59 protein-coding genes and 7 tRNA genes (1 of these 66 only partly in view) are annotated in these 57,671 nt (G+C 38.8%); 24 read left to right on the forward strand and 42 right to left on the reverse strand.

The annotated features are described in order from the left end of the window. From J2756_RS04465 to J2756_RS04480, 4 genes are all read right to left on the reverse strand, one after another. Positions 1 to 710: the 5' portion of a (R)-citramalate synthase gene (locus tag J2756_RS04465; RefSeq protein WP_209582972.1), read on the reverse strand. The gene continues 793 nt to the left of window position 1, outside the view; the window shows 710 of its 1,503 coding nt (coding positions 1-710); its start codon is at positions 708 to 710; the stop codon falls past the left edge of the window. A 247-nt stretch (positions 711 to 957) separates the two neighbouring features. Then, a complete protein-coding gene (locus J2756_RS04470) occupies positions 958 to 1,992 on the reverse strand; it encodes a TIGR01177 family methyltransferase (protein WP_209582974.1) in 1,035 nt (344 codons plus the stop codon). After that, the gene (locus tag J2756_RS04475; RefSeq protein WP_209582976.1) at positions 1,983 to 3,155 is read right to left on the reverse strand and encodes a geranylgeranyl reductase family protein; all 1,173 of its coding nucleotides are present in this window, start codon (positions 3,153 to 3,155) and stop codon (positions 1,983 to 1,985) included. The genes J2756_RS04470 and J2756_RS04475 overlap by 10 nt, the downstream gene beginning before the upstream one ends. A 253-nt stretch (positions 3,156 to 3,408) precedes the next feature. Beyond that, the gene (locus J2756_RS04480; protein ID WP_209582978.1) at positions 3,409 to 4,068 is read right to left on the reverse strand and encodes a PH domain-containing protein; all 660 of its coding nucleotides are present in this window, start codon (positions 4,066 to 4,068) and stop codon (positions 3,409 to 3,411) included. Between the two features lie 233 nt (positions 4,069 to 4,301). Here J2756_RS04480 and J2756_RS04485 point away from each other — a divergent pair, with 233 nt between their 5' ends. Further along, positions 4,302 to 5,057 (forward strand): UPF0280 family protein, encoded by a 756-nt coding sequence (locus J2756_RS04485; protein ID WP_209582980.1) that lies wholly within the window; start codon positions 4,302 to 4,304, stop codon positions 5,055 to 5,057. 60 nt (positions 5,058 to 5,117) lie between these two features. Here the strand turns inward: J2756_RS04485 and J2756_RS04490 are convergent, their stop codons facing one another. Beyond that, on the reverse strand, positions 5,118 to 6,374 hold the full coding sequence (locus J2756_RS04490) for a molybdopterin-binding protein (RefSeq protein WP_209582982.1): 1,257 nt from the start codon (positions 6,372 to 6,374) through the stop codon (positions 5,118 to 5,120). A gap of 537 nt (positions 6,375 to 6,911) precedes the next feature. Here J2756_RS04490 and eif1A point away from each other — a divergent pair. From eif1A to pscS, 9 genes are all read left to right on the forward strand, one after another. Continuing rightward, positions 6,912 to 7,217 carry a translation initiation factor eIF-1A gene (gene eif1A / locus J2756_RS04495; RefSeq protein ID WP_209582985.1) on the forward strand — a complete coding sequence of 102 codons (306 nt, stop codon included), beginning with the start codon at positions 6,912 to 6,914 and terminating at the stop codon, positions 7,215 to 7,217. 156 nt (positions 7,218 to 7,373) lie between these two features. Continuing rightward, on the forward strand, positions 7,374 to 8,150 hold the full coding sequence (locus J2756_RS04500; protein ID WP_209582987.1) for a serine protein kinase RIO: 777 nt from the start codon (positions 7,374 to 7,376) through the stop codon (positions 8,148 to 8,150). A gap of 59 nt (positions 8,151 to 8,209) precedes the next feature. After that, the gene (locus J2756_RS04505; protein ID WP_209582989.1) at positions 8,210 to 8,788 is read left to right on the forward strand and encodes a KH domain-containing protein; all 579 of its coding nucleotides are present in this window, start codon (positions 8,210 to 8,212) and stop codon (positions 8,786 to 8,788) included. Positions 8,789 to 8,892: 104 nt separating this feature from the next. After that, a complete protein-coding gene (gene top6B, locus J2756_RS04510; protein WP_209582991.1) occupies positions 8,893 to 10,458 on the forward strand; it encodes a DNA topoisomerase VI subunit B in 1,566 nt (521 codons plus the stop codon). Beyond that, positions 10,451 to 11,503, forward strand: coding sequence for a DNA topoisomerase IV subunit A (locus J2756_RS04515; RefSeq protein WP_209582992.1), 1,053 nt, complete (start codon positions 10,451 to 10,453; stop codon positions 11,501 to 11,503). The genes top6B and J2756_RS04515 overlap by 8 nt, the downstream gene beginning before the upstream one ends. A 446-nt stretch (positions 11,504 to 11,949) precedes the next feature. Then, positions 11,950 to 12,966: a phosphorylating glyceraldehyde-3-phosphate dehydrogenase gene (locus J2756_RS04520; protein ID WP_209582993.1), complete on the forward strand. Its 1,017-nt coding sequence runs from the start codon at positions 11,950 to 11,952 to the stop codon at positions 12,964 to 12,966. A gap of 151 nt (positions 12,967 to 13,117) precedes the next feature. Beyond that, a complete protein-coding gene (locus J2756_RS04525) occupies positions 13,118 to 14,827 on the forward strand; it encodes an ArnT family glycosyltransferase (protein ID WP_209582995.1) in 1,710 nt (569 codons plus the stop codon). 5 nt (positions 14,828 to 14,832) lie between these two features. Further along, positions 14,833 to 15,471, forward strand: a complete 639-nt coding sequence (locus J2756_RS04530; protein ID WP_209582996.1) for a PHP domain-containing protein — start codon at positions 14,833 to 14,835, stop codon at positions 15,469 to 15,471. 175 nt (positions 15,472 to 15,646) lie between these two features. After that, a complete protein-coding gene (gene pscS, locus J2756_RS04535; protein WP_209582997.1) occupies positions 15,647 to 16,786 on the forward strand; it encodes an O-phospho-L-seryl-tRNA:Cys-tRNA synthase in 1,140 nt (379 codons plus the stop codon). A 194-nt stretch (positions 16,787 to 16,980) separates the two neighbouring features. Here pscS and J2756_RS04540 read toward each other — a convergent pair whose 3' ends face one another. From J2756_RS04540 to J2756_RS11480, 4 genes are all read right to left on the reverse strand, one after another. Further along, positions 16,981 to 17,439 carry a GyrI-like domain-containing protein gene (locus tag J2756_RS04540; protein WP_209582999.1) on the reverse strand — a complete coding sequence of 153 codons (459 nt, stop codon included), beginning with the start codon at positions 17,437 to 17,439 and terminating at the stop codon, positions 16,981 to 16,983. Between the two features lie 132 nt (positions 17,440 to 17,571). Next, entirely contained in the window at positions 17,572 to 18,252 is a 681-nt protein-coding gene (locus tag J2756_RS04545) for a class I SAM-dependent methyltransferase (protein WP_209583001.1), read from the reverse strand. 75 nt (positions 18,253 to 18,327) lie between these two features. Next, on the reverse strand, positions 18,328 to 19,815 hold the full coding sequence (locus J2756_RS04550; protein ID WP_245315928.1) for a GAF domain-containing protein: 1,488 nt from the start codon (positions 19,813 to 19,815) through the stop codon (positions 18,328 to 18,330). Further along, on the reverse strand, positions 19,772 to 19,954 hold the full coding sequence (locus J2756_RS11480; RefSeq protein ID WP_245315929.1) for a hypothetical protein: 183 nt from the start codon (positions 19,952 to 19,954) through the stop codon (positions 19,772 to 19,774). Before J2756_RS11480 ends, J2756_RS04550 begins: the two co-directional genes overlap by 44 nt. A gap of 227 nt (positions 19,955 to 20,181) precedes the next feature. On the opposite strand from J2756_RS11480, the gene J2756_RS04555 reads away from it, so the two are divergent. The 6 genes from J2756_RS04555 to J2756_RS11700 all read left to right on the forward strand — a co-directional run bounded on the left by J2756_RS04555 (position 20,182) and on the right by J2756_RS11700 (position 24,367). Further along, entirely contained in the window at positions 20,182 to 20,862 is a 681-nt protein-coding gene (locus J2756_RS04555; protein ID WP_209583002.1) for a DUF169 domain-containing protein, read from the forward strand. A gap of 3 nt (positions 20,863 to 20,865) precedes the next feature. Beyond that, positions 20,866 to 21,699, forward strand: coding sequence for a DsrE family protein (locus J2756_RS04560; RefSeq protein ID WP_209583004.1), 834 nt, complete (start codon positions 20,866 to 20,868; stop codon positions 21,697 to 21,699). 11 nt (positions 21,700 to 21,710) lie between these two features. Further along, on the forward strand, positions 21,711 to 22,037 hold the full coding sequence (locus tag J2756_RS04565) for a DUF5400 domain-containing protein (protein ID WP_209583005.1): 327 nt from the start codon (positions 21,711 to 21,713) through the stop codon (positions 22,035 to 22,037). Between the two features lie 382 nt (positions 22,038 to 22,419). Further along, complete coding sequence (locus J2756_RS04570; protein ID WP_209583007.1) at positions 22,420 to 23,796, forward strand: DASS family sodium-coupled anion symporter; 1,377 nt, start codon at positions 22,420 to 22,422, stop codon at positions 23,794 to 23,796. Positions 23,797 to 23,921: 125 nt separating this feature from the next. Next, on the forward strand, positions 23,922 to 24,077 hold the full coding sequence (locus J2756_RS11695; RefSeq protein ID WP_342593103.1) for a universal stress protein: 156 nt from the start codon (positions 23,922 to 23,924) through the stop codon (positions 24,075 to 24,077). Between the two features lie 8 nt (positions 24,078 to 24,085). Further along, positions 24,086 to 24,367, forward strand: a complete 282-nt coding sequence (locus J2756_RS11700; RefSeq protein WP_342593104.1) for a universal stress protein — start codon at positions 24,086 to 24,088, stop codon at positions 24,365 to 24,367. An 87-nt stretch (positions 24,368 to 24,454) separates the two neighbouring features. Here the strand turns inward: J2756_RS11700 and J2756_RS04580 are convergent, their stop codons facing one another. Next, a complete protein-coding gene (locus tag J2756_RS04580; protein WP_209583009.1) occupies positions 24,455 to 26,236 on the reverse strand; it encodes a PAS domain-containing protein in 1,782 nt (593 codons plus the stop codon). A 262-nt stretch (positions 26,237 to 26,498) separates the two neighbouring features. Between J2756_RS04580 and J2756_RS04585 the strand changes: the two genes are divergently transcribed. The 4 genes from J2756_RS04585 to J2756_RS04600 all read left to right on the forward strand — a co-directional run bounded on the left by J2756_RS04585 (position 26,499) and on the right by J2756_RS04600 (position 28,016). Beyond that, positions 26,499 to 26,660 carry a hypothetical protein gene (locus J2756_RS04585; protein WP_209583011.1) on the forward strand — a complete coding sequence of 54 codons (162 nt, stop codon included), beginning with the start codon at positions 26,499 to 26,501 and terminating at the stop codon, positions 26,658 to 26,660. A gap of 180 nt (positions 26,661 to 26,840) precedes the next feature. After that, positions 26,841 to 27,227, forward strand: coding sequence for a hypothetical protein (locus tag J2756_RS04590; RefSeq protein WP_209583012.1), 387 nt, complete (start codon positions 26,841 to 26,843; stop codon positions 27,225 to 27,227). A gap of 129 nt (positions 27,228 to 27,356) precedes the next feature. Then, positions 27,357 to 27,557: a hypothetical protein gene (locus J2756_RS04595; RefSeq protein WP_209583014.1), complete on the forward strand. Its 201-nt coding sequence runs from the start codon at positions 27,357 to 27,359 to the stop codon at positions 27,555 to 27,557. 279 nt (positions 27,558 to 27,836) lie between these two features. Beyond that, positions 27,837 to 28,016: a hypothetical protein gene (locus J2756_RS04600; RefSeq protein WP_209583016.1), complete on the forward strand. Its 180-nt coding sequence runs from the start codon at positions 27,837 to 27,839 to the stop codon at positions 28,014 to 28,016. Positions 28,017 to 28,184: 168 nt separating this feature from the next. On the opposite strand, the gene J2756_RS04605 is transcribed toward J2756_RS04600, so the two are convergent. The 3 genes from J2756_RS04605 to J2756_RS04615 form a co-directional block, all read right to left on the reverse strand. Then, positions 28,185 to 28,270, reverse strand: a tRNA-Ser gene (locus J2756_RS04605). Positions 28,271 to 28,390: 120 nt separating this feature from the next. Next, positions 28,391 to 28,852 carry an AraC family transcriptional regulator gene (locus J2756_RS04610; protein WP_209583019.1) on the reverse strand — a complete coding sequence of 154 codons (462 nt, stop codon included), beginning with the start codon at positions 28,850 to 28,852 and terminating at the stop codon, positions 28,391 to 28,393. 149 nt (positions 28,853 to 29,001) lie between these two features. After that, positions 29,002 to 29,499 carry a TIGR00288 family NYN domain-containing protein gene (locus tag J2756_RS04615; RefSeq protein WP_209583021.1) on the reverse strand — a complete coding sequence of 166 codons (498 nt, stop codon included), beginning with the start codon at positions 29,497 to 29,499 and terminating at the stop codon, positions 29,002 to 29,004. A gap of 325 nt (positions 29,500 to 29,824) precedes the next feature. Here J2756_RS04615 and J2756_RS04620 point away from each other — a divergent pair, with 325 nt between their 5' ends. The 4 genes from J2756_RS04620 to J2756_RS04635 all read left to right on the forward strand — a co-directional run bounded on the left by J2756_RS04620 (position 29,825) and on the right by J2756_RS04635 (position 33,800). Beyond that, positions 29,825 to 30,280, forward strand: a complete 456-nt coding sequence (locus tag J2756_RS04620; RefSeq protein WP_209583023.1) for a MarR family winged helix-turn-helix transcriptional regulator — start codon at positions 29,825 to 29,827, stop codon at positions 30,278 to 30,280. 39 nt (positions 30,281 to 30,319) lie between these two features. Then, the gene (locus J2756_RS04625) at positions 30,320 to 31,777 is read left to right on the forward strand and encodes an MFS transporter (RefSeq protein ID WP_209583025.1); all 1,458 of its coding nucleotides are present in this window, start codon (positions 30,320 to 30,322) and stop codon (positions 31,775 to 31,777) included. Positions 31,778 to 31,916: 139 nt separating this feature from the next. Continuing rightward, positions 31,917 to 32,486: a TetR/AcrR family transcriptional regulator gene (locus tag J2756_RS04630; protein ID WP_342593105.1), complete on the forward strand. Its 570-nt coding sequence runs from the start codon at positions 31,917 to 31,919 to the stop codon at positions 32,484 to 32,486. Between the two features lie 69 nt (positions 32,487 to 32,555). Continuing rightward, positions 32,556 to 33,800, forward strand: coding sequence for an aldo/keto reductase (locus J2756_RS04635; RefSeq protein ID WP_209583028.1), 1,245 nt, complete (start codon positions 32,556 to 32,558; stop codon positions 33,798 to 33,800). A gap of 87 nt (positions 33,801 to 33,887) precedes the next feature. Here the strand turns inward: J2756_RS04635 and J2756_RS04640 are convergent, their stop codons facing one another. The 29 genes from J2756_RS04640 to J2756_RS04780 form a co-directional block, all read right to left on the reverse strand. Further along, positions 33,888 to 34,625 carry an MBL fold metallo-hydrolase gene (locus J2756_RS04640; RefSeq protein ID WP_209583030.1) on the reverse strand — a complete coding sequence of 246 codons (738 nt, stop codon included), beginning with the start codon at positions 34,623 to 34,625 and terminating at the stop codon, positions 33,888 to 33,890. Positions 34,626 to 34,799: 174 nt separating this feature from the next. Continuing rightward, positions 34,800 to 35,306 (reverse strand): CDP-alcohol phosphatidyltransferase family protein, encoded by a 507-nt coding sequence (locus tag J2756_RS04645; protein WP_209583032.1) that lies wholly within the window; start codon positions 35,304 to 35,306, stop codon positions 34,800 to 34,802. 111 nt (positions 35,307 to 35,417) lie between these two features. Then, the gene (locus J2756_RS04650; RefSeq protein ID WP_209583034.1) at positions 35,418 to 35,948 is read right to left on the reverse strand and encodes a flavodoxin family protein; all 531 of its coding nucleotides are present in this window, start codon (positions 35,946 to 35,948) and stop codon (positions 35,418 to 35,420) included. A 29-nt stretch (positions 35,949 to 35,977) separates the two neighbouring features. Then, positions 35,978 to 36,526, reverse strand: a complete 549-nt coding sequence (locus J2756_RS04655; RefSeq protein ID WP_209583036.1) for a flavodoxin domain-containing protein — start codon at positions 36,524 to 36,526, stop codon at positions 35,978 to 35,980. A 142-nt stretch (positions 36,527 to 36,668) separates the two neighbouring features. Next, positions 36,669 to 37,166: a MarR family winged helix-turn-helix transcriptional regulator gene (locus J2756_RS04660; RefSeq protein ID WP_209583038.1), complete on the reverse strand. Its 498-nt coding sequence runs from the start codon at positions 37,164 to 37,166 to the stop codon at positions 36,669 to 36,671. 13 nt (positions 37,167 to 37,179) lie between these two features. After that, positions 37,180 to 38,007 carry a hypothetical protein gene (locus tag J2756_RS04665; protein WP_209583040.1) on the reverse strand — a complete coding sequence of 276 codons (828 nt, stop codon included), beginning with the start codon at positions 38,005 to 38,007 and terminating at the stop codon, positions 37,180 to 37,182. A 196-nt stretch (positions 38,008 to 38,203) separates the two neighbouring features. Beyond that, positions 38,204 to 38,719: an RDD family protein gene (locus J2756_RS04670; protein WP_209583230.1), complete on the reverse strand. Its 516-nt coding sequence runs from the start codon at positions 38,717 to 38,719 to the stop codon at positions 38,204 to 38,206. Positions 38,720 to 38,855: 136 nt separating this feature from the next. Continuing rightward, positions 38,856 to 39,314 (reverse strand): GyrI-like domain-containing protein, encoded by a 459-nt coding sequence (locus J2756_RS04675; RefSeq protein ID WP_209583042.1) that lies wholly within the window; start codon positions 39,312 to 39,314, stop codon positions 38,856 to 38,858. 262 nt (positions 39,315 to 39,576) lie between these two features. Further along, positions 39,577 to 40,239 carry an alpha/beta hydrolase gene (locus tag J2756_RS04680; protein ID WP_209583044.1) on the reverse strand — a complete coding sequence of 221 codons (663 nt, stop codon included), beginning with the start codon at positions 40,237 to 40,239 and terminating at the stop codon, positions 39,577 to 39,579. 116 nt (positions 40,240 to 40,355) lie between these two features. After that, positions 40,356 to 40,832, reverse strand: coding sequence for a YdhR family protein (locus J2756_RS04685; RefSeq protein ID WP_209583046.1), 477 nt, complete (start codon positions 40,830 to 40,832; stop codon positions 40,356 to 40,358). A 174-nt stretch (positions 40,833 to 41,006) separates the two neighbouring features. Further along, positions 41,007 to 41,091 (reverse strand) — tRNA-Ser (locus tag J2756_RS04690). A 32-nt stretch (positions 41,092 to 41,123) separates the two neighbouring features. Continuing rightward, the gene (gene rpsJ / locus J2756_RS04695; protein WP_013645952.1) at positions 41,124 to 41,432 is read right to left on the reverse strand and encodes a 30S ribosomal protein S10; all 309 of its coding nucleotides are present in this window, start codon (positions 41,430 to 41,432) and stop codon (positions 41,124 to 41,126) included. Between the two features lie 81 nt (positions 41,433 to 41,513). Continuing rightward, the gene (gene tuf / locus J2756_RS04700; protein WP_209583047.1) at positions 41,514 to 42,755 is read right to left on the reverse strand and encodes a translation elongation factor EF-1 subunit alpha; all 1,242 of its coding nucleotides are present in this window, start codon (positions 42,753 to 42,755) and stop codon (positions 41,514 to 41,516) included. Positions 42,756 to 42,860: 105 nt separating this feature from the next. After that, a complete protein-coding gene (locus J2756_RS04705) occupies positions 42,861 to 45,053 on the reverse strand; it encodes an elongation factor EF-2 (protein WP_209583048.1) in 2,193 nt (730 codons plus the stop codon). 222 nt (positions 45,054 to 45,275) lie between these two features. Continuing rightward, entirely contained in the window at positions 45,276 to 45,839 is a 564-nt protein-coding gene (locus J2756_RS04710) for a 30S ribosomal protein S7 (protein WP_209583049.1), read from the reverse strand. Between the two features lie 15 nt (positions 45,840 to 45,854). After that, positions 45,855 to 46,280 (reverse strand): 30S ribosomal protein S12, encoded by a 426-nt coding sequence (locus tag J2756_RS04715; RefSeq protein WP_209583050.1) that lies wholly within the window; start codon positions 46,278 to 46,280, stop codon positions 45,855 to 45,857. Between the two features lie 216 nt (positions 46,281 to 46,496). Continuing rightward, entirely contained in the window at positions 46,497 to 46,928 is a 432-nt protein-coding gene (locus J2756_RS04720) for a NusA-like transcription termination signal-binding factor (RefSeq protein ID WP_209583051.1), read from the reverse strand. Positions 46,929 to 46,933: 5 nt separating this feature from the next. Continuing rightward, positions 46,934 to 47,230: a 50S ribosomal protein L30e gene (locus J2756_RS04725; RefSeq protein ID WP_209583052.1), complete on the reverse strand. Its 297-nt coding sequence runs from the start codon at positions 47,228 to 47,230 to the stop codon at positions 46,934 to 46,936. Positions 47,231 to 47,241: 11 nt separating this feature from the next. Beyond that, entirely contained in the window at positions 47,242 to 48,396 is a 1,155-nt protein-coding gene (gene rpoA2 / locus J2756_RS04730; RefSeq protein ID WP_209583232.1) for a DNA-directed RNA polymerase subunit A'', read from the reverse strand. Between the two features lie 153 nt (positions 48,397 to 48,549). Beyond that, entirely contained in the window at positions 48,550 to 51,162 is a 2,613-nt protein-coding gene (locus J2756_RS04735) for a DNA-directed RNA polymerase subunit A' (RefSeq protein ID WP_209583053.1), read from the reverse strand. A gap of 134 nt (positions 51,163 to 51,296) precedes the next feature. Next, positions 51,297 to 53,108, reverse strand: a complete 1,812-nt coding sequence (gene rpoB, locus J2756_RS04740) for a DNA-directed RNA polymerase subunit B (protein ID WP_209583055.1) — start codon at positions 53,106 to 53,108, stop codon at positions 51,297 to 51,299. A 387-nt stretch (positions 53,109 to 53,495) separates the two neighbouring features. Then, on the reverse strand, positions 53,496 to 54,986 hold the full coding sequence (locus tag J2756_RS04745; RefSeq protein ID WP_209583057.1) for a DNA-directed RNA polymerase subunit B'': 1,491 nt from the start codon (positions 54,984 to 54,986) through the stop codon (positions 53,496 to 53,498). 47 nt (positions 54,987 to 55,033) lie between these two features. Beyond that, a complete protein-coding gene (locus tag J2756_RS04750; protein WP_209583059.1) occupies positions 55,034 to 55,267 on the reverse strand; it encodes a DNA-directed RNA polymerase subunit H in 234 nt (77 codons plus the stop codon). Between the two features lie 28 nt (positions 55,268 to 55,295). Further along, a tRNA-Lys gene (locus J2756_RS04755) sits at positions 55,296 to 55,369 on the reverse strand. A 10-nt stretch (positions 55,370 to 55,379) separates the two neighbouring features. After that, a tRNA-Asp gene (locus J2756_RS04760) sits at positions 55,380 to 55,451 on the reverse strand. Between the two features lie 198 nt (positions 55,452 to 55,649). After that, positions 55,650 to 55,723, reverse strand: a tRNA-Tyr gene (locus J2756_RS04765). Positions 55,724 to 55,731: 8 nt separating this feature from the next. Next, a tRNA-Pro gene (locus J2756_RS04770) sits at positions 55,732 to 55,806 on the reverse strand. A gap of 36 nt (positions 55,807 to 55,842) precedes the next feature. Further along, positions 55,843 to 55,916, reverse strand: a tRNA-Thr gene (locus tag J2756_RS04775). Between the two features lie 313 nt (positions 55,917 to 56,229). After that, positions 56,230 to 57,471: a phosphoglycerate kinase gene (locus tag J2756_RS04780; RefSeq protein ID WP_209583061.1), complete on the reverse strand. Its 1,242-nt coding sequence runs from the start codon at positions 57,469 to 57,471 to the stop codon at positions 56,230 to 56,232. Positions 57,472 to 57,671: the final 200 nt, after the last annotated feature.

Consider the following 57,671-nt stretch of genomic DNA (forward strand, 5'->3'; position numbering starts at 1 on the left):
AGTGCTACAACAAGTTCTTCAAGGGATGCATTTCCTGCACGCTCCCCTATACCGTTTATTGTTACATGGGCCTGGGCTGCACCTGCCCTTAAACCGGACAGGGTGTTTGCAACTGCCAATCCAAAGTCGTTGTGGCAGTGGGCACTTACAGGAACTCCAAGATCTGTCAGGCCCCCGTAAAACTCATAGGCACGTTCAGGTGTCAGCATTCCCACTGTGTCACATGCACATATCCTCTGGGCACCGGCATCTATTCCTTCCCTGAAAACTTCCTTCAGGAAGTCAAAATCTGTTCTGGTGGAATCTTCTGCAGATAATTCAACTGTCAGTCCATGATCAACAGCGTACTCTGTTGATTCCACTGCAAATCCCTTGACATCTTCCCTGGTTTTTCTCAGTTTGTGCTTTATATGAAGGTCTGATGTTGGAACAACAAGATGGACACTGTCAACGCCACAGTCAAGTGCTGCATCAATATCAACCTTAACTGCCCTTGCAAAACTGCATATTTCAGCGTTAAGCCCCTCTGAAACTATGTTTTTTATTCCCTGCCTTTCTCCTTCAGATGTAATTGCGGAACCTGCCTCAATAACATCAACTCCAAGTTCATCGAGTTTAACAGCAGTTCTCAGCTTCTGATCCGGAGTTAAGGAAACTCCAGGGGTTTGTTCTCCATCTCTAAGTGTTGTATCAAATATTTTAACCTTCAAAAAGTTCCCCTTCCATATTTTTTGTTGAATTATTGTTCTATGATAGTATTTGATCTTTCAATTGATAAATTTATCATTAAATGAAATACCACGGAAATAGGAATAAAAATAGAACAATTGTCTGAAAAAAAATTCAGTTAAAAAAAAGCAATATTAAAATAATAGTAGAAAAAAGAGTATTTTTAAGTAAAAATTTTAAAATTAATTAAAACTGTTAAAAATACTGCCCTAACTTTTCTCTGATAATTTAAACCTTCTTCAAAAGGGATATAACCCTTGTTAAACTCTTATGCATTCTTATATGGTGTTGATCGATTATTTCAAAACTTGTATCCTTGATCACTTCATTCATATCCATGTAGTGAGGTGTTGCCATACACACAAGCCCATCATCCTTAACCAGGTTCTGAAGGGAGTGCATTGATTGATTGTAAAGCTTCTGACTTTCTTCTCCACCTGTTGACGCAGATATACCGTATGGAGGATCCATAACAATTGCATCTACCTTGTATGGGAGTTTTATGTGTCGTGCATCTGACTGGAAAACCTCATAATCCTTTATACCGCAGTACTCCAGGTTTTTTACTGTCCCCTCAACCATTCTTTCATCTATATCTGCCCCAACAACACTTGCTCCGATTATTCCTGCTTCTATGAGTATTCCTCCAGTTCCGCAGAATGGGTCCAGGACCCTGTCTCCCTTCCCAACCATGGTGAGGTTCACCATGCACCGTGCAAGTTTGGGACTCATTGATCCAGGGTAGAAAAATGGTCTTTTATGGGGTTTGAGGTCGTGAAAGTGTTTTTTAGCCACTTTAAAAATTCTTTCACAGACCATGACTTCATCATTTATGAAAATGGTTCTGATGAATGTTTCGGGGTCTTTGAGGTTGACATTAACGTTATCTGGCATCATGTCGTTTATTATTCCACCCATCTTCCATTCAAGGTCAGTTGTATTGAATTTTTGACTTTTATTCATTCTCTTAATTCTCACGGCATAATCCTTTTTTATAAGGTTTTTCCATGGATAATTTTGGATTTCATCCATTAAACCTTGCTCATCCGTGTTTATCAAAAGTTTGGAGACCTCGTGTACGTATGAAAATCTTTTCTCTATTTTTTTAAAGGCTTCCAGTTTTTCATCTGGAATTTCCAGGGTTATAACACCTTCATATTCCTTTTTTATTTTAAACGGAATATTTTCTGCCCTTAGTATTGATTCAACCTCTGCCTTTGGAAGGGTTGTATGTTCCTGGGACATTATAAGAACTATTTCCATAAATTAAACAACCCCTTTAGTATGATTCCTGGAAGAATGGATAGTAGAAGCCCGTTTTTAATCATTTCCTTTATGAGAGTGGACTGTGTGTCCATATCTCCGTATTCTGATATCATTGATTCAGCACCGCCTTTTTTAAGCTTCATGAACATTCTGTCAAGTTCTTCATTCGTCATGGACCCAAATATCTTCTGAACTTCAAGCTGCATTCTGAGCTCTTTTTTATATTCCTTCATATAATTCTTTGGATAGTTCTGAAGAAGCCCAATATCTCCCACATCCAGGGCGTTTGAAACCACATCTGCAGCCATTTTAGCACATTTAAACCCAATTATAAGGCCCCCGCCAGTTGTTGGTTTCACCTGGGATGCTGCATCCCCTAAAAGTATAGTTCTGCCATTTAATATCTTCTTTTTCTGATCGTGACGAGGTATGAATCCCTGATATTTTTTAACAACTGATGCTCCTTTGAACTGTTTATCAGTGCTTATAAAGTCTTTCAGTATCTGGTTCAAGTTCTGGTAGCTCGAATCTGCGAAGAGTCCCACCCTTGCCATTGATTCTGAAATTGGGATCACCCACAGGAATCCAGGGGATACCTTTGAATCCACGTGGAGCTGAACATAGTCGCTGTTGAAAACATTGGATCCCATATCAACTAGGTACTGGGCTGCCTGAACAGTTTTTGACGGGGGGTTCATATGACTTGAAACAAAAGATCCCTGGCCGTCTGCCCCCACAATCACATCTGCAGATATCTTTCCATGGTCTTTAACGTAAATTTCACCATTTTCAATGTCCACCCTGTTCACACGGTGGTTCAGGAGTAGATCTGCACCTTCTTCAACTGCCTGTTCTGCTAAAAATTTATCGTATGCAACCCTGTCAAGAACGTATGCTGCAGGTTCGCCCTTAGCAACTGATAACATAGTGCCTGATGGAGAATACAGGTAAGCTCCATATACCTTGTTCATTATGAATTCTTCAGGCAGAAGGTTCGTATTCCTTATTTTTTCTCCAACAAGCCCTGCACACTGAAGCGGAACACCTACTTCTTTTTTTCTCTCAATTAGGCCTACTTTAAACCCTTTCTGTGCCATCTGTCTTGCAAAACTTGATCCTACAGGCCCTGCACCCACAACTGCAACGTCATAATCATTCATGTTATCCTATCCCACTTTTGATCATTTGATTGTATCATTCAGTCACAATAAAATTTTATTATGATGGATTGAAACCTATTTAAATTGGATTTTAAGCAACTTCGTAGATCCAATTTTATCTAAATCCAATTTTAGAAAAATAAGTTATGATCCTTTATTTCATTCTATTTGCATCAGATAAAAAAGTATCAGTATGAACTGTTTAGAACCTCTACCTCAATTCATACAATGACCTCATGAACTTCGATCTGATTCATTTTTTAAATTTTTTGTCATAATCCGAGATTATATCCCCTTCAAACCTCTGTTTCTGCCTCTGTTTTGGTGGTTTTTTGTAGACCTTGTTGTAAACTTCACTATCGTAGCTTTCATAATCTGCTTCAAGATCAGAATCTCCTTCTATCAGCCTGTTTATCATATCTTCAACTTCACCAGGATCTGGGATATCCTCAAGGAGCAGTGTTGTTCGTTCATGACCACCAAATATTTCTATGTCACCGGAATTGAAGATTCGTTCTGTGATACTTTGGGAGACTGAAACATCCTGGATTTTATTGTAATGCATGAAAACTCTTTTTTTTCTTAGAAGTCCCCTTCGAACTATGACCCTACGGTCAGTGACAAGGTAACTTATGGATTTCCAAGATACAACATCCCATATTATCCAAAAGAACAAAAATAATGCCAGAAGCATTAATATTATGGTTACAGACGCAACAAGAGGTATTTGAACCATGGTTATGATGTAGTTCTGCAGGTTTGCAGTAGCTTCAACTATTGAGCTGAAGAAACGGAAAATAATTAGTAAAATTATGAATTTTAGGAAGGTTGATTTTAAACTTACCATGAATCTTGGTCGGGTTTCAAAGAGTACCCGTTCACCTGGATGTGATTTCACTTTTTTACCAATCATATCAATCACTCCATTATATCTCTACCTTGTAATCTAAATATTTTGTGTAAATTTGGAATCTAATTATTTTTGACCAGTTATTTTTGATTATTTTTGATTTAATCCTTCAAAATAAATGCCCTTTCAGTTGTTGTAAAATTTTATAAGTGGATTATTTACAAGTGGATTATGTAATTGGATTTTTATTTCGTTTAGAATCCTTTATGTAGAGTTCATGATATAAAAAATATTTGATGAATTCCAGGAATATCAAAATCAAACGTATCCAGATCCATGAAACCAACCTCCTAGTGAAAACTGACCTTGAAGTGAGGGAGCTTTACAGTTTCGTATTCAAGCAGCGCGAGGAGCTTAAAGGGTACATTCGTAAAGATCCTGACTTTTTAACGAGTCTTGAGCCCGTGATCATTGAATCACATGAAGATGCACCCCAGATAGTTAAGTTGATGGCTCGTGCTGGGAGAAAAGCAGAGGTGGGCCCTATGGCTGCTGTTGCAGGAACCATATCCCAACTTTCAATGGGATTTCTATTAAATAAGGGTTCAAAATATGTTATAGTAGATAATGGAGGGGATATATCCATTAAAACCAACAGAGATACAGTAGTAGGTTTATATGCTGGCGATTCATCCCTTTCAGGAGAGTTGGGATTTAAAATAAAGCATGAGAAAACTCCAATGGGCATATGCACTTCATCAGGAACTGTTGGACATTCTATAAGCTTTGGAAGGGCAGATTCTGTTACAGTTTTTGCAGGTGAATCAAGCACTGCAGATGCACTTGCAACCTCCATTGCAAACAATGCAAAGGGGGTTACAGATGAGGATGCAGTTCAAAAATGCCTTGAAAGGGCTGATGATTTTAAAGGGATCATGCAGGGAGTTCTGGTGATCGTTGGCGAGTCTGCAGGCACCATTGGAAAAATTCCAAATCTCGTTGAAACTGATAAAAAAGTTGTTCTGGGGGATCTGTGGGACACCGTCCATTGAAATCAACCAAAAATGAGTTTAAAAAGGGAGAATGAGTAAAGGGTAGAGTAGATGGTAAAACTAAAAGTTAACATCAAATGGAATAACTTCCACTGGACTTCCCTTTTCAATAATTTCAACATTTTTAGGCACTTTTATAAATCCATCGGCCTCTGCAAGGGCTGTTATTGCACCAGAATCCTTAAGTATTGGAACTGCAGTATCCCCATCAATTTTTACAAGAACGTTATGACTTCTTCCCCGAGCTGGACGATATCGTCTTGATAAATTCAGTTTGAACTTTGGAATATTTGAATTTTTATCATTCAAAGATGCAGCTCTCCTTAAAAATTTTGCAACAAAAATGTGAAAAACCATTAATGCAGCTACAGGATACCCTGGAAGTCCAAATAAAACCTTTTTATCTGAACCTTCAGGTATTAAACCAATTAATGTTGGCTTTCCAGGTTTTACAGCTATCCCGTGTACAAGGACTTCACCAATATCATCCATAACCATCCTTAAAACATCCCCTGCACCTGCAGATGTTCCTCCAGAGGTTATTATAATATCTGCATCTTTAAATTCATTTATTTTATTTTTTAATGAATCATAATCATCTTTCACTATCTCTGAGTGTATTGGTGTGCATGCACATGTTTTAACTGCATCTGAAATTGTTCGGGAGTTTATATCATAAATTTTACCGTATTCAAGGTCTTGGCCCGGAACTATTACTTCGTTTCCAGTAGATATAACCGCAACTTTTGGTTTTGCAAAAACTGGTACCTCAACCAACCCCATAGCACTTAAAACTCCAATTTTATTAGGGGTCAAAATTGTGCCATTTGATAGGAGTAGGTCACCTTTTTTCACATCTGAACCTTCCGCAGCTATGTTCTGACCCATTGCAACACTTTCATAAATGAGGATTTCATTATCTTCTTCGTTGCCACCTGCATTTTTTTTGTCAGTTGATTCAACCATCACAACCCCATCTGCACCTTCAGGTATTGGTGCTCCTGTTGAAACCTCTATACATGTTCCATGTTCTATCCCTTTTTCAGGGACATCACCGGCACCAACAACTTCCAGAAGCTTTAATGAAACTGGTTCCTCTTCCGTTGCTTTGAAGGTGTCTCCTGCCTTTAAAGCATAACCATCCATGGAGGCTCTGTTAAATGGAGGTAAATTGATGGTTGCATACACATCATCTGCAATAACCCTTTTATGAGCTTCTTCAATGGAAATTTTTTCAATTTTTGTCTTGAAGGGTAAACCTGAAATTATTTCTTCCACTTCTTCAGGATCCATTATTTTTAGAAATTCTGTTCCCATTATTACCAACTAACCGTAGTACTCTATTAATTCAATTATACCTTGTTGTTCAATGAATAAAAATATATGATGTGAATCATAATCCATTTAATCAACATATGCATCAAGACATATTTGGATTTTACTTTTCATGTGCTCTCGGAAAAATGTGATATGACGTACAAATAAGATGTTTTTTATGGATTGGAAATTAATGATCCGCCTCCATCTTGTGAAAATTGATATGAAGGTGGTTTCCATTGGAGGTGTTCCTTGATCAATCATTAACTGTGCAGTGATCCTTTCCTAATTTTTGGAAATCTAACAAAAAAAATAGGTTTTCATGAACCCCAACTTGGATAAATACTCCTTTTTATATACACCAACAACCTATATAAATAAAGAGATTAAATGATCAGGAGAATAGTAGTACAGTAAGATAAAATTTTTATGAAATGGGTTTCATATTTAAGGATCCATTTTTAAAACTGCAGATCTTACTTATATACCTATAACTCAATCTTTGATATTCCAAAAAAAAAATTAGGAGGAGAGTATTTGAATAAAGGACATAATCAAGCACCTCAAGAAGTAAGAAGAGTACGATCACCCCGAAGGGGAGAAATACCAGGAGTAGTTGAACAGATATTAGGACATGGAAAACTCAGAGTTAGATGTTCCGATGGTAAAACACGTCTTACAAGAATTCCCGGTAAAATGAAAAAAAGGATATGGATAAGGGAAGGAGACGTTGTACTCATAAAACCATGGGAATTCCAGAGCGATGAAAAAGCCGACGTCATATGGAGATACACCCGAACTGAAGCTAACTGGCTTGAACGTAAGGGATACTTAAAATTATAATATTAACATAAATTTTAAGAACATTCAAGTTTATAAATGGTTGAACAATATAAATCATACTATTTTAAAGCTTTTTAAGACTTTTAATCCTGTTTGAGTTATGTTTCATACGGCTTTTAAGGTTGTTTCAAGGCTGTTTATCATGAGGAGTACATTATGAGCTCAAAAGTATCAAAAGCAGATGATAACTTAAGAAAATTGTTATCAGAAAAAAGATTAAAGAGCGTTGAAGACAGAAGAGTTGGAAGCGAAGTCTTTGATAAGATAACACTTGAAACACTTTACAAACTTGCCAAAATGGGATACATAAATATTCTAAACGGCGCAATAAGCACTGGAAAAGAGGCAAATGTATTCAAAGGCATTGATGATGATGGAAACTTCGTTGCAGTTAAAATATACAGAGTAACAACCTCAGATTTCAAAAAAATGCAACACTACATTCAGGGCGACCCCAGATTCAATGTTAAAAGCAGTAATAAACGTCAGCTCATCAGTACATGGGTTAACAAAGAATTACGGAATCTTACACGAGCCTACGAAGTTGGAGTCAAGGTTCCTAAACCATTAATTGCTAAAAATAACGTTCTGGTAATGGAGTTCATAGGAGATGAAGAAGGAAACCCTGCACTCCCCATGAGATTATCTGAAGTTTCTGATCCAGTAAAAGTTTCAGAAAAAATAATAGAATACGTTAAAATTTTATATAACGATGCCAAATTAGTCCATGGAGATTTATCAGGCTTTAATATCTTAATAAAGGATGATGAGCCAGTTATAATTGACATATCTCAGGGCATGGTTGTTGATCATCCACTATCCAGGGAGCTCTTAAATAGAGATATTGACAATCTGGCAAAGGATTTTAAGAAACTGGGCCTTAAAATAACGAAAGAAGAGATTAAAAGTAGAATTATGGATTCAAAATCATAGAAAAGTATATTATAAAGGATACTGTAATATATTTATTATTCATACAGTGAGGTGAAATTATGCCTAACACTGAATACCTCAAGATCCCCCGCGAACGTGTTGGGGCCGTCATTGGAAAACAGGGCATTACAAAAGAAGAAATTGAAAATGCAACTAAAACATTAATAGAAATTGACAGCGAATCTGGAAGCATTGCCATATCTCCAAGAGAAGATGCTGAAGATCCATTAGCTGTCTGGAAAGCCAGGTACATAGTTAAAGCTGTGGGTAGAGGGTTCAATCCTGAAATTGCACTTAAACTGAAAGATGATGAAGTGCTCCTAGAAATAATAAACCTTCCTGATTATGTCGGAAAATCAAAAAAGGCAATATTAAGGCAGAAAGGAAGGATAATAGGGAAAGATGGACGTACCAGAGACATCATAACCGACATGACTGGTGTTGATATTTCTATCTACGGTAAAACAGTTGCAATAATAGGTGACATGACCCACATCCACCTTGCGAAGGAAGCTGTTGAAATGATACTCAACGGTTCCCGACATAAAAGTGTTTACTCATTCCTTGAAAAGAAGAGCCGTGAAATGAAGGTAAGAGAATTTCATAAAATGGCCAAGGAAGAAGATAAATTACTATAAATCTTCAATTAATAAATTTAAGGATTTAAATCTTTTAAATCCATTTTTGGGGTTAACTAAGTATCAGTTAATTTTATACAATTATATTTTAAAGGAGGCTAACTTTGGAGCGAGAAGCATCAGAACTTTTTGAAGAGTTTAAAGAACTCACTGCATCTGAGTTTTTCAGAAGAAACAAACAGATGCTGGGATTTTCCGGTAAAATACGATCCCTAACCATAGTTTTCCACGAACTTATAACAAACAGTTTCGACGCTGCTGAGGAAGCAGGTATACTACCGGAAATATCCATAGACCTCAAAAGAGTCGATAAAGACCATTACATATTAAAACATAAAGATAACGGACCTGGAATTCCAGAAGACTTCATAACCCGTGTTTACTGTACCATGTTTGCAGGTTCAAAATTCAGGAACGTCCAATCCAGGGGTCAGCAAGGTCTTGGATGCAGTGGATGTGTCCTTCTCTCCCAGATGACAACTGGAAAACCTGCAAAGGTAACTTCTGGTTACAGAAAGGGAAATGAGATCAAGGGCGTTGAAATGACATTCAAAATGGATGTCAAACAAAATAAAGGACTCATACTTGAGAGGAAAGAAGTTGATGTTGATTCCACCGGTGTTTCAATAGAACTGCAATTTAAAGATGTTTCCTACTCCCTCAGTGAACAGGGGGCCTATGAGTACATACGAAGGACCATGATTGCAAACCCACACGCAAAAATAACCTTCAGGGACCCAACAGGACATAAATATATCTTCGATAGAAGTTCCAATGAAATACCACCACTTCCTAAAGAAGTTTTACCTCATCCTAGAGGTGTTACAGCAGACGACCTTATATTCATGGCAAAACACACTGACAAACGTAGATTCAGGAGTCTTCTTACAAGTTCGCTCTCAAGGATGTCCAACAAGAGGGTAACTGAAATTGAGGAAGCAACTGGAATAGACCTCAACAAACGCCCCAAGGATATGAAATGGGAAGAAGCTGAGAGAATAGTTGATCTGTTTGGTCAGATGGATTTCATGGCTCCACCAACTGCTGGTTTAATTCCTATAGGAAAGGAACAGATTGAAAAGGGTATAAGGGAAATTTTAAACCCTGAATTTGTTGCAGTTACAACCAGAAAGCCCCGGACCTATAAGGGGGGAGTTTCATTCATAGTTGAAGCAGGTATTGCCTATGGGGGAGATTCTGGAAGGGTTATTGGAGAACAGAAAAAAGCAGAGATCATGCGTTTTGCAAACAGAGTTCCTTTAACATTTGACGCAGGAAGCTGTGCAATAACAGAAGCCCTTAAAAGTATTGACTGGAAAAGGTACGGCATAAGGGACCTTGAAAACGCCCCAATAACTGTTTTTGTTAACATAATTTCAACAAATGTTCCTTACCTTTCAACAGGTAAGCAGAGTGTTGCACCTGAAGCTGAAATACTCCACGAGATAAGGCAGGCAACCATGAAGATAGCTAGAAATCTTCAAAAATACATAAACGCTAAAAAGGCTGCAAAAGAAGAAGAAATGCGTTCAAAGATCTTCGAATCCTATGTGCCAGTTATACTTACGGAAGCTGCAATTCTTGCAGAAAGGGATGTTCCAGAATATGCTGAGGTTCTGGCAAAGGTAACAAGAAAACCAAAGATTTTAGGTGAGGTCAACAATGAATAGACGAGATTTAGCCCTGGCCAGACTCAAAGGCTTGGGAAATACAATAATAGACGACGTTGAGAAGAGAACTGTTCCTGCAGTAAAGGTTCCTTCAAGGGGTACGTCCAACATAGTCTACGATGAATCAAAACGTTACTACGTTCTTGGAGACAGGTACGGGCAAAGATCCCTTGGAAACGTGAAGCAGATCAAGAAGGTCGCCCAAATGGTTAGTATGGCCAACTTCTGTAAAGGTCTTGTCCAGACAGGAAAAACAGCAACCATAAGGGAGATGTACTACGTTTCAGAGGGTTGGGATGTTGATTTTGGAACTCAGGATGAATCAAACCTAATAGGTGAAGACCTTGAAGTTACCCTGGGAATAACCCGTGAAGACCTTGGACTCATGCCAGAGGAAGATGGAGCATCTGTTTACGGTGACCTGACCCTTAAAGACGATGATGTGGAATTAAACGCACTGAAATCCGGTAAATCAGGTTACAGCATCTCCCCTACAATAGATGATATTGAATTTGTTGACCATGGTGTTGAGAGGGTTATAGCTGTTGAAACCATGGGTATGTTCCACAGGATGGTTCAGGAGAAGGCCTACAAAAAATTCAACTGCTTGATCGTTGGACTCAAGGGACAGGCTGCACGTGCAACCAGAAGGTTCATTAAAAGAACCCATGAAGAACTTGGTTTACCTGTTTATATTTGTAACGACGGAGACCCATGGGGATTCCACATTGCCATGGTTATAATGTCTGGAAGTGCGAAGCTTGCCCATGTGAACCATGAGCTTGCAACACCAGACGCCAAGTTCCTGGGAGTTACAGCATCAGATATCATCAACTATGATCTTCCAACGGACAATCTTAAAGACATAGATGTTCTGCGTCTTAAGGAACTTTCAAAGGACCCAAGGTACAAGGATGAGTTCTGGCAGAATGAGATCAAGAAGATGCTCAAAATCGGGAAAAAAGCAGAGCAGCAGTCTTTCTCCAAGTACGGACTTGAGTACGTTGTTGAAAAGTATCTGCCTGAAAAACTTGATGCAATGTAAAAATACATCTAAATATATATTTTTCAGCCAAACCAAGGTTGGAAAACATTTTTATTTCTTTTTTTTATTGATTAATTCTCATTTTACACTGTTAAATTTTAGGATATTCTGTTTTATTGATTTTGAAACCTTGATTTACTGCAATCACATTTCTTAATGTTATTTATCCCAGAATCACTTTATTAAAATCCATCTTTTTTATAATCCCCTTTTAAAAACTTTTTTTCATAGTTTAAATTTAAAATGGATAAATTAAGATCATAAAATTTATAATACAATGAAAAATATAAAAAGTTGTATAAAATGGTGTTTTTATGTTGAAACTTATTTCATTAACTCCATTTTCAATTCACACTTAAAAATTATCTGAAATATTCTGTTAAAATATAAAAGGGAATATATCTTAGAAAAAATCGTTGCGAAACGTTTAAAAACGGAGGTTAATCATGAAATCTGTTGGAATAAATGGATACGGTACCATAGGTAAGAGAGTTGCAGATGCAGTTGCTGCCCAGGACGATATGAAACTTGCAGGGGTTACCAAACGTACACCCGATTTTGAATCAAAGATGGCTGTTGAAAAGGGTTATCCCCTTTACATAAGTGTTCCTGAAAGAGAAGAACTGTTTGAAGAGGCAGGTATCAAAATAAGTGGTACAATAGAAGATTTCTACGATAAAGTGGATGTTATAGTTGATGCCACCCCTGAAGGTATCGGTGCAAAGAACATGGAAACCTACAAAAAACTTGGAATAAAATCCACATTCCAGGGTGGAGAAAAACACGACCAGATAGGCAAGTCATTCAACTCATTCGCCAACTTCAACGATGCAATTGGAGCAGACTACGTCAGGGTAGTGTCCTGCAACACCACAGGTCTTTGTAGAACCTTAAAACCAATAAATGACCTTGCAGGAATAAAAAAGGTCAGAGCAGTTATGGTAAGGCGTGGAGCAGATCCAGGACAGGTTAAAAAAGGTCCAATAAATGCAATAGTTCCCAACCCACCAACAGTACCATCACACCACGGTCCAGATGTTCAGACAGTCATGAACGGCCTCAACATAACCACAATGGCATTACTGGTTCCAACAACTTTAATGCATCAGCACAACCTCATGGTTGAACTTGAAAATTCAGTAACTGTTGATGATGTTATTGACAAGTTAGAAGAGACCCCAAGGGTTATTCTTGTAGAAGCTTCAAAGGGTTTAGGTTCAACTGCAGAGGTAATGGAGTATGCAAAAGACCTTGGAAGGCCAAGAAGCGACCTCTTCGAAATAGCAGTGTGGAAAGAGTCCATTAACGTTGTGGATGGAGAACTTTACTACATGCAGGCTGTGCACCAGGAATCTGATGTTGTACCTGAAAATGTGGATGCAATAAGGGCTATGCTGGAACTTGAAGATGATCCTGCAAGATCCATAGAAAAAACCAATAAAGCCATGGGCATCCTTGGATAATGCCCAATTTAATTTTTATTTTTATTCAATGCATTGAACTGTTTTTCAAAAATAGTAATATGTCTAAAGTTATAAATATGAAATGAATTAAATCCCTTTATAGAAGCTGAAAAATAACAAAAATTTGTTTTTAACCAATGCGAGTGTTATTATGAAGAGATTTGATTCAATGAAGGAGAATAATATCGATTTTTTTGCCGCTATACTCATTACAATTTTAGTTCTTTTAACGAGGTTACCATTCATCAGTAAATATCTCTATGAATGGGATTCTGTAAATTTTGCCCTTTCATTTGAGCATTACAGCACAGCCCTCCAGCAACCCCAAGCTCCAGGATACATACTTTACGTTGGACTGGGAAGGCTGGTTAACAGCGTTATAAATGACGCTAACAGTACAATGATAATTATAAGCATCGTTTTCAGCATATTAACTATTTTAATGGTTTACTTCTTTGCGAAACAGATTTTTTCACCTAAAATTGCAATCGTAGGATCCCTCATCCTCATCTTCAGTCCCATATTCTGGTTTTATGGAGAGATTGCTACAATATACCCCGTAGAATCTTTTATGGCCATACTAGTAGTCTATACATCTTACAATGTATTGAAGGGTAGAAAAAATTTTATTTACATCTCAGCACTGGTCCTTGGTATTGCAGGTGGTTTCAGAGAAGACTTGATCCTTTTTATGTTACCCCTTTGGATTTACTGCGTATTATCCTACACCAAAAACCTCAAAAAACTTCTTGGAACAGCTTCAATATTCTTTGCATCGATACTAGTCTGGGCCGCACCCACAGTCATTTTAGCAGGAGGCCTGAAGGCTTATATGTCCTCTTCATCGTCTATTAAAGACTCTTTCAGTACAACTTCTATCCTATTTGGGGCTCCACTCAAAAATCAGCTTATAATGGATTCAATGCTTCTTTCATGGTTGATACTGGGACTTGGAATTGTAATTGTGGTTGCAGTGATCTTCTTCCTATTCAAAAACTGGAAACCCCTCCTCTTAAAAAGCTCCACCTTTAAAAAACCCAAATTCATATTCTTCATCCTCTGGATAGTGCCTGCTCTTTTATTCCAGATTCTAATACACGCTCCAAAGCCAGGGTACATATTGATCTTCTTACCCGCACTTTCAATGTTATCAGGATACATTTTGGTCTCAATTTCTAAGGGTTTATCTAAGAAGTTTGATCTAACTCCCAACTCAGTTTTAACCTGTATTTTACTTATATCAATAGTTTTAAACTGTTTTTATTTTATTTATCCATATAACTTCAATGCTGAAGAAACATGGGAAACTCCTGTAAATCAGATGACACAGGTTCAGCAGATCAAGTTGGGATTCGATATGCTGGCAGTTTACAACTACCCAAAGATCCATATAAACGATGAGAATATGGATATGCACCTCAAAACAATTCAGGAAATATCTGATTATGAGCCAAACAACACAGTAATTGTTATAAGAGATATTACACGTGAAGATCAGGGATTCAGCTGGAGAAAAGCCATGTACTATCTACCAGAATATTACACGTGTTATCTCTTGGATCAGGAAAATTCAGAATTTAAAAGTTCTAAACTGAGTCAAAATGTTTCTATATCCTATGGACAAAACCACCAACCTGGAGGATCTGTAAATCAGACCATTCAAATTCCATTGGATAATTCTAAAAAACACATCGTTTGGATAATGAGTGATAAATCAGAGTTTTTCAGGGAAGTTCAATCAAAGATAGGTGTTGAAAGCATTGAGCTACCTAATGGCCTCAAAATTTATTATTCAAACATCGAAAATAAAAGTCTGAACATTGAAATCGGTGGTTTCATATTCAAAACTGAAGATAAATGAGAACTATGAAGTACGATTTTCACACACATTCCAAGTACTCTACAGATGGGCGTTCAGAACCTGAATCAATGGTTAAATCCGCCATTAAAAAGGGACTTTCAGGCATTGCAGTCACAGACCACAACACCATAAAAGGTGGAGTTGAAGCCAAAAAATATGAAACAACTGATTTTGAAGTGATAGTTGGATCAGAGATAATGACTGATCGTGGCGAAGTAATCGGACTATTTTTATCTGAAGAGATTAAATCCCGGAGCTTCAGTGATGTTGTAAATGAAATAAAGGATCAGAATGGTTTTGTTGTTGTTCCACATCCCTTCGATACCATCCGTGGAAAATCCATATTTCCAAAGGAGGAAGATGCTCGGCTCATTGACAACATAGAGGTATTCAACTCCAGATGTGTTTTTAAAGGTTACAACAAAAAAGCAAAGGATTTTGCAGGAAAAAGTGGTGTTAATATTATTGCTGGGAGTGATGCACATTTTTTAAGGGAAATAGGTACTGGAGGAGTTGCAACTGAATCTTCAGATGTATACGAAGCCGTGTTAAAAGGCGATTTCAAGGTTTTTGGTAAAAGATCCCCTCCAATAAACCTGGGATTATCCGAGATTTTGAGGTTTTGGAAGATGATGAAAGAATGAAGTTTTTTGAGATGTTTAAAACCTTTCAAATCTAAAATTTGGAATGAACCACTGAACTCATTTTCACTCCAATATTTTTAATATAAGTTGGACATAGATCAACTAGTTCAATACTTATCAACTCATTATAAAGAACCATTTTAAAGACTTGATTTTAAATTAAAAGGTGAACTATATGGAATGTCAGGATTATGGACTCACAAGAGATACAGAGAGAGAAAATTTGAATTTGAATCCACTTCAGAGGGGTGGTGTTCTGCCTCTTGAGGCAAGAAAGGCTATTTATGAATTTTCAGACGGTTACAGTGTGTGCGACTACTGTGCAGGCCGTCTGGATGAAATAGCAAAGCCCCAGATACACGGATTTCTGGACAACCTTGCAGAGTTCATAAACACGGACCATGCCAGAACAACTCATGGGGCCCGTGAGGGAAAATTCGCAGTTATGCACTCCCTATGCAAACCAGGAGACACCATAGTGGTTGATGGGAACGCCCATTACACCACCCATGTGGCTGCAGAGCGATGCGGACTTAAAATAGTTGAAGTTCCAAATGAAGGAGGTCCAGAATATAGGATAACACCTGAAGGATACAGAGAAGTTCTCGATGAACTATCTGATCGTGGTGAGGATGTGGGCCTTGCTTTATTAACACATGTTGATGGTAACTACGGAAATTTGACAGACGCACGTTCCATTGGAAAAATAGCTCATGATTCAGGTGTTCCTCTGCTTCTAAACTGTGCATACAGTATGGGAAGGCTTCCAATTGATGCTAAGGCAATGAATGCAGATTTTGTTGTGGGAAGCGGACACAAGAGTATGGCTGCATCGGGACCAATTGGTGTGCTTGGAGTTAGGGATGAATGGGCAGAACTTGTACTTAGAAAGTCTGGAAGACATGCTGTGAAGGAACTGGAAATGCTGGGCTGTACCAGCCGTGGAGCGCCTGTAGCAACCTTAATGGCCTCACTTCCACACGTTGCTGAACGTGTGAAACATTGGGATGAGGAAGTTCAGAAGACAAGGGGATTCGTTGCGAAGATGGAAAAGCTTGAGGGCGTTACCCAAATAGGTGTTAAGCCAACGGAACACGACCTTGTACGTTTTGAAACACCAGTATTTGATAAAATAGCTGAAAAACATCCGCGCAGAGGCTTTTTCCTTTATGAAGAGCTTAAAAAACGTAACATCGTTGGTATTAAGCGGGGTCAGACGAAATGGTTCAAGTGCAGTGTTTATGGCTTCAGCCAGGAGCAGGTGGATTATATTGGAGATTCATTTGCTGAAATCGTTGAAAAACAAGTGCTCTAAAAAAAGCATCTACTAACTCACTTTTATTTTTCTTGTCTTTCATCACTTTTTTCGTATAATTCAATGAATCCTAATTTTTCTGAAAATTTATATCAAGATAATTTTTAACAAAAAAAATCTAATATTTCCATAAAATATCACCTTGTAAAAAAATAGAAAGCTGCTTAACTATTTGACATGTTACATGACCAACTTCACCTTTTAATCACAGGAAATTGAATCTCCGTTAAAAGATCTTCCTCTGGCACTTCCTGGGGACTGTTGAGGTATATCTCCACAGGTGCACCTGCAGGTTCGTACTGTTCCTTCACTGCGTACTCCATCACCGCAGCATAAACCTTGCTCACTTCACTGTACGGTCCCTTATGCATCACTGAAATGACTTTATGAGGTTTAACATTCTTTACCCTGATCTTTCCCTCAGCTTCTGCCTCTCCTGCAAAGGGTATACCCACTTCAAATTTCATTTCCTCTGGAGAAACATCTTGTGGACTTGTGTAGTAAACTCCAAAGGGAGGTTCAGTTATTTGAAGACCTTTACTCATAACCCAACCAACAACTTCACCCATTAACTCAGGAATATTCTCAAAAGAACCCTTGTGGAATATGTAAGCCACATGTTTCTGGGGAACTTCCTTAACCTCGATTTTCATATGAAAACCTCCTATATCTCTTGTGTTACTCTTTGATCTTCAGAGCATATAATTTGATCATTTGATATTAAAAAAAGGATATAAAATAAGTAGATGCTAGTAATTAAAAAATTTTCAGGGATTTTGAAGGATTTATTTAATACAGTAAAAACCTGCCTGCATGTAAGAAAACCATAGAAGTTCAACAACCCTGAAACCAATATTTTCAAGGAGGGATCTGTGTTCTTCAACTGTTATTGGGAAGTACTCAACATCGAATCTGTTCAGGTGATCTTCAACAGCTTCTGGATCCTTACCATGGGATAACTGGAAGTTCCTCCAGTAATTCTTAGCAAGTTCCACACCATGTTTGGTGGATGGTCTGGTGTTTTCAAAGGTTACATAAATTCCATCCTGTCTTAAAAGGTTGTAACAATTCTTTACTGCTTTTTTTCGATCATCCACCTTGAGGTAGTGGTGGGATTGAATTGCAGTTATGACATATGGTTTTTGAGGAATCTTCCCAATCTCTTGACTGGTTAAATTTCCTAAAAATTCTATTCTGGGATTAGAAGATAGTTTCATCCTTGCTTCATCAAGCATTTCCTGTGATGGGTCTGCAAGTATGAATCTGGTGTTTGGAAATTCTTTTGAAGCCTTTTCAACCAGTGTCCCAGTTCCACATCCAGTGTCAAACCAGATTGCAGGATCATCTACCATGGACTTCACCAGGTTTATGGTTTCATCATGTATAAAATCGTAGTATGGTATGGTGCTTCTTATCTGGCTGTCATAAATCTCTGCACTGTGGGAGGTTTTGTTTTCATTTTTCATTCAATCACGAATCCATTGGCTGATCAGTACTTCCAGTAAGATCACTATCAATGAGCCATAACTTGTAACTCTTTTTCATGACCTAGATTTACCCTTTTTTAATTTAAGGGCCAACTTCGATCTTTCAAGTGCTAAACCAAGCTGTAACCCTATGGAACTCAAATTTTCAAGACTTATCTCGTTGTAAGTTTTTATCTTTCGACTTCCCATGTTTAAAAGTCCAATTATCTTGTTTTCACTTTTTATTGGTAAGATTAGGAGCGTTTTTATGTCACTTGCCCTTATTGAAGGTTCAAGTGATTCATATTCCTCAGATTCAGGGGTTATGTATACCAGATTCTGTTTTTCAAGGGTTTTGCTGAATAGGTCCTTGAACATACCTGCCATGCACATGTTCTTCATTTTCTCAGGCAGGTTCCTGTGAACCCTTAGTGAAAGTTCTTCATTATCATCCTTGAGATAGATACAACCCATATCAAATCCAAGGGAATTAACAGTTGATGTTACAGCATTTTCAAGCATTTCATCCTCTGCATCATGAGAATTAACTATTCCAGATACTTGGTTAAGTGCCATGAGTGTGTTTACAAATTCTTCCTTCTCAAGACCCAAGACCTTCATTTTAAGATAACCTGATATTTCATCTGCAGCCATTTCAACATCCTCCAGATTGACTGAGCTTACAGAACTGGAGGTTGTTAAAAGAAGTATTGCGCCCATTGAAGTGTCTTCCTGAATCAGAGGTATGGAAATCATCATTTCAAGGGATTCATCTCCAAATTCAGATTTTAGGGTTTCAAACTGGTAATCACCTTCAACTGCAGAGAGGGTTTCAAGGTTTTTCATGCTTCGTTTCACAAATCCCTTTACAGATTCCGGCATTGATCTTGTATTGTATACCGATCTCAGCTTCTTACCATCTTTTAAAAATATTTCACATTGTTTAAAGGGAATTATAGTGTTTATTGCATCTGTTACTTCATTAAAAAGTTGTTTTTCACTTGAAGCTGAATTTGCAGCTCTGGCTATAAAGAGTAAGGTTTCCAGTTCACGTTTACTACGTTTGGATTGGGATATTTCATCACCCACCAAGGTTGTTCCTATCCTGTCACCATCTTCATTGGTTATCTGTCTCATGAATAGTTTGTAGGGTTTGTATATACCTGGTTTTTCCATGAGATCCAGTTCCATGGTCATGGTTTCATCAGGGGCCAGTTTGGATAGCGATTCCCCCAGAACCATTCCATCATTGCTTGTGACAATCTCATGAAGGTTTTTATTCCCAAAGAACATTTTAAATGTTTTATTAAGCATTATAACATCCATATGTTCATTTATAGTGAACACGATAGTATCAGGATTGTCTATCAACGTTTTGAGCTTTGTTTCCTCCACCACTAATCTGTGAAGCTTCGATGCTGTGGTTACCATGTCCACCATAGCATCAGAAATCTGTTTTTCAGCAGATTCTCCCTTTAAATCCACTTTGACCTCAGTTTCCTGGCTTAAAGACCATAATTTACTTCTGCCCACAAATTTGTAGGTTAAAACACCCTTTTGCATTGAGTATTTCCAGATATTTCAGCACGGTTGCTCTGCTCCTGCTGGTTCCCAGGGTTATCTTATCAAGCATGCAGTCTTCAGGTGGGTGGGATTTTATGTATGCCACTATGAGTCTTTCAGTACTGGATAGTTCTTCCATGTTTACCTTCCCAAATGTCTATACTATATAGTATAAACTATTGGAGCATATAAATATTGTGCAAAAAGGGATTTAAAACTATTATTAGGGATTGAACTTGCTATTTCAGATGATCTACATCTTCGTACAGAAAGTTTTATAAAGGAAGAGTTATACTATACGTTATAGTTATACTATAAAGTATAGGTGAATGTGTACTTGAAAATTCATAACATGGAGGGCCAAATATGAACTACGAAGAAATGGTAAAAGAATTGAAAGAAGTTTTAGGACTTAAAGGAAGTCCTGTTGCAGTTAAACTAGTTAAAAATCCAGATGATATACCACAATCTTGTGGTAAAATGCCTGAAAGAAGAAGGCACTGTGAATTTGTTCAGGATTCCAGACTCAAGGGAAGTGCAGTATATGCAACCAGTGCCGAGCATTTATGTAAAGGTGGTGCAGGTGTGATGGGAATTGGTAAACTCCCAAAAGTTGTTGCAGATGGCAGCACCTACCACAAGCTCGGTAACTTCAAAACAGCTGAAGGAGCCCTTGAAACTGTTGAGGCCATTCCAAAAGTGGAAGATGAAAACTACGCATCGCTCTACGCACCACTGGAATCTGCAAAATTCGATCCAGATGTTGTGGTCCTTGTACTAACACCAAAACAGGCACTTCGTGTTAGTCAGGCCTATCTCCAGCTTAAAGGTGGAAGATTATCCTGTGATTACTCAGGAATACAGTCAGTTTGTGCAGATGCAGTTGTTGCAGTTAAGGAGAGGGGTGTGCCCAACATGACCCTTGGATGTAATGGTTCACGTAAATTTGCTGGGATAGCTGATGAAGAGGTTGTGATGGGAGTACCACCAGAGAACCTTGAGGACATTCTGGATGCCCTCAAAACATTCAAAGAAAAATGGGGATAGATCATGCAAAGAGTCAAAATTCGGGGCATTAAAGCTCCAAATTCTGCAATACTTGCAGAGAACATTATAAAAAATGGTGCAGATGATGGGCTGATACTCACCCTAAGTCCAGGTTCAGAGAAGGGCCTGGAGGATGTTGCAACCAAGTACGGATTAAAAATGGAAGTTCAGAAACTTGAAGGAGAGGTAGTTGTTAGAATGACCGCTAAAGATGTTGAAACGTTGGATGTTACAGGGGAAACTTGTCCGGGACCCATAATAATTGTAGGAGATAAGCTAGATTCCATGGAAGTTGGTGAGCGCTTGAAGGTTAAAAGCAGCAAGGCCGAAACTATTGAGGATATTTCAGTTTCCATTCCAGGAATGGGTGGGAAGGTCGTTGCAGCTGGAGAAGAGAATAGTAAAAGATATATATTAATTGAGAAGGTTCCAAAAACTGAATCTTTGACTGATAAAAGTTCAGTATCAATGAAAAGGGATAAAGTACTTGTTGTGCAGAGCAACGGTATAGGTAACGCTGAGAAGGCCTATGCAACTTTTATATTCTCAAAAGCAGCCCTCAGCATGGGAAAAGAGGTTACAGTTTTCCTGCTCATGGACGGGGTGAGCATAGCCAAGGATGGAAATGCAAAAACAGTTAAACACCCTGCATTCAACAGGCTGGATGTTCTTATGAGGGAAGCTGTTGATGCTGGTGCGAAGGTATACGTTTGCGAGTTAAGCGCAGAGTTCAGGGGTATGAAACAGGAAGATCTTGTTGATGGTGCTAAACTTGCAGGGGCTGCAACCTACATAACCCTTCTAAGCGACCCAACCTATGCAGTTGTGAATTTCTGAGGTGATTTAAAATGGAATTTAGTTATCAAATATTAATACTTTCAATACTCATGAGTGGAATGGTCACAGGATTTATAACCTTCAGGATGCATGGCATGCGCCTTGCACCCCACTTTATAGCAATCATACTTGCATTCATAGCAACACTTACAGGACTGGTGACAGGGAACATCTGGGTTTTATATGCAACAGTTTTACTTCAGTTTGCTGCAGTTATAACTGCCTTCACCCAAACCTGGGCAGTTTTGAAGTACAACTTCCAGACAGCACCATCTTACGCACCACATCTGGCACTTATGGCCTTGATTCCAGTACTGACAATTGCATCAGTACTTTAATTCTTTATTTTTTAGAATAAATGAATATTAAATCAATGAAGCAAAAAAAACTTGAAATCATGACTTTTTTTAATTTAAGGTGTTTAAAAAGTAGATATACGCCTCGATCAAAATCTTTTTTTACTTAGATTTTTGAACTTAATTTGAACTTATTTTGAACTTAATAAAACGTAAAAATTATTATTTATCTAAAACAAAATAATTACTGATAATAAACACCTTTTCAATGAAAAGAATGGAACTCCTTTATAAATATCCATAATTGATTGATCTAAATGATTAATCATTATAAAATATGTTTATATGTTACTAATTCATTAGGTTATCTGTTTGTAAAAGTCAAGGAGGCTTGAAACGAACATTTACTTGGGAGGGATTGAAAATGAATTTTAACAAGAAAGTTATTGGTTTTATTTTAGCCATTGTAGCTTTTATAGCTGTTATGTTGGTTCCTATTCATGGATTAAGTTATCCAGGGCATGCCGCACTTGCTCTTTTGGTTTTTGCTATAATCATGTGGGGTACTGAGCCCGTTGATTTGCCAGTTACCTCTATTATGATACTGTTTTTATTACCTTTGCTGGGTATTGAGAGTTTTACCAATGCTGCAATAGGTTTTGCTAATCCAATTATCTTCCTGATGATTGGTGGATTTATTCTGGCTGAGGCCATACGTAAAAGTGGATTGGCTAAGCGTTTCACTTATTTTTTACTGTCAAAACTGGGTACAAGTCCCAGTATGAGTATTTTTGCAGCAGTATTCTCAACTGGACTTTTATCTGCATGGATTGAGAATGTTGTGGCATTTGCAATGCTACTGCCCATCATCAAGGAAATCATACCTCTCATGGGTGTGAAAGACGCTGAGAAGGGAAACAGTAACTTTGCAAAGGCCATGGTACTTGGTGCTTCGTACGGTTCACTTGCTGGTGGATTTGGAACTGAGATTGGTACTGCACCCAACCTTATGGCAGCTGCATACACACACCTACCCTTTGCAAACTGGATGGTCTTCGGATTCCCACTGGCAATAGCAATGCTATTCATCATCTGGAAAGTTTTACAGTGGGTGTTCCCACCGGAGGTTAAGGGAATAGTCGGTGGAAAGGAAACTCTCCTAAACACCCTCAGCACACTGGGATCCATCACTAGAACTGAGAAAATAACCGCTGCTATACTCTTCTTCACCATACTTCTGTGGGTTACGACTGGAATAACCGGACTTGACAGTTACTCTGTGGCACTCATTGGTGCTGCACTCTACTTCATAACTGGCGTTGTAGACTGGAAGGATGCTCAGAAGAACATAGACTGGGGACTCATCATCTTCTTCGGAGGTGCACTGGCACTTGGAGCTGCACTCCTAAACACGGGAGCAGCAAATTTCCTTATAAACAACCTCATAGGACTTATGGGAAGTGACCCCTCCACAATGGTAATAATGATACTATTAATGGTCATAGCTGTGATATTCACACAGGTCATGTCCAACATAGCACTCTCAGCTATCCTTATTCCAATAGCTGTTACCTTATCATCCACTCAGGGCCTTCCTGTTGGAACCTACGCAGTTCCTGTTGCAATTGCATGTTCACTGTCCTTCATGTTCCCAATGGCAGATCCAACGGTGGCAATGGCATATGGAACAGGTTACGTGAAAATAAAAGAGATCCTGAAGGCAGGAATACCAATGGTCATCATAGGAATCATACTAACCATAATAATCCTGCTGACCATAGCTAAACCATTCCTAGGATAATGTGATTGAGTTATTTACAGATATAAAATTCTGTAAATTTTTTATTATTTTTAGGACATTCCACAAATATTAAGAATTTCTGAAGAACCTGATTATGAAACCTGAAATTTTGGAGGTTTGAAGTTATGTTTAAAAAAATATTGTTACCTACAGATGGTTCAGAAGCATCTGAAAAAGCAGGTCAATATGCTATTTCAACTGCAAATTCAGATGGTGCAGATATAATTATTCTAAATGTGATTGACACCAATTACTTGAAATCGTTATCACAAATGATTTAAAAGAAAAATTGGATGAAGAATTACGTGAAGCAGGAAAAAAATCTGTTGAAAAATTTAAAAAGAAAATTGAAGATGAACAGTGTGCTGGTAACTGTAAGAACATTAAAATGATAACTATGATCAAACATGGTCAACCTGCAGATGTTATCCTAAAAACAGCAAGTCAAGAAGGTGTAGATAAGATAGTAATTGGAAAATCTGGTAAACAAGGCTTGGAAAGATTCTTATTGGGCAGCACAACAGAGAGAGTGGTTAGAGGGACAAAGGTTCCAGTTACCATTGTAGTTTGAGTATTTTCTTTATTTTTTCTGACATTTAAACTATTTTTTCTTTTAAATCATTAATTTAACCTTTTTATAATTAAATGTGCCTTAGTTTTAAATTTTAAGGTTGATATCTCTCCAGTAAATAGAAATACCATCCAGTGAGGGATAAACACTGAAACCAAACCAGTTTCCAGTTCCATTTATGTCATTGGCTTCAAAGTACTTGGTTTCCTGTTCATCCATTGCCCTGCGGAAGGTTGTTTCATAGTTGGTTCCTAAAAGTTCAGGGAATCTTTCCCAGATGTTTTCTCCAACGAGATCCTCAGGTTCAGCACTGAAGTACTCCCCAGCAGCTTGATTGACGTAAATAAAATTCCAGTAGGAATTCAAAGCAAAAAATCCATCCTGGATGCTATCTAAAATCTTTTTTATTTGATTTTGAGCATTAGCAAGTTTTTCTTCAGCCTGCTTACGTTCAGTATCATTGAAAATATAACCCTTAACCTGAATCAGTTCACCCAAATCATCAAAAATACCTACAACATTGGCAACGACGTGTATCCTCAAACCATCGGATCGCCTCTGCCAGCTTTGAAAACCCTTGATGTTACCCTCCCTCTTGAGACGCGTAACCATGTAAGGCCAGTCAAAGGAGTTGGACTGTGAAATATTCCATTGAAGTGCAGTTTTATAATCATCAAATCCGTAGATTTCAGCAAATGCGGGGTTACATTCTAAAATTTCCCCATTAGGTGCTGCAATAAAATCCCCAGTCAAATCCTCCTCAAATAGACGATGATACTTCTCCTCACTACGTTTAAGAGATTCTTCAGCCTTTTTACGCTCAGTATCATCAAAAATATAACCCTTAACCTGAACAAGCCCACCCAAATCATCAAAAATGCCCACAAGGTTACTGACAACGTGAATCTCCTTCCCATCAGGACGTCTGTGCCATCTCTGATGATCCTGGATTTTACCTTCATCCTTAAGACTGGAGATTAAATTGACCCAATCATCAGGGTCAAATTGTGAAATATCTGACTTAAGAGATTTTTCACGGTTATCGAATCCATATATTTCAGCAAAAGCAGGGTTACAGTCAAGCACCCTACCATCCAAAGTTGCAATAAAATCCCCAGTCAAATCCTCCTCAAATAGACGATGATACTTCTCCTCACTACGTTTAAGAGATTCTTCAGCCTTTTTACGCTCAGTATCATCAAAAATATAACCCTTAACCTGAACAAGCCCACCCAAATCATCAAAAATGCCCACAAGGTTACTGACAACGTGAATCTCCTTCCCATCAGGACGTCTGTGTGTTGACTGGTGGCCATGGACTTTATGTTCCAGTTTAAGGCGTTTTATTAAGGTTTCCCAATCATAGGGGTTGAAATTCGATATGTCTGATTGAACAGCCAATTCACGGTTATCAAAGCCGTAAATATCCGCAAATGCAGGGTTACACTCAATAACCTTACCCTCCATCGTTGCAATAAAATCCCCAGTCAAATCCTCCTCAAACCAGCGCCTGTACCTCTCATTTTCTTTAATGAATTCTGCAGAGGTACTCCCTGTGACCTCCTGAATCTGCACTAAAAACCCGGAATCAAGCACGGAAATGTTCCAATCAATTAAAAGCTCACCAGACTTTGTTGTGATGGCTTTGGTTTCAATATTCTCAAAATCCAAGGGAGCTTGAAACCTAGTTGATCCTTCTTCAAGCAATGTTTCCTTTTTTTGAGCCATGAATGCAGTGTCAAAGATATCAATGTCTGAAGCATCTTCAGGAATTCCAGTTATCTTTAATGCAGATTGATTGGCATCCACCAATTTACCATCCACATCACAGAGAAGAAGGCCTATGGGAGATTTCTCGAATATCTCCATTAAATTAATGTGATTGCTTTTAAAACCTATTCCCCCTTGATACTATCAGTTTTTATGGTGTTTTCAGTTCCTGACTTTTTAGATATTAAATGGGTGGAGGATGATTATATAAGTTGAGGTGGTTCAAGAGCTGTTTAAAAAAATTTAAAACTGGATTTAATTCCATACTTTTTTGATAAATTTTATATATGGTTTCTATTTAACAGTTAAAGAGATAATTAATTATTAATATGATATATGTTAGTTTAGGAGGAGAAAAAATATGGAAGATAAACATATGGACATGTTGATCTATGTTATGGGTTTTTTAGGATTGATAGTACTTCTTGGAGGAGTATTCAAGCTTTACACATTTAAATACGGTTTATTTGCTGCTATAATAATATGGTTCATATCTGGAGCAGCTAAGAGATACTACAGTTAAACACATGTCATTTTATTTTTAAATATTTTTTTATGAAGATTTAAAAAGATTTATAAGTTTTTTAGCTGTTTTTAGAGGGCAATGAATGTTCAATTTCCAATTATAGATTATTCCGTGCATTTGCACATCAAAAATTCACAATATTTAAATAATATGATAATTTATTACATACATGATGTTATGAAGAGAGGATATCGGGTATGCAAGGACTGTGGTGGACGTTACGATCTCCAGCCTGGAGAATTGCCTGGAGAATTGCCTGGAGAATTTGAAAGCCGCAGTTGTGGGGGAAAACTGGAGTATTATGATAATAACGGGCATAAAAGAGGATGCATGCCTGTGTATCCCAACGCTAATAGATCAAAAGAAAGAAGCCCCTTACTCAAAATTTTAATTTTCTTTGTGGTTGTCTACGCAGTGTTCCATGTTTTCGGTGGTGTGGTAATAAGTGTTATAGGAGCAACAACTGAAGTAGGGAGCCCTGGAGCCACCTATGTATTTGTTCTTTTCATGGTGATTGCCATTGCAGTTATCTTAGTTCTGTTATGGATTTTATTTAAGAAATGATTATTGGATGGGATTAACTAGGATTTATTAAAACTAATTGGAGAATGGGAATATGCGTTATTTGAAATGCAAAGAATGCGGTGGAATTTACGAGCTTCAGGAAGGAGAATCCCCTGAGGATTTTGATGTTTGCCACTGTGGGGGGAAATAGAGTACCATCTTTCACGTGATGAACTGAATGAGAGATCTGAGTATGTTCCATCTGATGAGGAAATAGCCTGGAGAGAGTCTTCCAACAGAAACCTGTTAATCATACTCATTATTGCAGGTACCGTTATATTCCTAATACCAATGGTCATTGCACTCCTGATATATAGCGCCTATTTTTAGAGCACTTGAACAGAGCAGAACTGCAGTTATTCTTGTTCAACGAAAATATTGAAAAAATGTAAAGTGAATATCTAGAAAAAAATCTACACCAATAACAACCATCCGAAGTTTGAAATGGAACGTCATGAATCTAGTATCATACTGCACTTAAACGTTATAAAACAAAAAAAATAATCAAACATAATCACAGATTACGTGTTGATGAAAAAAAAACATTATATTAAGATTAATTGACAAATAACAATATAAAAATAACTGAAGAGTCATTAAGGTGGTTTAGTGCCAGGATTACCTTCTGGAGCTTTTGCTCAAGTTACGGGAACGCCAATTAGAACGAAAATTGGTTTAATTATCGATATAATCGTTGCAATCATATTTATAGTCTATTTTTTTGCATTCTATTGGTGGTTTTGGAGAAAATATAGTAATATAGGTGAGAATGTAGAAGATGAAGAATAAAATGAAGAGGATATTTGATATAATTTAATATAACAAGAAGTTAATTACTAATTTTTATATTTCAGCATACATTCATTATTGGATAACATCAACAATTTAAATTATTATTGACAACCACTTGGAATTTAAAAAGAAGATTTTTTTGATTTATTTTGAGTAATTTGAAGACGCCGGGACTGGGATTTGAACCCAGGACGAGCGGATGCTCAACAGGATTTCGAATCCTGCGCCTTACCTGACTAGACTATCCCGGCAGATGATCATGATAGGTTATATCTTATTTAGAAGAGGTTCCTATTTATACTATTATTCAAACTAATCCAACTTAAAATTTGGTTTTAAATTAAAAAAAGGAATTATTAAGGTTCCAAACTTTACCGTACCTTGATCACAGGCAGCCTGACCTCTGTTAGGAGTTCTTCCTCTGAAACCATGTTAGGATCATTGAGGTAAACCTCTGTTATGGGCCCAACGATATCGTAGCCGTTGTCCACTGCGTGCTGTGCCACTGTGTGGATTACAGGGCCAACATCTGTGTAAGGCCCCTTATGGGTTGCTGCAAGTACAGTGTGTTCTGGTATGTCCTTGAAGCCCAGCTCATCTTCCTGGGGAATCTCATCTTCAACTGAAAAGCCTATTTCATACTCCAGTTTATCCTCAGGCACATCTTCAGGGCTGTTGAAGTAAGTTCCGTAGACTGTTCCAGTCATTTTAAGGTTCTTCTTCATTACGAGCTGTCCCACTTCCTGCATATGCTCTGGTATCTTGTCATAACTACCACTGTATGGTATGTAAGCTACTTTTAATTCTTCAATCCTTTTTTCAGTTACTTCCATTTTGAACTCTCCTGGTTTTAGTAAGTTCTCGTTGACTAATAACCATTGCGGATAAACTTCAGAATTGATATTTCGGATTTATCTAGGGTTTCCAAAAGGGTGGGGAGGTAAAATTAATAATATAACTTAAAAATAGAATTATATTCTCTTCAGGCAATGCTTGGTGGCCTGTTGGTGTTGAGGGTTATGGCACTGTCTGCAGAATTCTGTAGAGCTATGCTGAAACCTGGTTCAGCTCCAATTACAATTGTTTTTTTACCGTTTTCCTTTGCTATGTTTACGAGTGGGAAAAAATCAACGTCTCTTGTCATAAGAGCAATTATGTCTATATCAGGGTTGTGAATTAGTTCATATGCTTCCACAGCTATGTGAACATCTGTTTCTCCTGCAACAATTATGGGTGAGAATCCCTCATTTGTAACTGCTTCTATGAGCTTGCCTGAAGCGTACTGGTTTAAAAAAACTTTTCCAACTCTTACACTTCCATACTGGCTGATTATTTTTCTCACAACATCGAGATGGCAGTCAAATTCTTTTCGGAGCATGTTTGGTCCATCTACAAGAAGTCCCACGTTCTTTCCATCCTTTCCTTCATTTAAAAGGGGGAGGCGATCCTTCAATGAATTGAATTTTTCTAGGTTAGCCATTTTTTTTCATCTCCATGATGTTCAAAATTTTAATAAATTTTTTACTTTGAACATAAGTGAATGTACATTTCTATTATTAACAAAGAATAAGTACCTATGCCTAAATCAGACCCAAATCTACACCAAATCCAAGTTTTCCATTTTAGTTTTAAAACGATACTTTTATGTATTGAACTAGTGATTGCAGAAAAAAATCAATAGATATGCAAAAATCGAGTTTAGAATTGAACTTATTCCCTCCCCAGGTAGTTTCAAATGCAGAATATTTATATCATCCCAAGATATAGTCGTGTAACGATATAAATTTTCGGTGGAGTTGTAGTATATGGATGAAAAGGTAGATGAAGCCATTGAATACTGGAATAAATTAAACAAAAGCCTTCACTTGAAACATCATGAAGCAGCTAAAAGGTACGATTTAAGCTTGGAACAATTTCATTTACTTCTGGAACTTGAAGAGTTGGAACTGAATGTGCAAGGGGATGTATCTCAGAAGGTCCCAAGTGTTGGAGAAATAGCAGTTCGAAAGGGCTGTGCACCACACACCATATCCGAGAGGTTAAGTAGACTGCAAAAAAAGGGACTCGTTGATAGGGTTAAAGATCCGCATGACCTTAGAATAAGCAGAATAATCCTTACAAAAAAAGGTAAAGGAATTATAAAACATATAAGGCATGAATCCAGGGATATATTTCTAAAAAACTTGTTTGAAAGTATGGATAAAGGATCCCTTGAAGAACTGGTTGAAGGTCTCAAAGAACTCATGAAAAAGTTGGAATAACTCTAAAAAAAAGATTGGAGTGTATCGAAGGAATGAGAAATGACAGATACTATTTACAAAACAGAAATTGCAAGAAAATCCTATGGAAATCGCTACAAAATAATGATCGTAGTTTTAACTGCAGTTTTCATGGCAGTTTTAAATACAAACATAGTTAACGTTGCCCTTCCAACCATAACAAGTTTTTACAACGTTCCTGTTGGACTGTCACAGTGGATAATTACAGGTTACCAGGTTACAGCAACCATAACTCCCCTGATATTTGCAAAATTATCGGATCGAATTGGAAAATCAAGAATATTTCTAATTGGCCTTTTAATATTCACAATCAGCTCATTTTTATGTGGAATTTCAACATCATTACCTGAGCTCATCTTCTTCAGGATAGTGCAGGCACTGGGAGGGTCCATGATCATGAGCATCAACCTCGCAATCCTCATGCAGATATTTCCAGGCCCAGAGCGAGGAAGGGTTATGGGCTATTTCACAGCCATAATCGGGTTTGGAATGATCATAGGGCCAACAGTGGGAGGAATATTAGTTGATACTCTCGGATGGTCTTATATATTCTTCGTTAACCTCCCAATAGGAATACTGTTACTGTTACCCACACTCAAATACCTTAAAATAGAAGAAAAAATTACAAAAGAATGGTACAATGATTATACAGGATCCATACTCTTCATAATATCCATTGGAAGCTTCTTCATGGTTTTAAATACCATATCCAACACTCCAGTTGATGTAAATGCTGCAGCAATTTACACTGCAGTCTTTATTGCATCACTCGCTGGCTTTGTAGTTAGAGAGATCAGGGTTGAAAAACCATTTCTGGACATATCTGTGTTTAAGATAAGGAGTTTCACGTTTCCCAACATCAGTCTGGTGCTCTACTTCACAGCAACCTTCATAATGGTTCTTATTCAACCATTTTACTTCGAAGGGGTCATGGGCTTCAGCCCTTCAAATGTGGGAATTTTAGCGGCTGTAATGCCCCTTGCAATGATGATTAGTTCCCCAGTAAGTGGAAGGATTTACGACAATCTGAAACTTCAGAAAAAGTCATGGATCGTTGGAAACTACGCAATGGTGGGCATAACACTCATGGGAATTGCGTACTTCATCTGTGGCTATGGATTTGAAGATTCCAACCTCACACTGATAGTGGCAAGTTTTTTACTTGCAGGGATCTGTCGTTCAATCTTCCAGGGACCTAACAACCTGGACATCATGGCTGCACTTCCACAGGAGAGGGGTGCCCTTGCGTCAAGTATAACAGTAACCAATCAAAGCTTTGGACTGGCCCTGGGTACTGCCATGGGGACTTTACTCCTTTCTGTACTTCTATTTGGAGAAGGGTACTCTGGAGATGTTGTGGGTGCAAGTGCAGGTCTTCTGAAAGGAGTTTGTGGAACAACGATGTACATAAGTTCAGCACTCTGTTTTGTAGGAGCTTTTCTATCTTATAAATGGGGTTTAAGAAGTGGTGAGAACTGAAAGTTGCTTAAAAAGATTTTATTTAATATTCTGAAGAACAATTTTTTTAATCTTTTATTTTTAATCCGAAGATGTAAACTATAAATATGTGATTGACTAATCAGTCTAATAATTGTTGAAGAATTATTGAAGTAAGTAGGTGGATAATTTGAATGAAAAGGAACTGAAAATAATGGATACCTCCCTAAAACTCTTCGTTGAGAGAGGATTTCATGGAACTTCAACTGCAGAAATTGCAAGAAATGCAGGAGTTGCAACAGGCACACTTTTCCACTACTTCAAGACCAAAGAAGACCTCATAAACCATTTGTACCTTTACTCTAAGGAAAGTCTTCTTGGCTCTGTTAGTGGACACTACAACAATGCAGAATCATTCCAGGAAAATATAAAAAGATTGTGGTTGAAACTGGTATATTTCGGAATTCAGGAGTCAAACCAATTTCAGTTCATCCTCAGTTTTCACTGCTCTCCTTACATCACATCTCTCACAAAAAGACAGGTTGAAACTAAATTTGAAAGCGTTTTCGAAGCCTATAAGATTGGGCTTGAAAAACAGGAGATAAAGGAAGCATCCTATGAAATGCTTACAGATTGCCTCTGGGGCAACGTGGTGGCTACCGTCAACCACTTCGAGAGGTACCCTGAAAGATTCAACGAAAAGACATTAAACCTTGCATTCGAACTTTTCTGGGGTGGAATTTCCAAATAAATAATTTATAGAAAATAATTTTCAAAATTTTATTTAAATGATTAATTAGAATTATTTGAGGTTTATGATATGCAGAAGAGAACAATCACAAAAACAGGACAAGAAATCTCTGCACTGGGATTCGGTGCAATGAGGCTTCCCACCAAAAACAGCAGGATTCAGAAAGAAGAAGCAAAAAAAGAGATATATTATGCTATAGACCATGGTGTGAACTTCATAGATACTGCTGTGCCCTACCATGGAGGTGCAAGTGAATCCTTCCTTGGTGAGATACTTTCTGGAGAGTACAGGGACAAAGTGAAGATTTCAACGAAAATGCCCCCGTGGTCTGTTAAGAAGTACGAGGATATGGAGACTATTCTGGATAAACAGCTTGAAAGGCTCCAAATAAACTGCATTGATTATTACTTCATTCATAGCCTAGGTAGGGGAAGCTACGAGAGACTTGAGAAGATTGGAGTTTCAAAGTTCCTTGAAAAAGCCAAAACAGAGTGTAAGATCAAATATGCAGGTTTTTCGTTCCATGACAACCCGGAAGCATTCAAGGAGATTGCAGATGCCTACGATTGGGATGCTTGCATGATACAGTACAACTACATGGACGAGGAAAATCAGGCTGGAAAAGGTGGTATGGAATATGCTGCCTCCAAAGGTATGGGAATTTTTATAATGGAACCTCTTAAAGGTGGACACCTTGCAGGAGATGTGCCTGAAAGGGCCGCAAAGATATGGGACCGTGCTGAGGTTAAAAGAAGTCCTGCAGACTGGGCTCTGCGTTGGGTACTGAACCATCCTGAGGTTACCTGTGTACTGTCTGGAATGAACAGTGCGGAACAGGTAGAGGAGAATCTGAAGGTTGCAGGAGAGGTTCAGCCGAACTCATTAACCTCTCAAGAGCTGAAACTCTACGAGGATGTTAAAGAGGTTTACAAGGATCTTACAAAGGTTAACTGTACAAGCTGTGGTTACTGCATGCCATGTCCAGTTGGGGTGGATATTCCAGGGTGTTTTGAAATTTACAACACCAAGTACATGTTCAAAGATAAAAGTGCACCCTTTTCCTACCTGATACGAATGGGTGGGGTCATGAGTGGTAACGAATCAAATGCCGGACTCTGCATAGACTGCGGTAAATGTGTCAGAACATGCCCACAGAAGCTGAGCATCCCAGAGCTTTTGGGAGATGTTTCAAGTGAACTGGAGGGCCATGGATTCCGTTACAAGGTGAAATTTGCAAAATCAGTTGTTATGCCCCTTATGGATGTGTTCATAGCACTGCAGCATCGGTTTTCAGGGAACAAATCACAAAACTGAATAATTCGCTCCGTTTTCTAGGAATATTTAATTTTAAATTATTAATTTTAAATTTTTAATAATTGATTAAGAATGAAAAATTTTAGGTTACCCTGATCCTTTTTTTAAATTTTTATGAATATCATAAGCATTTTGAAGCTCTTTCCTACTCCTATCTCCACCATGACCTGGAATAAAAATCTTTGAACCTGTTTTCAGAAGTTTATCCCAACTCTCAATCATGACCCCAGGATCATCTGCAAATGGTGGGAAAACATAGCCTCCGAAAACTCCAAAGACGGTATCACCAACCAGTGCCAATTCATCATCCACCACAACACTCAAAGAACCATAAGAATGGCCAGGAGTGTGGATAACGTGTGCATCAATTCCAAAATCATTCAGACAAAATGTTTCATCCACTTCAATGTCTGGATCCACGGATCTGTATTTGTAACGTGACTCCAAACTTCTTCCACCCCCTTTAAACATTTCAACTGAAGTAACAATGAACTTGGTAAGGAAGTTGGTTCCCTGTGGCAGTGGAGTGTTTCCCCTCATCAAGTACTCTGCCTCGCTTCTTTGAACGATTATTTTTCCATGATATTTTTCTTTCAGGGCTGCGGCATTTTCAACATGATCAAAATGGGTGTGGGTGAGTACAATGGCTTCCAGACCATTTCCAGCTGTTAAAATATCAAGTTTTTGATTTAACTTTTTCCATGAGCTGGTTCTACCAGTATCCACAAGAACATGTTTACTTCCCCTTGAAATTAAAAAAGCGTTGCTTCGACCATTTAAAACTTGATGAACAGTATTTTTTCCATGTGTGATCCATTTTTTCATGTTTTTCATCAACCTAATTTATGTTTTATCCCTTTACCCATAACCTTTATTCACCATTTAAATCTTTTATAAACTATTCACAGTCCTTTTTCATTTACCCACTTTTATTACCCATAATTCTTAAAAAAGTTTTTAAAATCCCTTCAAAGACTATATCATCACATAAACCTACTTTCAATTATCAGGATTCCTGTAAAAAAAGAACAAACGGCTTAAAATTGATGACAAACAGAACAGTGTAAGTGATATCATTAAAATCTGTCTTACACTAGGTTGAGGTAGTAAAAGTGATATAACTACCATTCCCATTAGGAAAGCCCCCAGATATTTGCCCACTGGATCGTAAACTGGAGTTTCAAGTCCAGACGTTGCAATGAAGAGGCTGAACATGGTAATGATAAGTACCAAAACCATTGGATCGTACCAACCCACCAGTACAAATGCAGAAAAACATACCAGTATCAGAACAAAATCTGCTAGCACATCCATGTAAGCTCCTGCATTTGAGGTTGAATTCATTTTCCTTGCAATGTAACCATCCATGAAGTCTGTGAAACATGCAAAAGCAAATAGTATCATGGAAATTGAATATAATCCTTTAAAAAATGTGAAAACAAAGAGAGGAGCTATTAAAAATCTTATGGAGCTTACTCCCGATGGAATGAATGATCTTTTAAACATCTTTTTCTCCAAAATAATATGTGTAGAATCGATCCATCAATAGAAAAAGAACTGGATATAAAATCCATTCTTGATACTCTGGATTGGTTCTTTCTAAAACTACCTATGCATTCACGTTAGAATCTGGGATACGAAGTTTGAATATTCAACTTTGTCTGCAGAGCTTCCAAATTTCTCTGAAACTTCAACTCGTACTGAGCTCTTCTTAAGGATATCCGCCATAAACTGGTTTGAATCATTGTTATCTGTTCCACCAGTTGAATAAACCCCTACTGTAATGTTTTCTGGTAAGTTTAATCCCTCCAGATAAGAATTTATGGTACCTGAGGGCTTGCCACCGTAAGTAGGGCTTCCAACCATCAGTATACTGTATCCGGACAGTTTTGATGCATCTGAAGATTTAGGTCCTGCAAGTACAACCTCATAACCCTTTGCCTTTAAATCATTAGCCATTGATGATGCCACATTTTTGGTGTTTCCTGATAATCCTGGATCGTAGACTATCAGGGCCTTGCCTGTAACTGCACCATCTGGTTTTAAGGTTTCAGCAGCGTAACTTCCAGAAAGACTAAACAACCATACACCTGCTGCAGCCACCATTATTATGGCCAACACTATTCCTATTATCTTCAGTATACCCATAAAAAAACTTCCTTAAATTTTTTCTAGTTTCAAATATCTTTACTTGTGGTGTTCACAAGATCACGAGCCCATTCCCTTATTAAATCCCAGTCACGGTAATCATAGCGTTTACTGGTGTCTATACCCTGTTTTTCCAGTTCTTTTTTAATGAAGCCCCTTGTGAATTTGTACATCAGCCCATGTTTGGCTTCTGGGTCGTACACACTGCCAAACAGTCCTGTGGCCACGGGTTTATTTAGTAGGTTCTTCTTGGCAACATCATCAAGGTACTTTTCCTGTCCCTCTGCACGACTCTTCTCTTCATTGGCAGCACCGCAGGAAACAAAAAGCGCCACATTCTTACTGGCGAGAATTTCTTTGTTGTTTTTAAGGAAGTTAAGTGCATTTTTGGTCCACTTTCCCATTTTTATCCCACTTCCAACAACCACAAGGTCATATGGAGTTACATCACAATTCTTAAGACCTCTTGAATCCACTAGATCCACTTCAGCCCCTTCATCTTCCATAATCCTACTTATTTCTTCTGCAATTTCTGCAGCTGTACCGTATCTGGTTCCATACACAATTAACGCTTTCATTTCAATCCCCAACTTTAAATCAATTTTTTTAACTTTATTCATCAATTATTGATTGATTATTTTGATTTTTTATTATAAATTATATTTTGATTTTTATATGACTTTTAAAGGTTTATATGACTTTTAAAGGTTTATATGACTTTTAAATGTTTTTAGAATCTTTATATAAAGTTTCAGATGATCTTTCAAGTTTTCCCATGATTTCGAATAGAGTTTTAGCTTCCTCATCGTCCAGGGATTGGAAGAGTGCAGACACTGATTCAACATCTTCACCATTTCTTCCCTCCCAGTATCTTTGAGATTCCTCTGTGAATTTCAACCTCAGTATGCGTTTGTTGCTTTTATCTCGTTCGATTTTTAAGAATCCTCTTGCCTCCAATCTGGTGGCCAGTTGTTTAACGTTTTGGTGTGTGGTGCTCATTGCTTCTGCCACTTCCTGCATGGATGGGTCATGTTTGAATGCATTTCCCATAACCACCATCATCAGCCACTGCTTGGTTGTTATTCCATCCTTGGCAAATTCCTTGTTGATTATGTAGCCCCATCTCTGCTGTACCAGAAATAGAACTACCAGAATGTATTTCTCCATTTCAAGCCTTTCCAAGCCGAACTCTGCCTTTAATTCCTCTGGATCTTTCATTGCAATTCCTACTTTAATCTAATTCCACGTCTTTGAAGTAGTGCAAGTTTCCATGAATTTTTTTATAGAAGGTTGTTGTGATTATTAATCCTGCAATGGTCAACACCACGAAGAGAAGTGCCTGTCCCACTGCAACGTCCACACCGTTTCTTGCCATGAAAAATATCATGGAGATTATGGCCGTTCCAAGGAGGGACACCTTTACAAGGAGTATTGAAATGAGTGCATAACCCCATCCTCTACCCTTTAAGGTCATGAGTCCTGCAATAAATGCGGCTGGAACGAGTACTCCCAGATCCAAAGCCTGAATCACCAGGGTTGTGTAAGTTTCAAGTGCAGCAGGGACAGTACCATTCAGGAGTGATCCTAATATCATTGAAAGCCACATACCTGCAAGTAACAAACCCATGATTATTGGGAATACTCCTGCTACTTTAATGGTAACTCCTGGGGAGACACTTTTTTTAATTGTTTTAACATCCATGGACAACAGTCCGTAGAGGAATGTGTAGAGAGATACTGAGAACAGTGCCACATAAACCAGGAAAAGCTGGTTGTAGGATGTCAAAAATGACATGGAGGCATAGGAGTAAAGGAAGTAGAAGATAGTTCCCATCCACATCAGGTAACCCCTGAGGGAAGCTCTGGATATCAGGTACATTGATACCAGAAGTAAAGGAACAGCCACAATGAGCGTTATCACGTCTTGACCCATCATCTGGGCCACACCAGAAACTGTGTCATGTTTGTAGAGACCCTTCCAGAATAAGCCTGATGCAGTTGCAAACACCGCCAGAATTCCAATGACAATTGAATTTACGTATATTATTTTTTTATCCATTTTTTATCAACCCATAGGTAATATATTACATGTTAATTTAGGTAATATATTACCTAATATATAAAGTTTGCCCAAAATCAAAAGGTTCAGGTTATGTGAAATTTTTTACACTTGAAGTGTGGGTATGAATGTGAGCATGGATTTGATATGAAAATAAAAAATCAATTAAATGTATAAAAAAAAATAAATATGGTGATTATTTTTCTTTTATCACCAGTGTGTGGGCTGCACTGTCACCTAAACGCTGGTTCTTATCGCTTGAATGGATCAAAAGGATTGCAACCAGATAACATATAAAACCATCTATTATCCGCAGGATGTTCCTTACAAAACTCTTGGTGTAATCCATTACCTCCAGATCTTCCTCTTTTACAACTTTGATATGAATAATTCGCTTTCCAAGGGTCCGACCTCCACCTAAAGGTCCCTCTAAAAGGATGAAGTAACCAAAGAATAGTAAAAAACCCACCAAATAATTAACCACCATAAGGAATCCATCACTGGTGGATTGAACTCCTCCAAAAACAATCATCAAACCTATTACTAGCCCTGCAAGAAAAGCAAGAACGAATATTACTAACATATCAATGATATAAGCAATGATTCTATCACCTAAACTTGCTAATTGAACTTCATATCCAAGTTCAGCCCCACATTTTTGACAGAACTTAGCATCATTTATATTACTTTCTCCACATTCATTACATAACATTTTAACACCATTTTAAGGTTAGAGGAAAAGTAATATAAAGTTTTCTTTCGGTTATGTCACCAAACAGGTTATAATTTTAAAATGTAAAAGAAAAAATTGAATATTTCATGAATAAAAAAATAGGAAAGCTCTGAAATTACTTTTTCACCACAGGAAACTGAACCTCTGTGAGAAGCTCTGATTCTGGAACCTCATCTGGACTGTTGAGGTATATTTCCTCCACAGGTCCTGCAATCTGGTAGTTGTTTTTAGCTGTGTGCTCAAACAAGCTGCCATAGACTGATGCTGCTTCGCCGTAGGGGCCCTTGAATACTGTGGATACAGCTTCGTGTTCTGGAACTTTTTTTATCTGAACATCATCTTCAGGATCTACCTCACCAAGGAATGCTGCTCCAACCTCCCATTCCAGTTCTTCTGGAGCCACTTCATGGGGGCTGTTGAAGTATGCACCATATACTGGAAGTTCTATCTGAAGGTTCTTCTCCATTAAAAATCCCACTACCCTTCCAAGGAGTTCTGGGATCTTCTCGTAGCTGCCTTTGTATGATATGAAGGCTGCCTGATACTCTTTTACCTTTTTTATCTCTATCTCCATAGTTACACGTCCAAAATGTTAAAAAGGGTAGCACGTATTGTGGGGGCAATCGTGCTGTATGATAGTTTATTATGGAGTACCTTCTAGTTTTTGGGAGCGTGTGGGAAGTAAAATAATAGACAGTTTTTGAGGGTTAAGATCTTGGTTTCTGTGATCTTAAGGTATCAAATGATTATATCATGGATTATCTGTTATTTTAACAATTTTATATCTTAGGGTTGAAGAAAAAAAATATTAAAAAACGTCAGTTCAGTGAAAAAAATTAACCCAACCAATCCCCAACCTTCTCGCACACAACCTCAAAGGTCTCCTCCAGCGTGTAAATATCATGGTGAAGGGCGTTGTCTATCATAACTGCAGGTACTCCCTCAGACTCCAGTTCCTGGCATCTCTCAGCTATCTCAGGTATGTCGTTCTGGCCGTAAACTATGAAGGTGGTGTCAGCTTCAAAGCGTCCAGCAGGCAGATCCCTCATCATATCAAATACAGTATCTGGAGAGGGTTCTTTCACCCTGTAGCTTCGCTTTTTCCCCATTACCTCATGAATTCCCTCATGGAAGGTTGTGCCAAGTGAAGGTGATATTCCAAGGCGGTATTCTGCACTGCTCACAAGTGCCATGCGCCCTCCCATGGAATGCCCTACAGCTGCAACCTTTCCAAACTCCCCTGCATACTCAATGATTGTTTCCAGGTCATTGAGCGCATCTCCATCGAGTATGTGCAGATTTTCTCCATGTCCCCTGATGTCCACTGCAAATGTTGCAGCACCACATAAGGCCAGGCGCCATGCAAGTCCCAGCTGTTCCTCCTTGGAGCCACCGTAACCATGAATAACCACCGCAGCACCAACTGCATCCTCGGGTATAATACTTACACACGGAACTGTGAAGCCCTCACCTAAAATCTGTTCCCTTTTGATCTCCATTTACAAATCTCCATCATTTTTTTAATCAATAAAAGATGTTGTTTTTCAAGTTAAAAAAAGTATTCAAAAATGGAAAAATATATCAAAAAAAAACTCGTAAATGATTTTTAAATAATTTAAAGCTGCAGATGCCTCACATGATCGTGAAGACTTATCCTTGGAATTATTTCATACTTTACAGATCCGGGTACTGCATTTCGGGTCATGAACTTCATTGCAAATGAATCCACATACCTGTGGGCATTCTCTTCACTGTCCCATTCATAGATACCTTGAAAATCTCCGTTCCATTTGTTCACCATCCATATCTTCTCACGAAGACCTGGAAGACCTAATGAAAAGAACATTGGTAGTCTAGAATGTTTGATATCCTTTCCATTTTCTGTTTCTTCCAAGTGGAATCTTAAACACAGAACTGTAGGTTCACCCTCATCTTCAGTTTCTGATGCTTTGACTGCATGTTTTAGTATTGTGAATCTGTAGCCGTCGTTCATCTGAATGGTTTTACCAAGATCATCTTTTTGAAATCTTATTTTATGTGTTACAATGCCTGTTGTTGTTTTTATAAATGCGTATATTGGGTTAAAACTCATCGAGCATCCTCTCTAAATGATTTAAATCTTTGAAGGCGGAATTTTCTAAGTAAAATAGTAAAAAAACATCTTAGATGATTTAACCATCTAATCTTTAAAATGAATGATTTAAAGTGGGGAAGGTCTTAAATCTTAAAAAAGGTAGGACTTATCAAACCTTTTTAAAGGTTTGGACGCCGGGACTGGGATTTGAACCCAGGTGGAGCACAGCTCCACAGGATCTCAAGTCCTGCGCCTTCCCTGGCTAGGCTATCCCGGCATAAGATAAAAAAGGGGTTAAGCTATAAATAATTAGCTTTTAAGTTCTATTTCTATACTCACGTTATCTGGTACATTAACCTTCATAACCTGACGCATTGCCCTTTCATCGGCTTCTATACCAACCAGACGTTTGTGAATCCTGAGTTCCCATTTTTCCCATGTTGCTTTTCCCTCTCCATCTGGAGATTTACGGGTTGGCACCACAAGTTTTTTGGTTGGTAATGGTATTGGTCCTGATAGGTCCACACCTGTCCTTTCTGCGATTCTTTTGAGCTGGTCACATACGTATGCGAGTTTTTCTGGGTCTGTTCCTGTGAGTTTGATTCTGGCTTTGTGCATTCCAATCCTCCATTAAAATAAAAAGAAGGTAGTAGATTTTTAAATCCTTCAAATTTACCTTCTGTTATGTTATTCGTGTATTTATTTTGCTGGTACGAGGTCAATACACATTCCAGCAGCCACGGTCTGACCCATATCACGGATAGCGAATCTTCCCATGTGTGGAATTTCTTTGATCTTCTCGATTACCATTGGTTTTGTAGGTTTAACTACGACAAATGCTGCGTCACCAGTCTTGAGGAAGTCTGGGTTTTCTTCTTTTGTCTGACCTGTTGCAGGGTCCAATTTTTTCTGGAGTTCAAGGAATGTGCATGCAACCTGTGCTGTGTGACAGTGGAATACTGGTGTGTAACCAACTGTGATAACACCTGGGTGCTGGAGCACAACTATCTGTGCTGTGAACTCTTTTGCAACGGTTGGTGCGTTTGAGGTATGTCCTGCAACATCTCCTCTCCTGATGTCGTTTTTACCGACACCCCTAACGTTGAATCCTACGTTGTCACCAGGTTCTGCTGATTCAAGCATTTCGTGGTGCATCTCTATGGATTTTACCTCTCCACTTACTCCTGCAGGTTCAAATATAACGTTGTCAGCTTTCTTCATGATTCCAGTTTCTACCCTTCCCACTGGAACTGTTCCCACACCAGTGATGGAATAAACATCCTGGATAGGTACCCTGAGTGGTAGTTTTGTTGGTTTTTCTGGTGCTGTAAACTCGTCGAATGCAGATACGAGTGATGGTCCTTTGTACCATGGGGTGTTTTCACTTGGTTTTGTTATGTTGTCCCCTTCGAATGCGGAGATTGGTATGAAGTTGATTTTGGATGGGTCGTAAGCCACTGTTTTAATCAATGCACTAACTTCTTCTTTGAGTGCGTTGAATTTTGCTTCATCGTACTTAACAAGATCCATTTTGTTTATTGCAATAATTAACTGGTTAATACCAAGTGTTCTTGCAAGGAAAGCGTGTTCCTTGGTCTGTGGCATTATACCATCGTCTATTGCTACTACGAGTACAGCTGCATCAGCCTGAGATGCACCTGTGATCATGTTTTTAACGAAGTCCCTGTGACCAGGACAGTCCACAATTGTGAATTCGTATTTTGGAGTGTCGAATTTTGCGTGTGCAAGGTCGATTGTAACTCCTCTTTCTCTTTCTTCTGTCAGTTTATCCATGACAAATCTGAACTTGTTTTCACCATCTGAGAGCTGCTGCTCTGCGATTGCTCCAGACTGGAGCAGTACGTGTCCGACAAGTGTAGATTTACCGTGGTCTACGTGTCCAATAAACGCTAAGTTCATATGTTCTTTTGCTTTAGCCATAAATTTATACCTCCATTAACATTGCATAGCTTAGATAGCAATTAGTCTAAGATTTGATTTTATATTGATTTTAATCATATATAATGTGATCCTATAATAATTCCATTAACCTATGTAATGGTCTGGGCCATATGGTTCTGGACTTAGTCCTTTTCTTGCCCTTATCTCTTTTATTATAGTTCTTTGAAGTTCATTTGGGAGTCTTTCGAAGCCAGCACTTTCAGTTGACCATAAACATCTACCTTCTGCTGCAGATCTTATGTCTCCTGCGAATCCAAACATTTCAGCAACTGGTACTTTGGATTCCACTGTTGCCATATCTCCTTCTTGTGACATGTCAACGATCTGTCCTCTTCTGTTTTGTATCTCCCTTGTTGCTGCACCCATATAGTCTTGTGGAACGTTGATAAATACTTTTTGTATTGGTTCCAGTAGTGTTGGATTTGCAAGCATTATTGAACCGTAAACTGCCTTCCTTATTGCAGGCAATACCTGTGCTGGACCCCTGTGAACTGCGTCTTCGTGTATTTTAGCATCTTTAAGGGATATTTTAAGTCCCATGACCTTTTCTCTGGCTACTGGACCATCTTCCATTGCACTTTCAAACCCTTCAAGGAGAAGTTCCTTGATCTCATCCAAGTACTGGATACCACGGGTCATGTTTATGAATAGGGATCTCTTGTAAACATCCCATACTTTTTTGGCCTCGTCCTTTGGAAGTCCATACTCTGTGAATGTGCTTGTAAGTTCTTTTCCTTTGACACGACCTTCTTTAATATCTCCAGCCTGCATTGCCTGGAATAATTTATCTTCAAGGGGTTCTATGTCCAGGTAGAATCTGTTGTGTTTGTTTGGTGATTTTCCTTCAACAGGTCCTGCTTTTCCTGCAATTGTTTCTCTGTAAACAACTATTGGTTCAGATGTTTCTATTTCAACACCCTTCTCGTTGATACGGTAAGCGATGATCTCAAGGTGCAGTTCTCCCATACCTGATATGAGGTGTTCACCTGTTTCTTCGTTGATCTCAACCCTTACTGTTGGGTCTTCTTTACCAACCTGCCTTAAAACTTCTATGAGTTTTGGAAGGTCCTTGGTGTTTTTAGCTTCAACTGCAACTGTAACAACAGGTTCTGATATATGTTCTATGCTCTCGAATGGTGCTATCTTGGTACCGTAGTTGGTGACTGTTTCACCTGCAATAGCATTTTTTGCACCGGTTATTGCAACTATATTTCCTGCTGGAACGTTGTCTGTGTTGATCCTTTCTGGTCCCATGTAAACACCAACCTGCTGAGTTCGTGCTTTACCCATTGAACCTACAAAGAAGATCTCTGTTCCTTTTTTAATTGTTCCACCGTAAACACGCCCTGTTGCTATTTCACCTGCGTGTTTATCTATGCTCACGTTTGTGACCATAACTGCAAGTGGGGAGTCTGGGTCTGTGCTTATCATTCCCTGTCCTTCAACTGTGTCTATGTCACCAGACCATATGTTTGGTACCCTGTAAGCCTGGGCAACCTTTGGACTTGGCAGGTGCTCAACAACCATTCCAAGAAGAACGTTGTGTATAGGCACTTTATCAGCCAGTTCTTTCTGGTTGTCATCTCTACAGTACTGGAAAATATCCTTAAAGGTTATACCAGTTTTCTGCATAATTGGAACGTTTATTGCCCAGTTGTGATATGCTGAACCAAATGCAACACTTCCATCCTCTACACGTGCAAGCCATTCCTCTTTGAACTCCTCTGGAGCCATGTTCCTTATGAGTTTGTTTGCGCTTGCAATGATCTTAACGAACCTCTGCTGGAGTTCGTCGTCCCCAAGTTTGAGTTCGTTTATGAGCCTGTCCACTTTGTTTATAAATAGAACGGGCCTTACATTTTCTTTTAGAGCCTGCCTAAGCACGGTTTCTGTCTGTGGCATGATTCCTTCCACTGCACATACAACTACAACTGCACCATCAACAGCCCTCATTGCCCTTGTAACGTCTCCACCAAAGTCGACGTGCCCTGGGGTGTCTATGAGGTTTATGAGGTACTCCTGATCCTTGTACTGGTGGACCATTGAAACGTTTGCAGCATCTATTGTTATACCCCTTGCCTGTTCCTGTTCATCAAAATCCAGGAAACGCTGGTCACCTGCAAGTTCTGAGGATATCATACCTGCACCTGCCAGGAGGTTATCTGATAACGTGGTTTTTCCGTGGTCAATATGGGCCACTATACCAATGTTACGGATGTACTCAGGCTGGTACATTAAGTCCTTAATCTTTTCAATCATTTTAGAACGTCTACTCACCAAAATCACCTAAATAATTATGAAGATTCCTAAATAATTCCTACATGACATTGTATCAATGAATTAAAGCATCATTGAAAAATATCATGGAGTCACAGATTTTCTGCATTCAGCAACGTTCCATGGTGTACATGTTTAATCACTGAAAAAATCACTGATCTGAAACATTTCAGGGAAGTAAAAAAAATGCAGTCTGTGAATCTCTAAAAAGATGTAGTGGAATTAGTGTGCGGATCTTGCAACTCTCTCCTTTTCTTCCTTCTTCTGGATTGCAAAGCTCCTTGTATCATATTCTGCTGCAAACAGAAGTTCATCAGCAAGACACTCTGCTGCGGATCGTTTCCTTTTGAATGAGGATTGTAGAGCACCTTTTGTAAGGAAACCTACAGCCAGGTCAACCCTTCTCTGTGGTGCTATGTCCACTGCAACCTGGTATCCTATTCCACCGTATTTGATCCTTGTTGTTTCTTCCCTTGGAGCTGTGTTTTCAACGGCTTTAACAAGAACCTGTACTGGGTTCTGTTTTGAGCGCTGGTTTATAATGTCTAATGCATCTTTAACTATGTTGTAAGACTTGTTCTTTTTACCGGAGTTCCTCTCTGTCCTCATGATCTTGTTCATGATTCTTTCAACGATTGAAACTTTTGATTTTGCGAACTGTCTTTTAACATGTCTTCCGAGGGTGTGGGGAACCAGTATCTCGTCTAAGCAGACGTAGTTAACAAGGCCCATGTCTTCCACTTTAACCTCTCCTAAATCCCATTTATTGAAGACCTTAAAACTCATTGAATAACCTCACTTTTATCTTACTGGTTTTTCTATTTTACCTTTAACCATTTCCTCTAATGCTACGTTGTTAACTTTTGTAACCTTCCACCTGACACCTGGAATATCACCCATGGACCTTCCTGATGGTCCTCCAATTCCTTCAATCATAACTTCATCGTGTTCATCGATGAAACCGATTGCGCCGTCTCCTGGTGCGAAGGCTGTTAACTGTTTACCGTTTTTGATGAGCTGGACACGTACACATTTTCGTATAGCAGAGTTTGGCTGTTTTGCCTCTATACCCACTTTCTCTATTACGATTCCCCTTGCCTGAGGTGCACCCTCTAACGGGTCTGCCTTAACATCTAATCGTAATTCTTTCCTTTTGTAGTGAGTGTCTTTCCATCTGAAATTCTGTCTGTTTTGTTTAAGCTTTTTTGCTGCAAAAAGTCCTGGCAAATGAAATTCCTCCTTGAATTAGGATTTAATTATTAAATATTCAGTGTAACCTGATAAACATTTTAATCATTGATTTAATCAGTAATTGAATATGATAATGATCGATAAATAATCAATCCTAGCTTTTTTTCCAAAATTCAATGTTAAATTTGTAAGATGAAAAAATATCCATCCCATCTTTTTGATTATCTAACATTAAATTCTTTGGATTTTCTTCTATTTTATAATAATGTTATTTATATTATGCTGTCTCTTAGCTAAGAGCCTGGCCCTTTCAATGTTCTGACCGCCTTTTCCTATTGCAGTCCTTTTATTTCTTGAATCAGTTTCAAGGGTTGCTATCTTTTCCCCGTTTTCTTTCTGAAGTATTCTAATACTTCTGATTTTAGCAGGGGCCATGAGATTACCTATAAATTCCACAGGATCTTCTGAGTGTTCTATAACTTCCACGCCTTTATCAACAGTTTTCTGGACTTTTGTGACTGTGCTTCCTCTTTTTCCGATTGCAAGTCCCATATCTCCCTTTTTAACAAGGAAGGTTAATTTGGCGTTTTCATCGTCAACTATACAGTCCTTTACCGTTGCCCCTGTCATGCTCTCAAAGAGAGCTATGTACCTTATCTCGTGTGTTGTAAATTTTATAGTCACAGAAATTACCCCATGATTTCTAGTATTGTAGAGTCACCTGGATCTTTTATGATAAGTGTGGCGACGGTGTAAGGTCTACCGCACACGGATCCAAGCTCCACGCTTGTTCCTTCATAAGTGTAAACAGGAATCTCTGATAATTTTGAGTAATGCTCAATATCCTCTTTTATATCACGAGGACAATTGTTTGCGATAATAACAAGCTTTCCTTTACCAAGTTTTAAAGCCTGAATTGATTTATCAGATCCAAGTGTGACACTCCCTGTGTCTACAGCAACTCTTATTCCTCTATCTATGTCCATCTACTGCCTCCTTATTTCTTTCTCTCTTTCATAACGACGCCAACAGATCCTGTTCCCAGTGGTATTGGCTGTCCTATTATAATATTTTCAATTATACCGGTGAGATGGTCAACTTCTCCCCTTATACTGGCCCTTAAAAGGTGTTTACCTGTTTCCTCAAAGGATGCCCTTGCAAGGACGCTGGCTTTCTCACCACTGATACCGTGCCTTCCTATGGATTTCACAATACCATCTGATGTCATCATATCTGCAACAAGCATTATATGTCTAACGTCGACTGTAAGTCCCTGTTCTTCCATTGTGCTCTGTGCTTCATGTATGATTGCATTTCTTCCGGCTTCTATTCCCAGAACTTTTTCTACTTCGTGAATGTCGTTGGTTGTTGTTCTTGTCTTATCAACACCTTCCATTTTCAGGACGGCTCCAAGATTTGAACCTTCGGTGTGTATAGCCCATTCTGTACCTTCTTTCCTTATCACGACCTTTCCGATGTTTTTAACACCACTTATCTGAAGATCGCGAACTTTATCAGCTAGAAGTCTTAATTCTCTTATTGCATGTTTAGATTCAGAAATCGTAGGTTCAAAACTCAGTAGGTTTTTATTTATATCTACTTTCTTAAAAGCTTTTTCTATCTTAGCTATGATCTCATCGTAGTCAAGCCTTTTTTCCTTCACATTTTCCTCATCGATCTCTATGCTAAGGGTCATGCTTGCGTAGTTAACGTTGAAATCCTTAAGAACATCGTTGAGAACTATTTTACCTATTCTGTTGGCTATTGTCCGGACAAATTCCTCATCTGCACCGTATTCTTCTTCGAAGTATATGGCCATTGTTGGGGTTGAGATCTTCTTACGAGCATCCACGATCTCAATGAGCCTTGGCAGACCCAGTGTAACGTTCAGCTCTGCAACCCCTGCGTAGTGAAAAGTACGCATTGTCATCTGTGTACCAGGTTCTCCAACGGACTGTGCTGCAACTGTACCTACTGCTTCACCATCTTCAACCCTTGCACGTTCATAAGCCTTTTTTATATCCCTGATAAGCGTGTCAAGTTCTTTATCACTGAGTTCATGCCTTTCAGCTGCATCAGCTATTTCATGAATCAGTTTTTCAGGAAATTTGGCTCTTTTCTTTTTAACAACCTTTTCTACCTTCTCTACCATCTCAATATCCACAAAACCACCTGGATCCAGTTCCTATTCCCTTAATAAATTATTCCCTTATGAATGATCTTAAATTTCAATTTTTATCTATTCAATTTTATGTTCATGTTGTAATTGATAATGATGAGTTACAATGAGATTTTTCTAGGGGTTTTATTTCCCCTTTGATTTTATTCTCATCTCATCTATCATACGGTCTATGTCCGCTACTTTACCGTAGTCACTTTTAGCTGGGTCTATTCCATCTTCACCGTAGTGTGTCTGGATTATAACTCCCCTGTTGTCCCTGACTGTTCCATCTGGTTTAACACTGAGATCCTGCAGTGCGTTGACGAGTCTTCTCTGCATGTAACCTGACTGAGCTGTACGAATAGCTGTGTCCACAAGACCCTCACGACCACCCATAGCATGGAAGAAGAACTCCAATGGATCCAGTCCTTTCTTGTAACTGGAGTGAACAAATCCACTTGCCTTAGCACCGAGCTCACCTTCATAGAAATGAGGAAGGGTACGTTTACTGTAACCCCTTTCTATACGTCCACCACGAACAGACTGCTGGCCCACACAAGCTGCAATCTGAGTCAAGTTCAACATGGAACCCCTAGCACCAGTAAGGGCCATTATAACAGCATGGTTCTCCATACCGAAGTAACTCTCAGCTATAACACCTGTACTGTCCCTTGCCTCACCAAGCACCTGCATGATCTTCATCTCCAGGGTTTCCCTGAGACTTCTACCAGGGAGTGCTTCAAGTTCCTCGTTATGGTAAGCTTCAATGAGCCTTTCAACCTTTTCCTCAGCCTTTTTAAGAAGTTCTTCAATACGATCCTTGGCTTCCTGAGGTATCTCCTCATCAGCAGTACTGGTTGTGAAACCTCTCTTCATTATACCGCCGATTGCAAGTTTGGTGGAGCAGTCAAGGAATTCACGAGCTGCATCTGTACCGTACTCCTTAACAATGGAGTCCAGGATCTTACCTGCAAAAGCACCATAGGCTCTCTCGTCAATAGCACCCAATTTAAGTTCTCCATCCTCAATAACAACGTAAGCATCATTCTTACAGGATTCACGGAGACATTCATCACATTTCCTGCAGATCTCAGCCTTGTAAACCATGTTCAAATCCTTAGGAAGGAGTAAACTGAAGATCTCCTTACCAGTCCAGTCCCTGCCACGTGGTTTTGGAAGTTCCATCCTTGCCTTCTTAACCATCTGGAAAACATCTTCCTCTGAGAAGTTGGATCCTAAACGTGTGAGGAGGTATGCTCCAGATATGTGGTCGTGTATTCCCCCGATGATTGGTCCACCGAACCTTGGGGAAAGTATGTGCTCCTGAACCCTCATAAGAGATTTAGCCTCAGCACGAGATTCCTGGGTCTGGAAAATGTGCATGTTCATCTCGTCCCCATCGAAGTCAGCGTTGTAAGGAGGACAGACACATAGATTTAACCTGAATGTTTTGTAAGGTAGTACCTTTACTTCGTGGGCCATCATGGACATCCTGTGGAGTGAAGGTTGCCTGTTGAATAGAACAACATCTCCATCCATTAAATGTCTCTCAACAACGAATCCAACTTCCAGTTTTTCCACAACAGCTTCCTTGGTCTCATCATAAACCCTTATCTTCCTACCATCAGGCCTTATAACGTAGTTTGCTCCGGGATGTTGTTGTGGACCGTTCATGATGTACTCCTTCATCTTGTCCATGTTCCATTCAGTTACATGAACAGGTACTGTAACTTCCTTGGCTATCATCTCTGGAACACCAACCTCGTTGATACTGATGTTAGGATCCGGGGAGATAACTGTCCTTGCTGAGAAGTTAACACGTTTACCTGAAAGGTTGCTTCTGAAACGTCCCTCTTTACCTTTAAGACGCTGCGCCAATGTTTTTAATGGCCTTCCAGAACGATGCCTTGCTGGTGGCACACCTGAAGCTTCGTTATCAAAATAAGTGGTTACATGGTACTGTAAAAGCTCCCAAAGGTCCTCAACAATAAGCTGAGGAGCACCAGCTTCCATGTTCTCCTTCAAACGCTGATTAATACGCAGAATATCCACAAGTTTATGCGTTAAATCATCCTCTGATCTTTCACCGGTTTCAAGGGTGATTGAAGGTCTTACTGTAACTGGAGGTACTGGCAGTACAGTTAAAACCATCCATTCTGGCCTTGCAACCTCAGAGTTAATTCCTAAGTATACGTAGTCCTCTTCAGGGATCTCTTCAAGACGTTCCCTCACTTCACTGGCAGTTAACTTGTAATTTCCCTCAACAATGGAAACAGGTTTATCAATCTTAACATCTTCCTGCTCAGTGTCACAGTGTGGACACTTATCCCTACGCGCAACATTATAGATCTCCTTAATAATAGGAGTTATACTCTCCTCATTCTCTATATGGTTTTCTATCTTGTTCTTGTAATCCACCATTTCAGTTTCAGTTAAAAGAACACGTCCACACTCACTGCAGGTTGACCTCAGTACCTTGTGGATGGTATCAGCAAAACCAACATGTATAACTGGTCTTGCAAGGTTGATATGTCCAAAATGCCCCTGACAATCACCACCCTTAGATCCACAGGACCTGCATCTAAGCCCAGGGTCAATAACTCCCAGCCTTGGATCCATGAGTCCAGCTTCTATTGGATATCCATCCTCATCGTAGGTATCAGGGGTTACGATCTTGGTAACGGACATTTTCCTTATATTCTCCGGAGACATCAGACCGAAGTTTATCTGGGAAATCTTCTTTAAAATTCCTTTCAAGCTCATTCTCTCCTTATAGTGCATTTAAATATGCTTATAAATCCTAATTACTAAGTTCTATTAATTTTTGTTTTTCTGGTAGTTGAATTGGCAGCATTACTGTTCCATTCCAATTTTCCCGTTCCATGTTTCCACTATGCTTTGTCTTCCATGACGAGTTTTGGGAATATGCAAAGGCTTTTGAGTTCATCGAGTAGTAGTTTGAATGCGTATGATATTTCAACAGGGAAGGTTTCAGATTCCCCACAGAGTGAACAGTAGGTTTTATCCCTTATCTTATCGTATATTGCTATCATTCCACAGTTGGCACATACAATTGCTTCATATTTATCTGATTCATCCAGAAGTCTTTCTTTAAGTGCAAGTGCTGCTCCGTGAGCTATGAGACAATCTCTTTCCATCTCACCAAACCTGAGACCACCTTCTCTTGCTCTTCCTTCTGTTGGCTGACGTGTGAGTACCTGTACAGGTCCCCTTGACCTTGCGTAGACTTTGTCTGATGTCATGTGGTGCAGTTTCTGGTAGAAAGCAACTCCTACAAAGACTTCTGCTTCAACCCTTTCACCGGTTATTCCATTGTAGAGAGATTCTCTACCTGAAGTCTCAAATCCATTCTTTTTGAGGAGTTCCATTATTTCATGTTCTTCCATTCCACCGAAGGGTGTGCCGTCCATTCTTGTTCCTTCCATGGTTCCTGCTTTACCTGCGAGCATCTCAATAACCTGACCAACAGACATCCTTGATGGTATAGCGTGGGGGTTCACTATTAAATCAGGAACTACTCCTTCTTCTGTGAAGGGCATATTTTCCTGTGAAACTATTAAACCAACAACACCCTTCTGACCGTGCCTTGATGCAAATTTATCACCAAATTCCGGCTGTCTCTGATCTCTTACCCTTATTTTTGCGAGTTTGCTTCCTTCAACTGTTTCTGTGAGTAGAACTGCATCAACAACACCATGTTCTCCATGCCTTACAGTTACTGAAGTTTCCCGTCTACGTTCCCTTGATGTTCCGAATTCATCCAGTTCCTCAAGGAACCTTGGTGGTGATGTTTTTCCAATGAGCACATCTCCAGATTTTACTTCCACCTCAGGGTTTACAATTCCATTTTCATCGAGGTGTTTGTAAAGTTCCTCGTTACGGTAACCCCTTACAACACTTTCAGGTAGTTCAAATTTATCTTCCTGTCCTCCAGGGTAACGTCTCTCAGATGCCTCGTAGGATCTGAAAAATGATGACCTTGCAAGTCCCCTTTCAAGTGATGCCTTGTTCAGGATAAGTGCATCCTCCATGTTGTATCCCTCGTAGGACATAACAGCCACAACGAAGTTCTGTCCAGATGGCCGTTTATCATATTTTGTGGCATCTATACTTCTTGTCTTAACTATTGGCACTTGTGGTTGGTGCAGAAGATGTGCACGGGTGTCTGTTCTCATGCCATAGTTTGAAACGTAAAGACCGAGAGCCTGCTTTGTCATACCTGCTTCCATGGTGTTACGTGGAGAAGAGTTGTGGTTTGCAAAGGGTATGATACCTGCACAGATTCCCAGCATGGTTGAAGGGTCTATTTCAAGGTGGGTGTGATTCACTGTAATGTCTTCCTCAAACATGGCTATGTATGCATTTTCTTCTTCCTCTGCATCCATATACTCAATTATTCCAAGGTCTATGAGGTCGTTCCAATCCATTTCACCGTCTTCAAGCTTCTGGATGTGTTCCTGTTTGAGTTTTGATTCACCATCTTCAACAACAATGAGAGGTCTTCTTGTCCGTCCTGGATCTGTGAATATGTATATCTCATCTGTTTCAGGGTAGTAGGTTATGTTCATCTCATGTGAAACCTCTCCAGCCCTTCGTTTCTGCCTCATGGTTTCAACAAAGTCGTCTGGGTCATCACAGGTTCCTATGAGTTTACCATTAATATATATCTTGGATTTTTTCACGAATTTGCCCCCAAATAAAGGATTAAGGATTTAAAATCCCAAGCCTCATGATATTTATGTTGAATGAACCCCAAAGTTCATATGGAACTTCATTGAGTTCATACAGTTATTTCAACTATGATTATTATGTAATTATAAGGTTATAAACAAATTTAAATCAACAATTTAAACCCCATTAGAATCTTCAAAGTTTAATTCAAGGAATTTAATCCTGTAATGAACTCTGGATCCATCATTTCAATCTTACCTTAAAATCTTTTATAACACCTTTATTTTTTCGTTTCATTTATTTGCAAGTTCACTGCAGTCAAGTAATGGTGTTTTGTGTTTTATATTGTCTTTTTATGTGTCTGAAAAAAATAGAGGTCTAAAAATATTTAAAAAGATTTAAAGAGGGTTTAAAGCTCCTGTTTTTTTGATTATTTCTTCAAGCTCTTCTGGATCCGAACCTTCAGATATTTTAGCAAGTATTGCAAGGTTTTTCACAAGCCCACAGTTTGGTCCCTCTGGAGTTTCGTTTGGGCATATCTTTCCGAACTGTGTTGGGTGCAAATCCCTTGCTTCGAAGTGAGGCTGGCTCCTTGAAAGTGGGGATACAACCCTTTTCAGGTGTGAGAGTGTTCCCATGTAACTGGTTCTATCAAGCAGCTGGCTGACACCTGCACGTCCTCCAACCCAGTTTCCTGTGGCTATTGCATGTTTTATGTTTTCTGTGAGTACGTCTGAACGTACGGCCTGTTTCACTGATGGTTCTTTTCCTCTTGCAAGGCTTCTTTCAAGCTGGTACGTCATGTCCCTTGTTAAACTTGTGAATGCAACTCTGAAAAGATCCTCCATAAGGTCTCCAGATACTCTGAGCCTTTTGTTTGCGTAGTGGTCCTTGTCGTGTGGTTCACGTTTTTCAAATATGACCTGAAGGAGCATTTCAGTCATTTCAGCCAGATAAGTGGCTTTGTCCGCCCTTTTATCAGCTTCAACACCCATATGTGGCAGTAAATATCTGTCTATAACGTCTTCTGCCCTTTTTATTCTGTATTCCTCTGTCATACCCTTTGCAACCCTGTTACCAATGTACTTGATTGCATCGTACTGCGTACTTATCTCAGAGGTCTGTATATCATCTATAAGCATGAATTGAACGTCACTTTCATCTGAAACGCTTGTAACAAGCTCCTGGTCTGTTTCAAGTCCAAGTGCTCGTAGCAGTACAACGAGTGGTATTTCCCCAGGTACGTATGGGAATGATATTCTTAAAAAAACGCCTTTTTTACGTGGTTTTCTGTATTCAAGTGTTATTCGGGCTCTGAATCCGCTTTTTATTGATGTTACAATTGCCCTGGCACGCCTGTCCTCAAGTTCACCTATACGTTCAAGGATGATCTTGTTGGGCGCTATTTCTTCCATTGTAACTATTGCCCTTTCTGATCCATTGACTATGAAGTATCCACCAGGATCTTGAGGATCTTCATTTTTATCATCCAGTTCCTCTTCTGTCAGTCCATCAAGTTGACATATACTGGATTTGAGCATCACAGGCAGTTCGCCTATGTAAACTTTTTCCAGCTCATTGTCCTCTTCACCCTTATTAAGGGCCATTTCAAGGTACATGTGGGCTGAATATGTTAAATTACGCAGCCTTGCTTCAGTAGGGTATATTTTACTTTTAGATCCGTCTGCTTCCTTGATGAATGGCTTTCTGATCTCTACTTTGCCTGTTTTGATGCTGTATTCACCTTGTTCTAGGGTTATATCATCGGTTATGTCGATGATGTCCTGTATACGGTGGTCCACAAAGTCGTTGTAGGATTTGATGTGGTGGTCTACCAAGTTGTATTCATCAAAAAATGCATCAACCAGTTCCCATGCATTTTTTACCATTAAACTCCTCCAAAAAACAATTAAATATATTTTCAATTAGTTTGATACTAATCTAACACTAAACGATAGGTAACAAATTTTCCAGCAGTGTGGCTTTTACGAGTTATCTTCAAAATATCCCCTGGTTGAGCCTCAATAGCTTTAACAACAGGGTCGTCAGCTTTTATTTTAGGAAGCTGCTCTTGGTGAATATCCAACTCTTTAAGCACTTTTTTAATTTCTGTTTTCGACAAAATAGTATGATCTGGAACCAATTTGTGTTTTAAAATATCTTTTTTCACAATTTATCCTCCAGTTAAAAATCAAGAACGGGCCCGACGGGAATTGAACCCGCGGCCACCTGGTTAAAAGCCAGGCGCTCTCCCAGACTGAGCTACGGGCCCCTTAAACAAACGCCCTGGCCGGGATTTGAACCCGAGTCGCAGGCTCGACAGGCCTGCATGATAGCCCCTACACCACCAGGGCAGCTCTTCATGAGAATGAGAGTATAATGGAGTATGCCTATGCACCTATAAATACTTTTCCTCTATCATACGGTAGATTTTAGTACTATATAAACCTTTGTGTTTCAAAAGATTCTGTTTCAATATGATCAAAAGCCATATTATCACGGAGAAGATTTCTCATATGAATTTTCTCGTGTTTAACAGCCAGTTATCAAAATCCCGCCTGCCGGACTTGAACCAGCAACCCTCGGATCTACAGTCCGATGCTCTGCCAAATTGAGCTAAGGCGGGATGAATGATGGGACCACCCGGATTTGAACCGGAGTCTCAGGCTCCCAAAGCCCAAAGGATCGACCAAGCTACCCTATGGTCCCATTTGAATATTCTTAAGCCATAATTAAACGGCTTAGAGCCCCGGGAGGGAATTGAACCCCCGACCACGAGATTACAAGTCTCGCGCTCCACCAGACTGAGCTACCGAGGCAATTATTTTAGCTATTTGGTATATAACCTTAAATACTTTTGGGTTGTATGTGTTTTTATCCAATTTGTTATGCGTACATGTTGGGTGGATTGGAGTGTTCAACATTCCTTACATACAGAATATTAAAATGGGATTTAATACATCAACATATTAAAATCCTTAATTCAAAGCCCAATGATAATTAATTAAACTAAATTCAATATTACCTTAAATTACTGAATTATCCAAATTATTGGTTTCAACAGTAAGGTTATTTTACTTAATTCATCCTATTATTTAAATTTATCCCTTAATTTTTCATAAAATTCTTATATCAATTATGATTTGTACCTTGTGCATACCTTGAAGCAACTTCCCTTAAAACCTCAACAACAGGTAGTTTTTCACCTGCAAGAAGGTTTATTGATGCGCCCCCACCACTGCTGATATGACTTATACCTGAAAGTCCCATCTGGTTGGCTGCAGCTGCAAGGTGACCTCCACCAATTATTGAGAAACCTTTAGACGATGCTATGGCATTTAACAGATCTTCAGTTCCTATGTTGAAGTCTTCCATCTCAAAAACACCTGCAGGTCCGTTTGCAAAGAGAGTTTCAGCTGACCTTATGATCTCAGCGTAACGCTTTATAGTCTCAGTCCCAATATCGTATATGGGTTCATTTGGAAGCTCTGAAACAGGACATTCCGCCCTCTTTTCATCAATGTAAAGGGCCAGATCAACGGGAATCTTTATCTTACCCTCAAATTTCTTCAGAAGCTCTTCTGCCTTTTTAACGTAATCCCAGTATCCCTTGTTCTTTATGAATTCATTGTTGTAACTGCCTATGTCAATCCCTGCACCAAGTAGGAATATGTTTGCAACCAGGCCCGTTGTCAGTACACAGTCTGCACTCCCATTTTCAAGGGTGTTCTCCATGACCATTATAGAATCATCAACCTTCACACCGCCCAGCACGTAAACACATGGTTTTTTAACATTGTTCACTGCATTGTACAGGGCTTTGAGTTCTTTCTCCATAACCCTTCCTGCACCTGAAGGTATCTTAAATGCAAAGCCAACTAAAGATGCTTGAGACCTGTGAGCTGCTGCAAATGCATCGTTGATGAAGTAATCTGCAAGTGGGGCCAGCTTGCGGACCATATGGGTTTCTGCCTGGAGTTCAGGTTCTCGCTTCAGGATTTCTTCAGAGTAAAACCTGACGTTCTCCAGTAGAAGAATATCACCCCGCTGCATCAATGATATTGCATTTCTTGCGTTGCTCCCAAATATGTCATCAACGTATCGAACCTCATGATTCAAAATATTTGACAATGCCTCTGCATGCTGCTCCAGTGTTGTGAAATCCTTTTTACCTGGTCGGCTCTGATGGGCCAGTACCACGGTCTTTGCGCCCTTATCTGAAAGTTCTTTTATGGTTCCAGCATGGAGCTGTATCCTTGTGTCATCCAGTAAAATCCCTGTATTCGGGTCAACAGGCGAGTTTATATCAACCCTTACAAGGACTGTTTTATCCTCAATATCAAAGTCGTCAATTGTGTAGAAGTCAAGAGACATTCCTTTCACCGTTTTTCATATTAAAATGATTTATTAAAGATTTATTAAATTTATAATGGCTTACAGTTAATGTAGATTGAATAATTAAATAAATATTGTTTTTTGAAATATTTTTAAAATTATGGACATTGGCAAAAAATTATATATTATCAGGATACATGTTTTTGCATCTATCCTGAATTTGTATCAGAATCAAACTC

It is taken from the genome of Methanobacterium aggregans (assembly GCF_017874455.1).
GTDB classification, from domain to species: Archaea; Methanobacteriota; Methanobacteria; order Methanobacteriales; family Methanobacteriaceae; genus Methanobacterium_C; species Methanobacterium_C aggregans.

What these genes read in the sequence shown, in the direction of transcription:
- J2756_RS04470 (WP_209582974.1), bottom strand. Translation starts at nt 1,992, where the DNA reads ATGGAAATAGTTCTTATAATGTCCCAGGAACATACAACCCTTCCAAAG.
- J2756_RS04475 (WP_209582976.1), bottom strand. Translation starts at nt 3,155, where the DNA reads ATGAATGATTATGACGTTGCAGTTGTGGGTGCAGGGCCTGTAGGATCA.
- J2756_RS04480 (WP_209582978.1), bottom strand. Translation starts at nt 4,068, where the DNA reads ATGATTGGTAAAAAAGTGAAATCACATCCAGGTGAACGGGTACTCTTT.
- J2756_RS04485 (WP_209582980.1), top strand. Translation starts at nt 4,302, where the DNA reads ATGAATTCCAGGAATATCAAAATCAAACGTATCCAGATCCATGAAACC.
- J2756_RS04490 (WP_209582982.1), bottom strand. Translation starts at nt 6,374, where the DNA reads ATGGGAACAGAATTTCTAAAAATAATGGATCCTGAAGAAGTGGAAGAA.
- J2756_RS04500 (WP_209582987.1), top strand. Translation starts at nt 7,374, where the DNA reads ATGAGCTCAAAAGTATCAAAAGCAGATGATAACTTAAGAAAATTGTTA.
- J2756_RS04505 (WP_209582989.1), top strand. Translation starts at nt 8,210, where the DNA reads ATGCCTAACACTGAATACCTCAAGATCCCCCGCGAACGTGTTGGGGCC.
- J2756_RS04515 (WP_209582992.1), top strand. Translation starts at nt 10,451, where the DNA reads ATGAATAGACGAGATTTAGCCCTGGCCAGACTCAAAGGCTTGGGAAAT.
- J2756_RS04520 (WP_209582993.1), top strand. Translation starts at nt 11,950, where the DNA reads ATGAAATCTGTTGGAATAAATGGATACGGTACCATAGGTAAGAGAGTT.
- J2756_RS04525 (WP_209582995.1), top strand. Translation starts at nt 13,118, where the DNA reads ATGAAGAGATTTGATTCAATGAAGGAGAATAATATCGATTTTTTTGCC.
- J2756_RS04530 (WP_209582996.1), top strand. Translation starts at nt 14,833, where the DNA reads ATGAAGTACGATTTTCACACACATTCCAAGTACTCTACAGATGGGCGT.
- pscS (WP_209582997.1), top strand. Translation starts at nt 15,647, where the DNA reads ATGGAATGTCAGGATTATGGACTCACAAGAGATACAGAGAGAGAAAAT.
- J2756_RS04540 (WP_209582999.1), bottom strand. Translation starts at nt 17,439, where the DNA reads ATGAAAATCGAGGTTAAGGAAGTTCCCCAGAAACATGTGGCTTACATA.
- J2756_RS04545 (WP_209583001.1), bottom strand. Translation starts at nt 18,252, where the DNA reads ATGAAAAATGAAAACAAAACCTCCCACAGTGCAGAGATTTATGACAGC.
- J2756_RS04550 (WP_245315928.1), bottom strand. Translation starts at nt 19,815, where the DNA reads ATGCAAAAGGGTGTTTTAACCTACAAATTTGTGGGCAGAAGTAAATTA.
- J2756_RS11480 (WP_245315929.1), bottom strand. Translation starts at nt 19,954, where the DNA reads ATGGAAGAACTATCCAGTACTGAAAGACTCATAGTGGCATACATAAAA.
- J2756_RS04555 (WP_209583002.1), top strand. Translation starts at nt 20,182, where the DNA reads ATGAACTACGAAGAAATGGTAAAAGAATTGAAAGAAGTTTTAGGACTT.
- J2756_RS04560 (WP_209583004.1), top strand. Translation starts at nt 20,866, where the DNA reads ATGCAAAGAGTCAAAATTCGGGGCATTAAAGCTCCAAATTCTGCAATA.
- J2756_RS04565 (WP_209583005.1), top strand. Translation starts at nt 21,711, where the DNA reads ATGGAATTTAGTTATCAAATATTAATACTTTCAATACTCATGAGTGGA.
- J2756_RS04570 (WP_209583007.1), top strand. Translation starts at nt 22,420, where the DNA reads ATGAATTTTAACAAGAAAGTTATTGGTTTTATTTTAGCCATTGTAGCT.
- J2756_RS11695 (WP_342593103.1), top strand. Translation starts at nt 23,922, where the DNA reads ATGTTTAAAAAAATATTGTTACCTACAGATGGTTCAGAAGCATCTGAA.
- J2756_RS04580 (WP_209583009.1), bottom strand. Translation starts at nt 26,236, where the DNA reads ATGGAGATATTCGAGAAATCTCCCATAGGCCTTCTTCTCTGTGATGTG.
- J2756_RS04585 (WP_209583011.1), top strand. Translation starts at nt 26,499, where the DNA reads ATGGAAGATAAACATATGGACATGTTGATCTATGTTATGGGTTTTTTA.
- J2756_RS04590 (WP_209583012.1), top strand. Translation starts at nt 26,841, where the DNA reads ATGAAGAGAGGATATCGGGTATGCAAGGACTGTGGTGGACGTTACGAT.
- J2756_RS04610 (WP_209583019.1), bottom strand. Translation starts at nt 28,852, where the DNA reads ATGGAAGTAACTGAAAAAAGGATTGAAGAATTAAAAGTAGCTTACATA.
- J2756_RS04615 (WP_209583021.1), bottom strand. Translation starts at nt 29,499, where the DNA reads ATGGCTAACCTAGAAAAATTCAATTCATTGAAGGATCGCCTCCCCCTT.
- J2756_RS04620 (WP_209583023.1), top strand. Translation starts at nt 29,825, where the DNA reads ATGGATGAAAAGGTAGATGAAGCCATTGAATACTGGAATAAATTAAAC.
- J2756_RS04625 (WP_209583025.1), top strand. Translation starts at nt 30,320, where the DNA reads ATGACAGATACTATTTACAAAACAGAAATTGCAAGAAAATCCTATGGA.
- J2756_RS04635 (WP_209583028.1), top strand. Translation starts at nt 32,556, where the DNA reads ATGCAGAAGAGAACAATCACAAAAACAGGACAAGAAATCTCTGCACTG.
- J2756_RS04640 (WP_209583030.1), bottom strand. Translation starts at nt 34,625, where the DNA reads ATGAAAAAATGGATCACACATGGAAAAAATACTGTTCATCAAGTTTTA.
- J2756_RS04645 (WP_209583032.1), bottom strand. Translation starts at nt 35,306, where the DNA reads ATGTTTAAAAGATCATTCATTCCATCGGGAGTAAGCTCCATAAGATTT.
- J2756_RS04650 (WP_209583034.1), bottom strand. Translation starts at nt 35,948, where the DNA reads ATGGGTATACTGAAGATAATAGGAATAGTGTTGGCCATAATAATGGTG.
- J2756_RS04655 (WP_209583036.1), bottom strand. Translation starts at nt 36,526, where the DNA reads ATGAAAGCGTTAATTGTGTATGGAACCAGATACGGTACAGCTGCAGAA.
- J2756_RS04660 (WP_209583038.1), bottom strand. Translation starts at nt 37,166, where the DNA reads ATGAAAGATCCAGAGGAATTAAAGGCAGAGTTCGGCTTGGAAAGGCTT.
- J2756_RS04665 (WP_209583040.1), bottom strand. Translation starts at nt 38,007, where the DNA reads ATGGATAAAAAAATAATATACGTAAATTCAATTGTCATTGGAATTCTG.
- J2756_RS04670 (WP_209583230.1), bottom strand. Translation starts at nt 38,719, where the DNA reads ATGTTATGTAATGAATGTGGAGAAAGTAATATAAATGATGCTAAGTTC.
- J2756_RS04675 (WP_209583042.1), bottom strand. Translation starts at nt 39,314, where the DNA reads ATGGAGATAGAGATAAAAAAGGTAAAAGAGTATCAGGCAGCCTTCATA.
- J2756_RS04680 (WP_209583044.1), bottom strand. Translation starts at nt 40,239, where the DNA reads ATGGAGATCAAAAGGGAACAGATTTTAGGTGAGGGCTTCACAGTTCCG.
- J2756_RS04685 (WP_209583046.1), bottom strand. Translation starts at nt 40,832, where the DNA reads ATGAGTTTTAACCCAATATACGCATTTATAAAAACAACAACAGGCATT.
- rpsJ (WP_013645952.1), bottom strand. Translation starts at nt 41,432, where the DNA reads ATGCACAAAGCCAGAATCAAACTCACAGGAACAGACCCAGAAAAACTC.
- tuf (WP_209583047.1), bottom strand. Translation starts at nt 42,755, where the DNA reads ATGGCTAAAGCAAAAGAACATATGAACTTAGCGTTTATTGGACACGTA.
- J2756_RS04710 (WP_209583049.1), bottom strand. Translation starts at nt 45,839, where the DNA reads ATGAGTTTTAAGGTCTTCAATAAATGGGATTTAGGAGAGGTTAAAGTG.
- J2756_RS04725 (WP_209583052.1), bottom strand. Translation starts at nt 47,230, where the DNA reads ATGGACATAGATAGAGGAATAAGAGTTGCTGTAGACACAGGGAGTGTC.
- rpoA2 (WP_209583232.1), bottom strand. Translation starts at nt 48,396, where the DNA reads ATGGTAGAGAAGGTAGAAAAGGTTGTTAAAAAGAAAAGAGCCAAATTT.
- J2756_RS04745 (WP_209583057.1), bottom strand. Translation starts at nt 54,986, where the DNA reads ATGGTAAAAAATGCATGGGAACTGGTTGATGCATTTTTTGATGAATAC.
- J2756_RS04780 (WP_209583061.1), bottom strand. Translation starts at nt 57,471, where the DNA reads ATGTCTCTTGACTTCTACACAATTGACGACTTTGATATTGAGGATAAA.